At 43.0% G+C, this 57,671-nt stretch carries 58 protein-coding genes; 50 read left to right on the top strand and 8 right to left on the bottom strand.

Features of this window, described 5'->3' with window-relative positions; translation table 11 throughout:
* Window positions 1-44 precede the first annotated feature (44 nt).
* On the bottom strand, window positions 45-893 hold the full coding sequence (gene pdxK, locus ACI3K6_RS08375) for a pyridoxine/pyridoxal/pyridoxamine kinase (RefSeq protein ID WP_435554441.1): 849 nt from the start codon (window positions 891-893) through the stop codon (window positions 45-47).
* Window positions 894-1,229: 336 nt separating this feature from the next.
* On the opposite strand from pdxK, the gene ACI3K6_RS08370 reads away from it, so the two are divergent.
* The 7 genes from ACI3K6_RS08370 (at window position 1,230) to ACI3K6_RS08340 (ending at window position 5,240) form a co-directional block, all read left to right on the top strand.
* The gene (locus ACI3K6_RS08370; protein WP_435554440.1) at window positions 1,230-1,481 is read left to right on the top strand and encodes a hypothetical protein; all 252 of its coding nucleotides are present in this window, start codon (window positions 1,230-1,232) and stop codon (window positions 1,479-1,481) included.
* Between the two features lie 39 nt (window positions 1,482-1,520).
* On the top strand, window positions 1,521-2,120 hold the full coding sequence (mobA, locus tag ACI3K6_RS08365; protein WP_435554439.1) for a molybdenum cofactor guanylyltransferase: 600 nt from the start codon (window positions 1,521-1,523) through the stop codon (window positions 2,118-2,120).
* Window positions 2,121-2,499: 379 nt separating this feature from the next.
* A complete protein-coding gene (locus ACI3K6_RS08360; RefSeq protein WP_335474159.1) occupies window positions 2,500-2,967 on the top strand; it encodes a molybdenum cofactor biosynthesis protein MoaE in 468 nt (155 codons plus the stop codon).
* Window positions 2,960-3,193 (top strand): molybdopterin converting factor subunit 1, encoded by a 234-nt coding sequence (gene moaD / locus ACI3K6_RS08355; protein WP_435554438.1) that lies wholly within the window; start codon window positions 2,960-2,962, stop codon window positions 3,191-3,193. The genes ACI3K6_RS08360 and moaD overlap by 8 nt, the downstream gene beginning before the upstream one ends.
* 54 nt (window positions 3,194-3,247) lie before the next feature.
* Complete coding sequence (locus tag ACI3K6_RS08350) at window positions 3,248-4,267, top strand: thiazole biosynthesis adenylyltransferase ThiF (RefSeq protein ID WP_435554437.1); 1,020 nt, start codon at window positions 3,248-3,250, stop codon at window positions 4,265-4,267.
* 280 nt (window positions 4,268-4,547) lie between these two features.
* Window positions 4,548-4,850, top strand: coding sequence for a YwdI family protein (locus ACI3K6_RS08345; protein WP_435554436.1), 303 nt, complete (start codon window positions 4,548-4,550; stop codon window positions 4,848-4,850).
* 18 nt (window positions 4,851-4,868) lie between these two features.
* Window positions 4,869-5,240: a DUF423 domain-containing protein gene (locus ACI3K6_RS08340; RefSeq protein WP_335474167.1), complete on the top strand. Its 372-nt coding sequence runs from the start codon at window positions 4,869-4,871 to the stop codon at window positions 5,238-5,240.
* Between the two features lie 80 nt (window positions 5,241-5,320).
* Here ACI3K6_RS08340 and gerQ read toward each other — a convergent pair whose 3' ends face one another.
* Window positions 5,321-5,797 carry a spore coat protein GerQ gene (gene gerQ / locus ACI3K6_RS08335; protein WP_335474169.1) on the bottom strand — a complete coding sequence of 159 codons (477 nt, stop codon included), beginning with the start codon at window positions 5,795-5,797 and terminating at the stop codon, window positions 5,321-5,323.
* Window positions 5,798-6,019: 222 nt separating this feature from the next.
* Window positions 6,020-6,769 carry a hydrogen peroxide-dependent heme synthase gene (hemQ, locus tag ACI3K6_RS08330; RefSeq protein ID WP_335474171.1) on the bottom strand — a complete coding sequence of 250 codons (750 nt, stop codon included), beginning with the start codon at window positions 6,767-6,769 and terminating at the stop codon, window positions 6,020-6,022.
* Window positions 6,770-7,026: 257 nt separating this feature from the next.
* Between hemQ and pta the strand changes: the two genes are divergently transcribed.
* Both pta and lipL read left to right on the top strand, forming a co-directional pair.
* Entirely contained in the window at window positions 7,027-7,995 is a 969-nt protein-coding gene (gene pta / locus ACI3K6_RS08325) for a phosphate acetyltransferase (protein WP_335474173.1), read from the top strand.
* A gap of 280 nt (window positions 7,996-8,275) precedes the next feature.
* Window positions 8,276-9,106 (top strand): octanoyl-[GcvH]:protein N-octanoyltransferase, encoded by an 831-nt coding sequence (lipL, locus tag ACI3K6_RS08320; protein WP_435554435.1) that lies wholly within the window; start codon window positions 8,276-8,278, stop codon window positions 9,104-9,106.
* A 70-nt stretch (window positions 9,107-9,176) separates the two neighbouring features.
* On the opposite strand, the gene ACI3K6_RS08315 is transcribed toward lipL, so the two are convergent.
* Window positions 9,177-9,923, bottom strand: a complete 747-nt coding sequence (locus ACI3K6_RS08315) for an RsfA family transcriptional regulator (protein WP_335474177.1) — start codon at window positions 9,921-9,923, stop codon at window positions 9,177-9,179.
* A 451-nt stretch (window positions 9,924-10,374) separates the two neighbouring features.
* On the opposite strand from ACI3K6_RS08315, the gene ACI3K6_RS08310 reads away from it, so the two are divergent.
* From ACI3K6_RS08310 to ACI3K6_RS08295, 4 genes are all read left to right on the top strand, one after another.
* Window positions 10,375-10,596 carry a YuzB family protein gene (locus tag ACI3K6_RS08310; RefSeq protein ID WP_335474179.1) on the top strand — a complete coding sequence of 74 codons (222 nt, stop codon included), beginning with the start codon at window positions 10,375-10,377 and terminating at the stop codon, window positions 10,594-10,596.
* Between the two features lie 356 nt (window positions 10,597-10,952).
* Window positions 10,953-12,251, top strand: a complete 1,299-nt coding sequence (locus ACI3K6_RS08305) for an HD domain-containing protein (protein WP_435554434.1) — start codon at window positions 10,953-10,955, stop codon at window positions 12,249-12,251.
* 32 nt (window positions 12,252-12,283) lie between these two features.
* Window positions 12,284-12,793 (top strand): YwgA family protein, encoded by a 510-nt coding sequence (locus tag ACI3K6_RS08300; protein WP_335474183.1) that lies wholly within the window; start codon window positions 12,284-12,286, stop codon window positions 12,791-12,793.
* 98 nt (window positions 12,794-12,891) lie between these two features.
* A complete protein-coding gene (locus tag ACI3K6_RS08295) occupies window positions 12,892-13,113 on the top strand; it encodes a hypothetical protein (RefSeq protein WP_335474185.1) in 222 nt (73 codons plus the stop codon).
* A gap of 127 nt (window positions 13,114-13,240) precedes the next feature.
* Here the strand turns inward: ACI3K6_RS08295 and ACI3K6_RS08290 are convergent, their stop codons facing one another.
* Window positions 13,241-13,426: a 2-hydroxymuconate tautomerase gene (locus ACI3K6_RS08290; RefSeq protein WP_335474187.1), complete on the bottom strand. Its 186-nt coding sequence runs from the start codon at window positions 13,424-13,426 to the stop codon at window positions 13,241-13,243.
* A gap of 286 nt (window positions 13,427-13,712) precedes the next feature.
* Between ACI3K6_RS08290 and ACI3K6_RS08285 the strand changes: the two genes are divergently transcribed.
* Both ACI3K6_RS08285 and ACI3K6_RS08280 read left to right on the top strand, forming a co-directional pair.
* Complete coding sequence (locus ACI3K6_RS08285; RefSeq protein WP_435554433.1) at window positions 13,713-14,363, top strand: site-2 protease family protein; 651 nt, start codon at window positions 13,713-13,715, stop codon at window positions 14,361-14,363.
* An 18-nt stretch (window positions 14,364-14,381) separates the two neighbouring features.
* A complete protein-coding gene (locus tag ACI3K6_RS08280) occupies window positions 14,382-14,891 on the top strand; it encodes a YwhD family protein (protein WP_435554432.1) in 510 nt (169 codons plus the stop codon).
* Between the two features lie 140 nt (window positions 14,892-15,031).
* Here the strand turns inward: ACI3K6_RS08280 and ACI3K6_RS08275 are convergent, their stop codons facing one another.
* Window positions 15,032-17,104: a transglycosylase domain-containing protein gene (locus ACI3K6_RS08275; protein WP_435554431.1), complete on the bottom strand. Its 2,073-nt coding sequence runs from the start codon at window positions 17,102-17,104 to the stop codon at window positions 15,032-15,034.
* Between the two features lie 281 nt (window positions 17,105-17,385).
* Here ACI3K6_RS08275 and speE point away from each other — a divergent pair, with 281 nt between their 5' ends.
* From speE to ACI3K6_RS08255, 4 genes are all read left to right on the top strand, one after another.
* Complete coding sequence (gene speE / locus ACI3K6_RS08270) at window positions 17,386-18,216, top strand: spermidine synthase (protein ID WP_435554430.1); 831 nt, start codon at window positions 17,386-17,388, stop codon at window positions 18,214-18,216.
* 90 nt (window positions 18,217-18,306) lie between these two features.
* A complete protein-coding gene (speB, locus tag ACI3K6_RS08265) occupies window positions 18,307-19,179 on the top strand; it encodes an agmatinase (RefSeq protein WP_335474195.1) in 873 nt (290 codons plus the stop codon).
* A gap of 221 nt (window positions 19,180-19,400) precedes the next feature.
* Complete coding sequence (locus ACI3K6_RS08260; RefSeq protein WP_435554429.1) at window positions 19,401-19,820, top strand: YwiB family protein; 420 nt, start codon at window positions 19,401-19,403, stop codon at window positions 19,818-19,820.
* Between the two features lie 102 nt (window positions 19,821-19,922).
* Window positions 19,923-20,102 (top strand): H-type small acid-soluble spore protein, encoded by a 180-nt coding sequence (locus ACI3K6_RS08255; RefSeq protein ID WP_335474199.1) that lies wholly within the window; start codon window positions 19,923-19,925, stop codon window positions 20,100-20,102.
* 159 nt (window positions 20,103-20,261) lie between these two features.
* Here the strand turns inward: ACI3K6_RS08255 and cls are convergent, their stop codons facing one another.
* A complete protein-coding gene (gene cls / locus ACI3K6_RS08250) occupies window positions 20,262-21,464 on the bottom strand; it encodes a cardiolipin synthase (RefSeq protein ID WP_435554428.1) in 1,203 nt (400 codons plus the stop codon).
* Between the two features lie 195 nt (window positions 21,465-21,659).
* Here cls and ACI3K6_RS08245 point away from each other — a divergent pair, with 195 nt between their 5' ends.
* The 10 genes from ACI3K6_RS08245 to ACI3K6_RS08200 all read left to right on the top strand — a co-directional run bounded on the left by ACI3K6_RS08245 (window position 21,660) and on the right by ACI3K6_RS08200 (window position 35,688).
* Window positions 21,660-23,771 carry a (Fe-S)-binding protein gene (locus ACI3K6_RS08245; RefSeq protein WP_335474203.1) on the top strand — a complete coding sequence of 704 codons (2,112 nt, stop codon included), beginning with the start codon at window positions 21,660-21,662 and terminating at the stop codon, window positions 23,769-23,771.
* 285 nt (window positions 23,772-24,056) lie between these two features.
* Window positions 24,057-25,241: an acetyl-CoA C-acetyltransferase gene (locus ACI3K6_RS08240; protein ID WP_435554427.1), complete on the top strand. Its 1,185-nt coding sequence runs from the start codon at window positions 24,057-24,059 to the stop codon at window positions 25,239-25,241.
* A gap of 34 nt (window positions 25,242-25,275) precedes the next feature.
* Complete coding sequence (locus ACI3K6_RS08235) at window positions 25,276-26,127, top strand: 3-hydroxybutyryl-CoA dehydrogenase (protein ID WP_435554426.1); 852 nt, start codon at window positions 25,276-25,278, stop codon at window positions 26,125-26,127.
* A gap of 87 nt (window positions 26,128-26,214) precedes the next feature.
* Window positions 26,215-27,345 (top strand): acyl-CoA dehydrogenase, encoded by a 1,131-nt coding sequence (locus ACI3K6_RS08230; RefSeq protein WP_435554558.1) that lies wholly within the window; start codon window positions 26,215-26,217, stop codon window positions 27,343-27,345.
* Between the two features lie 443 nt (window positions 27,346-27,788).
* Window positions 27,789-28,928 carry an acyl-CoA dehydrogenase gene (locus ACI3K6_RS08225; protein WP_435554425.1) on the top strand — a complete coding sequence of 380 codons (1,140 nt, stop codon included), beginning with the start codon at window positions 27,789-27,791 and terminating at the stop codon, window positions 28,926-28,928.
* Window positions 28,929-28,945: 17 nt separating this feature from the next.
* Window positions 28,946-29,572: a TetR/AcrR family transcriptional regulator gene (locus ACI3K6_RS08220; protein WP_435554424.1), complete on the top strand. Its 627-nt coding sequence runs from the start codon at window positions 28,946-28,948 to the stop codon at window positions 29,570-29,572.
* Between the two features lie 38 nt (window positions 29,573-29,610).
* On the top strand, window positions 29,611-32,859 hold the full coding sequence (gene icmF, locus ACI3K6_RS08215) for a fused isobutyryl-CoA mutase/GTPase IcmF (RefSeq protein WP_435554423.1): 3,249 nt from the start codon (window positions 29,611-29,613) through the stop codon (window positions 32,857-32,859).
* A 129-nt stretch (window positions 32,860-32,988) separates the two neighbouring features.
* Window positions 32,989-33,150, top strand: coding sequence for a hypothetical protein (locus ACI3K6_RS08210; protein WP_335476708.1), 162 nt, complete (start codon window positions 32,989-32,991; stop codon window positions 33,148-33,150).
* A gap of 137 nt (window positions 33,151-33,287) precedes the next feature.
* Entirely contained in the window at window positions 33,288-33,848 is a 561-nt protein-coding gene (gene rpoE / locus ACI3K6_RS08205; RefSeq protein WP_435554422.1) for a DNA-directed RNA polymerase subunit delta, read from the top strand.
* Between the two features lie 244 nt (window positions 33,849-34,092).
* The gene (locus ACI3K6_RS08200) at window positions 34,093-35,688 is read left to right on the top strand and encodes a CTP synthase (RefSeq protein WP_435554421.1); all 1,596 of its coding nucleotides are present in this window, start codon (window positions 34,093-34,095) and stop codon (window positions 35,686-35,688) included.
* 221 nt (window positions 35,689-35,909) lie between these two features.
* Here ACI3K6_RS08200 and ACI3K6_RS08195 read toward each other — a convergent pair whose 3' ends face one another.
* Complete coding sequence (locus ACI3K6_RS08195; protein WP_435554420.1) at window positions 35,910-36,434, bottom strand: DUF2529 domain-containing protein; 525 nt, start codon at window positions 36,432-36,434, stop codon at window positions 35,910-35,912.
* 180 nt (window positions 36,435-36,614) lie between these two features.
* Here ACI3K6_RS08195 and ACI3K6_RS08190 point away from each other — a divergent pair, with 180 nt between their 5' ends.
* The 21 genes from ACI3K6_RS08190 to ACI3K6_RS08090 all read left to right on the top strand — a co-directional run bounded on the left by ACI3K6_RS08190 (window position 36,615) and on the right by ACI3K6_RS08090 (window position 57,350).
* Window positions 36,615-36,986 carry a response regulator gene (locus ACI3K6_RS08190; protein ID WP_335476712.1) on the top strand — a complete coding sequence of 124 codons (372 nt, stop codon included), beginning with the start codon at window positions 36,615-36,617 and terminating at the stop codon, window positions 36,984-36,986.
* Window positions 36,987-37,265: 279 nt separating this feature from the next.
* Window positions 37,266-38,123 (top strand): class II fructose-bisphosphate aldolase, encoded by an 858-nt coding sequence (locus tag ACI3K6_RS08185; RefSeq protein WP_335476713.1) that lies wholly within the window; start codon window positions 37,266-37,268, stop codon window positions 38,121-38,123.
* A 118-nt stretch (window positions 38,124-38,241) separates the two neighbouring features.
* A complete protein-coding gene (fsa, locus tag ACI3K6_RS08180) occupies window positions 38,242-38,892 on the top strand; it encodes a fructose-6-phosphate aldolase (protein ID WP_335476714.1) in 651 nt (216 codons plus the stop codon).
* A gap of 250 nt (window positions 38,893-39,142) precedes the next feature.
* Window positions 39,143-40,429, top strand: a complete 1,287-nt coding sequence (locus ACI3K6_RS08175) for a UDP-N-acetylglucosamine 1-carboxyvinyltransferase (protein ID WP_335476715.1) — start codon at window positions 39,143-39,145, stop codon at window positions 40,427-40,429.
* A 46-nt stretch (window positions 40,430-40,475) separates the two neighbouring features.
* The gene (glpX, locus tag ACI3K6_RS08170) at window positions 40,476-41,435 is read left to right on the top strand and encodes a class II fructose-bisphosphatase (protein ID WP_335476716.1); all 960 of its coding nucleotides are present in this window, start codon (window positions 40,476-40,478) and stop codon (window positions 41,433-41,435) included.
* Between the two features lie 294 nt (window positions 41,436-41,729).
* Window positions 41,730-42,992 carry a transcription termination factor Rho gene (rho, locus tag ACI3K6_RS08165; protein WP_435554419.1) on the top strand — a complete coding sequence of 421 codons (1,263 nt, stop codon included), beginning with the start codon at window positions 41,730-41,732 and terminating at the stop codon, window positions 42,990-42,992.
* Window positions 42,993-43,342: 350 nt separating this feature from the next.
* A complete protein-coding gene (gene rpmE, locus ACI3K6_RS08160; RefSeq protein ID WP_335476718.1) occupies window positions 43,343-43,549 on the top strand; it encodes a 50S ribosomal protein L31 in 207 nt (68 codons plus the stop codon).
* Between the two features lie 177 nt (window positions 43,550-43,726).
* Window positions 43,727-44,338 (top strand): thymidine kinase, encoded by a 612-nt coding sequence (locus ACI3K6_RS08155; RefSeq protein WP_335476743.1) that lies wholly within the window; start codon window positions 43,727-43,729, stop codon window positions 44,336-44,338.
* 227 nt (window positions 44,339-44,565) lie between these two features.
* Window positions 44,566-45,072 (top strand): hypothetical protein, encoded by a 507-nt coding sequence (locus ACI3K6_RS08150; protein ID WP_435554418.1) that lies wholly within the window; start codon window positions 44,566-44,568, stop codon window positions 45,070-45,072.
* Window positions 45,073-45,249: 177 nt separating this feature from the next.
* Entirely contained in the window at window positions 45,250-46,323 is a 1,074-nt protein-coding gene (gene prfA / locus ACI3K6_RS08145; protein WP_335476720.1) for a peptide chain release factor 1, read from the top strand.
* Window positions 46,316-47,185 carry a peptide chain release factor N(5)-glutamine methyltransferase gene (gene prmC, locus ACI3K6_RS08140; RefSeq protein ID WP_435554417.1) on the top strand — a complete coding sequence of 290 codons (870 nt, stop codon included), beginning with the start codon at window positions 46,316-46,318 and terminating at the stop codon, window positions 47,183-47,185. The genes prfA and prmC overlap by 8 nt, the downstream gene beginning before the upstream one ends.
* A 395-nt stretch (window positions 47,186-47,580) precedes the next feature.
* Complete coding sequence (spoIIR, locus tag ACI3K6_RS08135; RefSeq protein WP_435554416.1) at window positions 47,581-48,507, top strand: stage II sporulation protein R; 927 nt, start codon at window positions 47,581-47,583, stop codon at window positions 48,505-48,507.
* Between the two features lie 121 nt (window positions 48,508-48,628).
* Window positions 48,629-49,075 carry a GNAT family N-acetyltransferase gene (locus ACI3K6_RS08130; RefSeq protein ID WP_335476723.1) on the top strand — a complete coding sequence of 149 codons (447 nt, stop codon included), beginning with the start codon at window positions 48,629-48,631 and terminating at the stop codon, window positions 49,073-49,075.
* A 187-nt stretch (window positions 49,076-49,262) separates the two neighbouring features.
* Window positions 49,263-50,306 carry an L-threonylcarbamoyladenylate synthase gene (locus ACI3K6_RS08125; protein ID WP_435554415.1) on the top strand — a complete coding sequence of 348 codons (1,044 nt, stop codon included), beginning with the start codon at window positions 49,263-49,265 and terminating at the stop codon, window positions 50,304-50,306.
* Window positions 50,307-50,406: 100 nt separating this feature from the next.
* Window positions 50,407-50,955 carry a manganese efflux pump MntP gene (locus ACI3K6_RS08120; protein WP_435554557.1) on the top strand — a complete coding sequence of 183 codons (549 nt, stop codon included), beginning with the start codon at window positions 50,407-50,409 and terminating at the stop codon, window positions 50,953-50,955.
* Between the two features lie 120 nt (window positions 50,956-51,075).
* Window positions 51,076-51,531, top strand: a complete 456-nt coding sequence (locus tag ACI3K6_RS08115) for a low molecular weight protein arginine phosphatase (RefSeq protein WP_335476725.1) — start codon at window positions 51,076-51,078, stop codon at window positions 51,529-51,531.
* A gap of 113 nt (window positions 51,532-51,644) precedes the next feature.
* The gene (gene rpiB / locus ACI3K6_RS08110; protein WP_335476726.1) at window positions 51,645-52,091 is read left to right on the top strand and encodes a ribose 5-phosphate isomerase B; all 447 of its coding nucleotides are present in this window, start codon (window positions 51,645-51,647) and stop codon (window positions 52,089-52,091) included.
* Between the two features lie 32 nt (window positions 52,092-52,123).
* Complete coding sequence (locus ACI3K6_RS08105) at window positions 52,124-52,690, top strand: TIGR01440 family protein (protein ID WP_335476727.1); 567 nt, start codon at window positions 52,124-52,126, stop codon at window positions 52,688-52,690.
* 175 nt (window positions 52,691-52,865) lie between these two features.
* Window positions 52,866-54,107 carry a serine hydroxymethyltransferase gene (glyA, locus tag ACI3K6_RS08100; RefSeq protein WP_435554414.1) on the top strand — a complete coding sequence of 414 codons (1,242 nt, stop codon included), beginning with the start codon at window positions 52,866-52,868 and terminating at the stop codon, window positions 54,105-54,107.
* 151 nt (window positions 54,108-54,258) lie between these two features.
* The gene (gene upp / locus ACI3K6_RS08095) at window positions 54,259-54,888 is read left to right on the top strand and encodes a uracil phosphoribosyltransferase (protein ID WP_335476729.1); all 630 of its coding nucleotides are present in this window, start codon (window positions 54,259-54,261) and stop codon (window positions 54,886-54,888) included.
* Window positions 54,889-55,133: 245 nt separating this feature from the next.
* Window positions 55,134-57,350, top strand: coding sequence for a S8 family serine peptidase (locus tag ACI3K6_RS08090; protein WP_435554413.1), 2,217 nt, complete (start codon window positions 55,134-55,136; stop codon window positions 57,348-57,350).
* Window positions 57,351-57,671: the final 321 nt, after the last annotated feature.

Below are 57,671 nucleotides of genomic sequence, written 5' to 3'. Positions count from 1 at the left end.
TATAAAAAAAAGAGCCGATTTCACCGGCTCTTCTAGTCTTTCATTTATTCACCACAATCTTCGCAATACTCCGTTTTGCTGGTTCCAGCTGTGCCGCGATAGGCGCCATGCCAGGTAGGTCCAACGTATTGATTTAGACGGAATCCTTGTTGGATTGCTGCAGAAACAAATGCCTTTGAAGTTTCTACTGCTTCGAAAACCGATTTTCCTTTAGCAAGTTCAGCCGTAATCGCTGATGAGTTGGTACAACCGGCACCGTGTGTGAAGATGGTGTTGATTTTATCTGATTCAAAAACAGTGAAGTCTCTTCCATCATAAAGGAGATCAATGGATTTTTCTTCTGTTTGAAGCTTGCTGCCACCTTTGATGAGGACATTTTTTGCTCCGCGGTCGAAAATTTTAACAGCGGCATCCTTCATTTCATCCAGGGAATGAGGAGTTTTCATACCTGCAAGCTGGCCAGCTTCAAAAAGGTTTGGAGTAACAACCAAAGCGCGTGGCAATAGAAGCTCACCCATCGCATCAGCTGTTTCTGGATTCAACACTTCATCTTCGCCTTTACATACCATAACAGGGTCGATGACCACACGCTGTAATTGGTGCTCATCCATTTTTTTAGCAGCTAACTCAATGATTTCAACAGTTCCCAACATTCCAGTTTTCATGGCATCGATTCCTACTGAAAGAATCGTCTCCAATTGCTTTTCTAGAATCGCCACATCAATTGGAAACACATTATGATGCCAATGATTCTTCGGATCCATCGTCACAATACAAGTAAGCGCCGTCATTCCATAAACACCAAGCTCCTGAAACGTCTTCAAATCTGCTTGAAGTCCAGCACCTCCACTCGTATCCGAACCCGCGATCGTCATAGCTTTCCTAATCGTCATTATGTACTCCTCCTTTAACAACTAAACATCAAATAACACACCTTCCTATTATAAATCATTTAGGTTAAATTAACATTATTCAGCAATTATCGGCAAAATTCTTCCTGTGTTCATTTGATGATGACGTAATGGCTACACAGTGGGTGATACAAAGGGTGACAGGCACCACTCGTGGACAAAACCCCATTTTGTCCACCCCAGACGGACACTTAGTAAGGATTGAGAGAGTGATGACAAATAGGTGATTAAGACATTGTTTTTAAGTTGTTCATGGTAATTTGTGATAAATATTACTTACACTTCGTAAGTGAGAAATTACGATTATGGTAAGAAATCATGCACCGCTCACGCTGCCTAGCCCATTGGCATGCCAAACGGGCCGAATGCTCCCATTGTGGCAATGACAATCATGAAAAATTTCATTATAGTAAGATTGAAGGGGATGCCGTCTTACAAATACAGGTTTGCGATGAGTGGAATGGCTATATTAAAATGATTGATACTAGACAATACATTGAAAAACCATCCGCGGCTATGTTTGATTTAAAGTCCAACCATTTGGATGTGGCCCAAGAAAATGGATATTAAACAGTAAACGAGAAAAAATTGCTCAATTAAGAGGTGCTTATGAAAGCAGCAGCAATAATATTATCTGGTGGTCAATCTAGCAGAATGGGGACAAATAAAGCCTTATTACCCATAAACGAAAAAACAAATATCGAAAGAATTCGAGATAGCATGGGTACTCACTTTGACGATCTGGTTCTCGTAACAAACGATCCTAAGGCTTATGAATTTTTAGGAATTAAAATGACTGAGGATCATTACCCGGGGATGGGGCCGCTTGCTGGGCTGCATGCTGGCTTACTGGCTTCAGAATATGATGTCAATCTGATGGTTGCCTGTGATATGCCCTTTGTTTCAGGTGAACTTGCTCGGGAACTTGTCTGCATGATTGGTGAGTATGATGCCGTCATACCCGTCATTAACGGGATACAGCACCCCTTATTTGCTGTTTTTAAGAAGTCTTCAGCTAAAGTGGCAGCCACCTGCATTGAAGCAGGAAATTTACGGATGAAACAACTTTTAGACCGTCTAAACGTGTTATATTTAACAGAAAATGAGTTATCCGTCTTTAAGCAATTCGATCTGGAACGGGTTTTTTTCAATATGAATCACCCAAATGAATATGAGGATGCAAAAAAATGGGCTAAAGAAGGCCGTTAGTGGATATGAGGTACCATGCAATTTTTCACAGTAATGAAAGTTGAAGAAACGTCTGATTTAATTGAATAGAACATACATTGCTGAGAGGATTCATCGCCCCAGCGGAGCAGAACCAGTATGGCCGGCATTATGGCAATTAAAATAGGTGAGGTTCATGTAGCAGGGATTATTTGCTTGATCCGTATACAAAGCAATATAATATTTCATATGTAAAAAGAATAATAGTGGATCAAGATGTGGTTCTATTTTGAGTGATCGGGGCAGGTTGTTAATTGAGCTGATTCATCCGATTCCTTCAAGGAGCGGGTAGAAACTATCGGCGGCGATCAAGTCGTGGAGTATCCAGAACCAAAGTGCTAAAACCGAAGAGGTGAAATAATTGAATTTCTACGAAATTTCGAAGGAACCGATTGATATTCAATCGGTGATTGATAAAGTGATCCAACGGGAAGCGGGCGCGATTACGACTTTCATTGGGACCGTACGGGAACTAACCTATGGAAAAAAGACCTTGTTTTTAATTTATGAGGCGTATGAAGCAATGGCCGTGAAAAAGCTTGCCCAAATTGGTGCGGAAATGGAAGAACGCTGGGCGGGTTCTAAAGTCGCCATTACCCATCGTGTGGGCCGCCTCGATATTACCGATGTGGCTGTCGTTATTGCTGTATCCACGCCACACCGCGCTGATGCCTATGAGGCAAACCGTTATGCAATTGAACGTATTAAAGAAATCGTTCCTATTTGGAAAAAGGAGCATTGGGAGGATGGCGAGGAATGGGTCGGCAATCAGCTTGAGACTGTTTCATACCCAAGCGGCAAGCCGGAGGAGGATGATTTACATGAATAAGGTACTCTTTTTTGCCCATTTGCGAGATGCTATCGGAGAAGATTTTTTACAAATGGATGCTGTTGGAAAAACGGTTGCGCAGTTAAAGGCTGAATTAATGGAAAAATACCATCTACCTCGGTTGGAAACCGTCATGACTGCCATCAATGAGGAATTTTCCTCTAATGATGAAGTCATTCGTGAGGGGGATGAAATTGCGTTTATTCCTCCAGTAAGTGGTGGATGATACCCTGATGGCTCGCCAAAATGGCGGGCTTTCTTTCGAAAGGGGAAAGGATAGATGGACGAACGGTATTCACGGCAGGTTCTATTTCCGGGGATTGGAAAAGAAGGACAAGCCAAGATTTGCAACAAGCATGTACTGATTATTGGGGCAGGGGCTTTGGGGTCCGGGAATGCAGAGATTCTCACTCGAGCCGGTGTTGGCAAGATCACCGTCGTGGACCGCGATTACGTGGAAGCCAGCAACCTCCAGCGTCAGCAGCTTTATACGGAGGCCGATGTAGCGGAAAGACTTCCAAAGGCGGCCGCCGCGGAAAGGCGACTAAGAGAAATCAATTCCGATGTTGAAGTACGGTCGATCATCGGAGATGCCACTCCAGAGATATTAGAAGAGTTGATCCAAGACGTCGATGTGATGATGGATGCCACCGATAACTTTGAAACGCGGATGGCCATGAACGATGTTTCACAAAAATATAATGTGCCATGGATCTATGGGGCTTGTGTTGGCAGTTACGGAATGAGTTTTTCTATTATTCCAGGGAGAACCCCCTGTTTAAATTGCCTGTTGCGGACGATTCCATTACAGGGAATGACCTGTGATACAGGAGGAATTATCTCCCCCGTCGTGCAAATGGTTATAGCCCACCAGACGTCAGAGACTTTGAAAATGCTAGTTGAGGATTGGGATGCAGTTCGTACCTCATTTGTCAGCTTTGATCTTTGGAGAAACCAATATACTAGTTTGAAAATGTCGAAGGCAAAATATGCCGGCTGTTTATCATGCGGTGAGGAACGAACCTACCCGTATCTTGACCATGAAAATAGGACGAAAACCACCGTCCTGTGCGGCCGTGATACCGTGCAAATCCGACCGTCCATCTCTGGAGAAATTTCCTTAGAAAAGCTAGCTGGGCAGTTGAGCACACTGGGCTATTCCGTGAAAGGCAATCCCTATTTAATTTCGGTAGAACTGGGAGAGGAACGGATGGTAATTTTTCAAGATGGCCGTGCGTTGATTCATGGAACAAAAGACTTAACCCATGCCAAAGCGGTCTATCAGCGGATTATGGGATAACTCGTATCCTTATGGGTACGGGTTTTTATTTTTGAGCTAAGTTAAAGGATACTGTTGGTTTTGGATGCGTTGATGGGGGAGGGAGGACCCACCGGGCTGCTCACGGATAGGGAAGGGCCTGGAGTTTAAATCAGGGCAATTTTTTTAGGTGGAAAAAATCGACATGTTTCACGTGGAACATGGAAAATGTTGTCGATTGGCAGCCTTCTGAGACTAATTTTTCGAAAAAACGTCCATACTCATGTAGAATGGAGACGAGACGGAAACAGAGAGGGATCCTATGGTGAATATTTCAATCCAAAAACTATTATCGAAAATGGAAGAAGAAATTCAGCAAGCCCAAAAAGCGCAAACGGACGAAGGCCTGCGGGAGCGGATTTATTCTATTAAAATACTATGCGAATTATTATTGGATGATCAACCGGTGTCCAGAGAGAAACTCTTTAAACCAATTGTGCAACAGCCGGTTTATCAGCAGCCAGGGGTCGCCCAACCCGCTTTCCAGAAGCCAACAACTATGCAGCAGGGGAAAAAATTAGAATTAGAGGACGGGGCAAACGGAGATTCATTGTTTGATTTTTAAAAAGGGGGAAAGAGGAAAATGAAAACATTTATTGTGATGGGAGCAATCAATGCCTTTTTGGCGGTGGCACTTGGTGCATTCGGTGCTCATGGGTTAAAGGACAAACTGGATGCTCATTATTTGGAGATTTGGAAAACCGGTGTCACCTATCAAATGTTTCATGCAACAGGACTTCTGGTCATTGGGATATTGCTAGGTAAAGCGGCCACGAGTGCCTTATTTAGTTGGTCCGGCTGGCTAATGTTGATCGGAATCATTTTATTTAGCGGAAGCTTGTATGTGCTGAGCTTAACGAAAATCGGTCCCTTGGGTGCGATTACGCCAATCGGCGGCGTTTGCTTCTTGGCAGCATGGATTTTGATGATCGTTGGAGCCGTGAAGAATTTTTAAAAGCATTGGATGTGATTCCGATGCTTTTTTTCATAAAAAAACAAACACCAATTGGCCATCAATTGGTGTTTAGGTTCCGTTTAACGCGCAGGGAAGGTTGATAATCCCGCACCAGCCCCAAACGGGTATTCATATTCGATTTCTTCTGCAAAGGTAATGTAGTCAACCGCGACCATTGGGATGAGGTAACGGGTACCTACCTGCGGATCGCTTAGGATGACGTGATCTCTACCTGCTGCTTCAATAATTCCTTTGAACTCTTTGGCATTCCATTGATTGTTGCCTTCAAAGGTGGCAAATACAGATACGAGTTTTCCCTTATTTAATCGTAAAATATTTTCGATGTATGACTGCTCAAGTGGTAGCATGCCTGGAACTTGGCTTCCCCCAGTACTAGGTGGTTGTAGAACAGCCCCTGTCCCTGCTGGCGGTAATGGTTGTGGATAGCCAGTTTGGGTCGGAAACATTTGCCCCCCGCCGGCAATTGGCTGGGCGCCCTGTTGCCCTGCCGCACCAGTATACGGCTGAAACCCTTGTGGATTGTAATATTGGTTCATCTTTTTCCCTCCTAAAAATGACTAAATCAGTGGCCAACATTCTATTCATACTCCTTATGCCCCAAAGTGTTCCTTTTAGGGGAAGGAATCTCTGATAGGAAGAATGCAATTTTTCAAAGATTCGCTGTTTTAATAGTATGAAGGGAAGTACCAAGATATGACTTTATGGCCTAGGGGAAAAAGAAAAAAGTTCCCAGTAACCTGAGAACCTTTTTGAAAAAATTACAGATGCAGGAAGCTATTGATACGATCTTCCTCTAAAATATTACCTACAAAGAAAGAACCAAATTCCCCGTAACGGGCACTTACTTCATCAAAACGCATTTCATAAACAAGCTTCTTAAATTGCAGGACATCATCGGCAAAAAGGGTTACGCCCCACTCATAATCATCAAAGCCCACGGAACCGGTAATGATTTGTTTAACCTTGCCGGCATAGTTGCGACCGATCATGCCATGACTGCGCATTAAATGGCGGCGATCCTCCATTGGGAGCATATACCAGTTGTCATTGCCCTGACGGCGCTTGTCCATCGGGTAGAAGCACACATGTTTCGCTTTTGGCAGAATGGGATACAGACGTCCGCGAACATAAGGGTTTTGGTAGGGATCCTCATTAGAATCAGATGGTAAGTAATTGCTTAGTTCCACAACGGATACATAGGAATGGGCAGGGACAGTGAATTCTGCCAATTTTGTTTTATTAAACTCTGTCTCAATTTCATTTAATTCTTCCATGGTTGGCCGCAGAATCATCATCATGAAATCGGCTTTTTGACCAACGATTGTATATAATGCATGACTGCCTTCATTATGTAACTGAGTGGTATTCCATTTTTCAATGAGTCCTAAAAACTCGTTAATGGCTGCCTGGCGTTCTTCTTCAGGAAGCATTTTCCAAGTTGTCCAGTCAACGGTTCGGAAATCATGGAGGCAGTACCAGCCATCAAGCGTTTGGGCTGCTTCGCTCATTATAATCACTCCTAAATAATCATTCTTCTTAATAACAATATTTACTATATCATAGTTTGACCAACGAATGCCCGAATAAACCCTTGAAACGAAGGGTGGATAATTTTTGAAAAAGGTGTACATAGTAAAAAATGGAGCAAAAGTTTTTTGAAAACAAAAACTTTTTAATGAAAACGTTATCTGTGAGGAAATGTGCTTGAAATTTTATTCTGGTAAAGTACGCTTGAAGAGGAGTATTTATTTAGGGAGGATTTGTCGTGGATTTATTTGAAGGATTAAAGAAAAAGGTCGCAGGCCGCGATTTGAAAATTGTTTTTCCTGAAAGCATGGATGAACGGATATTAAAAGCGGTTGGGCGATTGGCCGCAGAAAAACTAATGACCCCAATTCTGATTGGCAATATCGACCGGGTGCAGGCGAAAGCAAGTGAACTCGGTGTTTCTTTGGAGTCAGTTGAAATATATGATCCTGAAAACTACGTAGGATTGGACGAGTTGGTCGCTTCTTTTGTGGAACGTCGCAAAGGAAAAGCCACTGAAGAAGATGCCCGTAAGATTTTAAAGGATGAAAACTATTTTGGAACCATGTTGGTTCATGTGAATAAAGCGAATGGCCTGGTGAGCGGAGCCACTCATTCTACAGCGGATACGGTTCGCCCAGCACTGCAAATCATTAAGACAAAAGAGGGCATTAAAAAGACTTCCGGTGTGTTTATCATGGTTCGCGGCGAGGAAAAGTATGTGTTTGCTGATTGTGCCATCAATATTGCACCTGACAGTATGGATTTAGCTGAGATTGCTTTGGAAAGTGCGAAGACAGCGGAAATGTTTGATATTGACCCACGTGTGGCGATGTTGAGCTTTTCTACTAAGGGTTCAGCAAAATCAGAGGAAACAGAACGGGTAGTTGCTGCAGTTGCGGAAGCAAAACGCCGTAATCCATCCGTTGTGTTAGATGGAGAATTCCAATTTGATGCAGCGTTCGTTCCATCTGTTGCAAAAAGCAAGGCACCTGGTTCTGTTATACAGGGTGACGCCAATGTATTTATTTTCCCAAGCCTTGAAGCGGGTAATATCGGTTACAAAATTGCCCAGCGCTTAGGAGGATTTGAAGCAGTTGGTCCAATTCTCCAAGGGCTAAACCGTCCGGTGAATGATCTTTCCCGCGGTTGTAATGAAGAGGATGTTTATAAGCTGGCGCTCATTACGGCGGCACAAGGGTTGTAATTTTTTAGAAGAGAGGGCCGGTTCACGATTTGGGTGGGCCGGCTTATTTTAGGGGCAAATGTTTGAATTCCTTGAGATTTTTGTTGAATTCTAGTGAATGTTTGTAGAAATCGACTTAATTTTTGTAGAAAGACTCCAAAGGTATGTGGAATCCTCGCAGATTTTTGTAGAATTCCTCCAAAAAATTGTTGAATTCCAACTCAGCCCGTTGGGTCCCACCTGTTTCATCCCGCCTTTTTTTGATAAAATAAGCCCATCAACTATAAAGGAGTTTACAATAATGGACGGTTTACTATACCAGCCCCAGTGGCGGATCATCGACCAGTCAGCGGTTGGGCCTCAATTTCCAGCATTGCAGTCTTTTGGAATGGATGATACTCTTTGTGCTTCTATTGGATCAGGGCAAGCTCCGGCAACAGCACGTACTTGGGTCCACCATAACACGATTGTATTAGGCATTCAGGATACAAAACTGCCATTCTTGCAGGAGGGTGTTCGGTTTTTGAAAGAGCAAGGCTATCAGTCTATTGTGCGGAATTCCGGAGGACTATCGGTTGTCCTCGATGAAGGGGTCCTCAATATCTCGTTGATTTTCCCAGAAGCTGAAAAAGGCATTGATATTGATCGTGGCTATGAAGCAATGTGGAGGCTGATTCAACGAATGTTTGCTGATTTTCCGCAGCAGATTGAAGCCAAGGAAATTGTCGGCTCTTACTGCCCGGGGAGTTATGACCTCAGTATTGATGGGAAAAAGTTTGCTGGTATTTCGCAGCGGAGAATTAGAAAAGGAGTCGCTGTTCAGATTTATCTGTGCGTGAATGGAAGCGGCAGCCAGCGGGCTGAGCTTGTTAAGGAGTTTTATCGATTGGCTAAACAAGATGCTTCGACGAAGTTTTTTGTACCGGACATTGTCCCGGAAGTGATGGCCTCTCTTTCAGAGCTGTTAGATGTCGACTTAACCATTGGTGATTGCATGTTCCGATTGTTAACGGAGTTGAAAAAAGCAAGTGATACTCTATTCTCTGGGGGATTAAATGAGGTAGAACTGGGGCTTTTACCGGGTTATTACCAAAGAATTGCAGAGCGAAATGAAAAGATTTTGGCCATATAAAAAGCCGTAAACCCTTTTTTTGGTTTGCGGCTTCGATTAAGATGCTGCTGTTGGTCTCTTCTCCCGAAAGTTACTCGGCAACCCTTTCTAAGTTTCCATTCCGATCCATTTTAAAAGTGGTTGCGGGTCTTTCTTCCTCTTCTTCAAAAAGAACAAGCTTGCGGGCGCGGTTCATGATCTTCATTAAGGTCTCGTAATCCTCCTGCATGGTTTCGGAGTTTTCCTCGAGATGCTTCACTTTTGCACTTAATTCTTCATTTTGCTTTTTCAAATCAGTGAGCTCGCGTTTCAATCTTTCATTCTCAATTTTTAATACATCATTTTGCAGATTGGAATGTTTAAAGTTTTCCAAGAATGTAATAACTGTATCCATGGTTAGGGCAGACGGTGCCGGAGTATAGCCGTGAGCTACGGGATTGACATACAATTCAGAAGCCATTTCTATTGTCATGTCTTGAATTTCAACAGTAGTTTCAGGCTGCATCTCGCTCTGGAGCGGCGCCGTATCCAGTGTTTCTGTCATAGTCATCGTTGGTACAGGTGGATTATAGAGTAACTTTTTCTTGCCGCTTTGTTCTCTGCCTAGAATTCTTTGTCTCTGTTTACGCTGCTTTTTAGCTAAGGCCAAAGCTTTTTCATAGCGATGGCGAACGACAGCGTTCCATCTGAATCCACAGGCGGCTGAGGTCCGATTTAATTTATCCCCCACTTCTTCAAAAGCATTTAGCTGGGTACTTCCTTCTCTTACATGCCTCAGGACAGTTTCAGCCAAAAGCAGGTCATTTTCATCTGTCCATGCATCTTGACGAACTTTCATATTTTCAACTCCCTTACGTTTTGCGAATGAATTGTCTGGATTTAACCGACGAATATTTAAAAGTTCTAGTCTTATGATGGACAAGTTTTTCAAGGTTTATACCAAAATGGTTAAAAGGATAATAGATTTTTTTGGGCCGATATGAAAGAATACCGTTTCCTTTTAGGAGTAAAGCGCAAATACGCCTTTAGTCTTCACCTAAATGCCCGCCAATTGGCGAGTTTTCTAATAAGAGGATGACATTATTAAGCTGGTTTACTAAAGATTGCTAAGGAATGCGGCTTGCATTCAAAAGAAAGAAACTGTAAAATACGTTAGGAGCTAAAGCTTGGACGAATTTACTTTTCCTTAAGGAATCATAGTAAAAAGATCGTATTGAAACGTGAAAAACTTAGATAATAGTTGGGTAAACTACTATTTATAGATTGACTGAAGAAAGGGGTGTAAAACAATGTCAAATGAATTCCGTGTTTGCGACGATTGCCAGGCCGTAAACCTCAAGACATTAATCCCTCGTTTAAAAGAAGCCGACCCCAACGCCGAAATTAAAATTGGCTGCCAATCTTACTGTGGCCCGGGCCGCAAAAAAACCTTCGCCTTCGTCAACAACCGCCCTGTCGCTGCCCTGACCGAGGACGAACTACTAGAAAAAGTAAATAAAAAACTCAAATAATCACCTTGATTAATCAATGAAGGTGATTTTCTTTTTTCTGGAAATGGGTGCCTGTCACTACAAAAAGACAAAATAGCGTTTTGTCCGCCTGGGATGGACATTTCCGTTTTATTATGTATTTTCATTATTGTCCACCCCTGGAGGACAAATGTCCACGTTTGGTGCCTGGCACCAAATTGTCCCTTAAAATACTCCAAATATCTCCAGTTAGCTTCCAATGATGACCCACATAGCTTTTGTCGAAAACTAGTGCGGAATTTTGCTGAAGTTGGTAAGTATTTGGGATATAATAGAAGAATAAGTTTAGTTGATTTATACTTGTGCGGCTGGTTTTGAGTGAAGGATGTGGGAGACGAATGGTTTATGCTGTGGAAAAGCTAAGTGAGGAGAAGGTGTTTAAGGATCCGGTTCATCGTTATGTTCATGTGCGTGATAGGGCAATTTGGGATTTAATTGGTACGAAAGAGTTTCAGCGTTTACGGCGCATCAAACAGCTGGGTACTACTTTTTTGACCTTTCATGGGGCTGAGCATAGTCGGTTCCACCACTCTTTAGGGGTATATGAAATTGTCCGGCGAATTATTGATGATGTATTTGTCGGGAGACCGGAGTGGAATGATGAAGACCGTCTGCTTACATTATGTGCAGCACTCCTGCATGATCTCGGGCACGGACCGTTTTCCCATGCCTTCGAAAAAGTATTTGATTTTGACCATGAAGATTTTACCCGTGCGATTATTTTAGGAGATACCGATGTAAATAAGGTGCTATCTAGGGTGAGCCCTGATTTCCCGAAAAAGGTAGCTGAGGTTATTGCCAAAACATCTGAAAAAAAGCTGGTTGTCAGCTTGATTTCCAGTCAAATAGATGCTGATAGAATGGATTATTTACAGCGGGACGCCTATTTTACCGGAGTGAGTTATGGGCATTTTGACATGGAAAGAATTTTGCGAGTGATGCGGCCGAAGGAAGAACAGGTTGTCATTAAAAAGAGCGGCATGCATGCGGTTGAAGATTATATTATGAGCCGCTATCAAATGTATTGGCAGGTCTATTTTCATCCCGTTTCCCGCAGTGCGGAGGTCATTTTGACGAAAATCCTCCATCGGGCCAAGCAATTATTTAAGGAAAATTATTCTTTTAAGTATGAGCCAATTCATTTTACTTCCTTGTTTCACGAGCAGGTAACTTTGGATGCCTACTTAAAACTGGATGAATCTGTCATTATGTTTTATTTTCAAATTTGGCAGGAAGAGAAGGATTCGATATTAAGTGACCTTTGCCGTCGCTTTGTCAATCGGAACTTATTTAAGTATGCCGAATTTGATCCTGCAAAAGAGTATAAAAAATTGGCAGATTTGAATTCTCTTTTTATAAAAGCAGGGCTGGATCCCGAATATTATTTAGTTGTCGATTCTTCATCTGATTTGCCGTATGACTTCTACCGTCCAGGCGAAGAAGAAGAGCGCTTGCCGATTCATTTACTAATGAAAAATGGCGAATTGAAGGAACTTTCCCGAGAATCAGAGATTGTGGATGCGATTTCCGGAAAAAGAAGAACGGATCACAAGCTGTATTATCCCGCTGATTTTCTTGAGGATGACTTAGATGATCAAGATATTAAAAAGCAAATACGCCAATTTTTAGAAATATAGAATGGTTTAAATGGAGTAGGAGATGACGAATATTGCTTAAAGATCATGCCAAGCTGATGCAGGCTATTAGTGTTTCCGGTGAAATTATCGGAAGAAAAAAGCTGCAAAAGATGATATACATTGCGAAAAAGATAGATTACCCGTTTTCGGACCGATTCCAGTTTCATTTTTACGGCCCTTACTCGGAGGAATTAACAACGCGGGTGGAAGAGCTTTGCAATATGGGATTTCTTAATGAGGTAAAGGAAAAAAAGGGCGGTTATTTTCAGTATCGCTACACGTTAACAGATACGGGCAAAGAATTTCTAAGCTTAAATGAGGTTGAAATGCCATGTTTGGAAGATTGCCTTGTTGATATGAATGAGCAAAATGCTAGATTCCTTGAGCTAGTGTCTACGGTTTTATATTTTGATAACCTCTCAAAAGAGGAAGTCACCAACAAAGTGTTTACTCTTAAAAGCAGCCAGAGGTATACGGAAGCTGAAATCGAAGAAGCCTACGACTACATTGAAACTTTGAAAACAAAGGCAAGACAATCATAAAAAGTGTAGAAAGAAGCTCCTGATAGATACAACTTTTCCTAGAAATTTGGTATGATTTCACTTGAAGGGAAATTTATGTATTTTAGGGGGCTTTTATCATGACTGGAACCATAACGGTAATCATGGTTTTTGGAATTCCTATTGTAGCCATTTTAACGGGGCATCTCCAAAAACAAACTAAATTGAAACAGGAAATGCTTAAGGACCAATTGGAACTCGAAAAACTCAAACACGAAAACTATCTGATCGAAACCGAAAAAATGCGCCTCGAACTTGAAAAGATGACCATCGAAAACAAAAACAACGACCTAAAACTATAAAATAAAAAGTGTGAAACCTTCCCCGATTTCACACTTTTTTTATGCTGTTAATGGAGTCCACTATATTCAGCTCTTGGTGTCCGCTGTAGGAGGACAAATGTCCACGAACGGTGCCTGTCACCCAATATTATTTGTCGCTGGCACGGACGCCGCCAACAGCGTAGTGGTTTTTGGACATTTCTTCGATGAAGACAGTGATGTTTTGTTTGGGAGCGCCGGTGGTTTCGCTAACAGCGTCGGTTACTTTTTCGACAAGAGCTCTTTTTTGTTCCTCAGTCCGGCCTTCAAGCATTTTTACGGTAACGTATGGCATTGTTTTTCCTCCTTCATTATGTAGGGTGTGCTGCAGATCTAGTAGAGTACTGCGGCTATCCTCTGTAGTGTTCCATAAATTATGAAAAAGTGCAACAGCATGACGGGCTCAAATGATTTTCTTTTTCATCGCTGTTTCAGTATACTTAAAGGAAATAGATAAAGGCGTGTTCTGTGTGTCCGTCACCGGTGGACAAATGTCCACGGGCGGTGCCTGTCACCACAATTGTTGCACCACAAGTGATACCACAATGTAAGTTTAATACCACCAAAAGGGGGTAGTGCTGTTGGAGCGTTTTTTGGCTTATCCGATAGAGTTGATTCCTTATGTAGCGATAACGTTGGTGTTGGCGTTTACGTTTCATGAGTTTGCGCATGCGTTTGTAGCGTATAAGTTTGGGGATATGACGGCGAAGAATCAAGGGCGGTTGACGTTGAATCCGCTGCAGCATTTGGATCCGTTTGGGACGCTGTTGATTTTTATTGCCGGGTTTGGCTGGGCGCGTCCGGTGCCTGTGAATCGTTTCTTTTTCAAAAAGCCGCGGCTGGCTGGCGTCTTTGTTTCAGTAGCAGGACCACTATCCAATCTAATCTTGGCTTGTATCGGCTATATAATTGGCTATGCATGTCGACGTTATGGTCTGATCGCATCTGAAAACTTCTATGATTTCATCAATATCTTTATTAACCTAAATACGGTTCTGTTTATCTTCAATCTGCTACCGTTGCCGCCGCTTGATGGCTACAGGATTATAGAGGATCTTGTACCTAATAATATGAGGGCAAAAATGACTCAATATGAGCAGTATGGGACGCTGATCTTTTTAATTTTAGTTATTACACCGCTGGATCGCTTTACCATTCAACCGATATTCAGTTTTATCATTCCGCTTTTCTCTGACAAATTAAGCAATTTCTTTTATCAGCTGTTTTTTTAAAGGAGGTTTTTGACACCGATGGAAGAAAATAAGAAGAAAATGGGCTTTAATATTATTAAAAATGACCCGACTGATGGCCACAAAGGCTTTGGTAAAGGGGCTCTAAGTTTGGATAATGTTTCCCCAGTCATCATTGATGTCAATGCTGGAGAAGCCGAAATTGATATTGGCGCGATGCATGCGCGCAGCGCCGTTGAAAAGGGCATTAAATTTCTCCCTAACCAGGAGGAAGTTCCAAATGGCAAGCCCTATTGGCTTGTTTGGGTGACGATTGACCGTAAAGTGGAAGGTCCTTATTATGCGGGTGTGACCGCCTGCTTTATGACGGTGGACCGAGAAATACGCCGTGGATACAAGTCTCTTCCTGAGCATGTGAACCGTATGGACAAATCATTAAAGCGGCACATTATTGTTGACCATATGGATGAGAAATCAAAGCATACATTAGCTCAATTCCTACGCGCCCACAACGAGGATTTATGGAACAATTCCTCGGATGAACTGAAAAAAGGTCTGCTGGGCGAATAAAAATTTTTACAAAAATGAAATCAAACTTTCTTACTTGTAGTTTATTGAAAAAATCGGTAGTATATAATCAGTGTGAAAGCACTTTAAGACTAGGACAGAAAGAAGCCCCGGGGCAGGCTCCGGAGCTTTTTTCGTATACTTTAATGCCCAAACGGGAAGATCCGCTTATACCACGGATTTTTCTTATCGGTGCTATGTTTCTCTTTTAATTTTCCAATAGGATCTTTGATATGATCCGTACAATATTCAGTAGGTTCTGTACCGGCTACATAATAGGTAAACCGGCGGATTGGGCAGTCCTTTGTCGCCAGCTTGCCATTTGTCGGGTCTACATATAGCCCGACAACGCCTTCTTTTGGCGGTCGGAAGGCTTTAACTGGCTTGCCGTCTAACGCTTCCTCCATAAAATGGGCCCACACATTTTTGGCATACGTTTTTTCAGCTGTAACATCAATTGGTTTTCCAACGTCATACCCCGCCCAAACTGCTGTCACTAATTGCGGTGAGTAGCCAATCATCCAGCTGTCCGTTTCAGTTGATCCTGATTTCCCGGCATAGGGGCGTGTCAGATCCTTGATAACCGTACTTCCTGTTACGCGGGAATAAGCATTTAGCTTTGGATCAAACACACCGGTTAACATATGTGTCATGACAAACGCTTTCGCCGCATTCAACACACGTTCAGACTGATTCTTTTTTTCAAAAATAACATTGCCGTTATAGTCTTCAACTCTTGTAATTAAAGTTGGATTTACTTTTTTTCCACCGTTGGCAAAGAGACTGTAGGCATTGGCCATTTCAATGACCCGAACACCGGAAGTCCCCAAGGCAAGGGATGGCACCTGAGCCATTTTCGTTGACAGCCCAAACTTCTTGGCTGTTTCAATTAACGTATCTTCCCCTAAAAAGAGGTGCGTTTTGACAGCAAAAATATTATCCGACACAGCCAGGGCCTCAGCTAAGGTAATCTCCCCGTCGGCATATTTGTTGTTAAAATTGTGGGGCGTATATTCTGCCTGGCCATTATCAAAATGGAAGGTCGTGTATTCACTTCTCATCGTGGAAGATGGAGTAAACCCATGGTCCAGTGCCGCATAATAAAGCAGCGGCTTAATGGTTGAGCCCGGTTGTCGAATCGCTTGAACCGCCCGATTAAATGGGCTTTTTTCATAGTCTCTGCCTCCAACCATTGCCCGAACATATCCATTTTTAGGATCCATCGCCACAAGGGCCACCTGTATGTCAGATGAGTTAGCCACATATTTGTGAATTTGTTCCTCTGCCGCCTTCTGCTGTTTCAAGTTCAAGGTGGTATATACCTTCAACCCACCTAGGGCAATCGTTCGTTCATCCAAGTTTAATTGGTTTTTTAGGGCATTTTTAACGGCATCCTGAAAATATGGAGCTACTTCAGCCCGTTTGACAGTATGTTCTCCGGTCAGCGTCAGCGGCTTTAAGGCTGCCTGCTGAGCTGCTTTTTTGGTGATATAGCCGTTTTTTTCCATGCTTTGTAAAATAATAGTCTGACGGGACTTTGCATTTTTCATGGAAGCAAATGGTGAATAGAGGCCAGGGCCCTTGGGGATTCCTGCCAGCATACTCGCTTCTGCCAAAGATAACTCGGAAGATCTTTTTCCAAAATAATATTGGCTTGCAGCTTCAACACCATACGCGCCATTTCCGTAATAAATCGTATTTAGATAACCTTCTAGAATTTGTTTTTTTGAATAATTCATTTCAAGGCGGATCGTATAGAAGGCCTCATGAAGTTTCCTTGTCCAGGTTTTATCATGCTCCAAAAATAGGTTACGGGCATATTGCTGGGTGATGGTGCTAGCACCCTGGACTTTAGCGAATGCCTGAATATCGGCAACAACCGCACCGGCAATCCGTTTATAATCAAATCCATGATGGGAGTAGAAATTCTTATCCTCTATAGAAATCGTCGCATGAACCAAATCTGGGGAAATATCTTTCAGTCTAGTCCAATAACGCTTTTGTCCGTTATTGGTTTCCCCGATTAAGGAGCCGTCATCCGCAAAAAAAAGCGTGGATTGCGGTACAGCAAGCGGCGGTGGACCTAAAATTTTTGCATAAGCTAGAATCCCTATGAACAAGAGCAGCATACAAATCATGCCGATTAAACTGATGAAGAAAAGAGCACGCAAGTATTTGATCGTCTTCCGAAACCCATGATTTGTCATGATTTCCATTGTTGTTCACCACCCTATGTTAGCGTTATTTTGAACCGATAGGAAAGCTTTTTAGGCATGGGTACAACTATGCCTCTGTCAAGCTCGCAAGTCGATGCGTTTCTAAAAAAATAGATAGTAATAGTATTGAAAAAATAGAGTCTTTTTAAACACTTCCCGGAAAAAAATGAAAAATTTCATTATTTTTGCTAGACATTTTCACGTGTTTGGTTTTCAATAGTTTGGGTAGCATAAGTTTGAAGTGGATTTTATACTTATGCTGCATGGAAAGGATGATGGAAATGGGAGGACTGTGGTTTACAGAAAAGCAAACTGAAAATTTCGGTATTACAATGAAAGTAAATAAAACATTACATACTGAACAAACAGATTTTCAAATGCTTGAAATGGTGGAAACGGCTGAGTGGGGGAACATGCTCCTGTTAGATGGCATGGTGATGACCTCTGTGAAGGATGAGTTTGTCTATCATGAAATGGTGGCACACATTCCGCTATTTACCCATCCGAACCCTGAGAATATATTGGTTGTCGGCGGCGGCGACGGCGGCGTAATCCGTGAAGTGCTAAAGCATCCAAGTGTCAAAAAAGCTACGCTTGTCGATATTGATGGGAAAGTCATTGAGTATTCGAAGAAATTTCTTCCTGAGATAGCTGGATGGCTGGATGACCCTCGTGTGGATGTAAGGGTGGACGATGGGTTCATGCATATCGCCAACAGTGACAACGAATATGACGTCATTCTGGTCGATTCCACTGAGCCGGTAGGGCCGGCCGTAAATCTGTTTACCAAGGGCTTTTATGCAGGCATTGCTAAGGCATTAAAAGAAGACGGGCTGTTCGTGGCCCAATCGGATAACCCATGGTTTAAAGCAGACCTTATTCGCAACGTTCAACGTGATGTTAAGGAAATCTTCCCTATCACCCGTTTATACGTAGCGAATATTCCGACCTATCCAAGCGGACTCTGGGCTTTTACCATCGGTTCGAAAAAATATGACCCGCTACAAGTCAGTGACGACCGCTACCATGAATTAGAAACAAGATATTACACGAAAGAATTACATAAGGCCGCCTTTGTACTGCCAAAATTCGTTGGTGACCTTGTGAAATAGAAATGTAGCAAGAGTGACAGGAACCAATAACGGTTGGCGGTACCTGTTACCATTACATACCTGTATATATAAAGAAGTGAGGGAATCTACATGCGTTTTGATGAAGCTTATTCGGGGAATGTGTTTATTAAAAGTCATCCAAATTTTGAGGATAGTCAAGTGGTTCTTTATGGGATGCCTATGGACTGGACAGTCAGTTATCGTCCAGGTTCTCGTTTTGGCCCGGCACGGATCCGCGAAGTATCGATTGGTCTTGAGGAGTACAGTGCATACCTAGACCGAGAATTGGATGAAGTGAAATATTTTGATGCCGGCGATATTCCGCTGCCTTTTGGAAATGCCCAGAAGAGTCTTGACATGATTGAGGAATTTGTTGATCAAATTCTCGAAAAAGGTAAATTTCCATTTGGCATGGGCGGTGAGCACCTTGTGTCATGGCCGGTAATGCGATCCGTCTTTAAAAAATATCCGGATTTGGCGATCATCCATATGGACGCTCATACCGATTTGCGTGAGGAGTATGAAGGCGAGCCGCTCTCTCACTCCACTCCAATTCGCAAAATTGCCGAGCATATTGGACCATCTAATGTGTATTCATTTGGAATTCGTTCCGGTATGAAAGAAGAGTTTGAATGGGCAAAGCAAAATGGCATGCACATTTCCAAATTTGAAGTGCTTGAGCCGTTAAAAGAAGTGCTGCCAAAACTAGCGGGACGTCCGGTTTATGTAACAATAGATATCGATGTCTTAGATCCGGCTCATGCCCCTGGAACGGGTACAGTCGATTGCGGAGGGATTACATCCCGTGAGCTTTTGGCATCCATTCACGAGATTGCTCGTTCTGAAGTAAAGGTAGTTGGCTGCGACCTTGTAGAAGTAGCGCCAATTTACGATGTGTCTGAGCAAACCGCTAACACAGCAAGCAAATTGATTCGTGAAATGCTGCTTGGCTGGGTAAAATAGATCGAATGTAGTGAATGCCTTCCGTTTAAAAGGGGGGCATTTTTTTAAGGTATGGTTTAGCAAGTAAATCGGGTAGGTTCACAAGTAAAACGGTCTTTTTCGCAAGTAAAATGGCATATTCCGCAAGTAAACGTGGCTGTAAAGCAAGTAAAATGACATATTCCACAAGTAAACGTGATTTTTCCGCAAAGGTTTTTTAAGAAGAGGCAGGTGATGTTAAAATGGCGAATACCGAAATTCCCGTAAAAATTAACATAAAAACAACAATAGATGAGCAAGAAACAGTAGAACTCATTGTGTTTGGTCGGTTCTATCAAAAAGAAAATGCCTCCTTCCTTCAATATGAAGAAGTCCTTGAGGAAGGAACAGTGAAGACTATTATCAAATTAGGAATTAACGAAATGTTGATTTTGCGAAGCGGTGCGGTCAAGATGCGGTTGCCGTTTCAGTTGGAGAAAGAGCAGCGGGGTAGCTATGAGCTCCCGTTTGGGGTATTTGAGACCGCAACTTTGGCGAAAAAAATGGCATATCACTTTGAAAATAAAGCAGGTTTCATTGATTTATTGTACGAATTTTCCCTACAAGGAGAGCAAGCTGGTTCCTACCATTTGCAAATAAACTTCCAAGAAGAAAAATATTAAACAAGCTGATTTTTACGTAAGGTCACTTCAAAAGAAACGCATATTTACCAAAAAAATGCAGATACTAGATAATGAACTAATACGGAGGAGTGACCCGAACAAATGAATGTAGGAAGAGCAAAGGAAATCTTAGAATCTGCTGATATGATTAACGTAACGTATGAGGGGACACCCGTCATCATTCAGCACGTCGACGAATCAACCAAAATGGCGAGAATCTACACCAAAAAAGAACCAGACCACGAACAAGACGTCCCAGTCTTAAACCTAATCGAAGAATAAAAAAAGTCTCCGAAACACACTTTCGGGGACTTATTATTTTTATATATAAATGATACATTCAACCATAATATCAAAGAAAATCAAGCAGTCACTGTGAAATGGCATGCCCGGCTCTTTTCAAAAGGTCAAAAAAGGTGCCAGGCACCACAAAACAACTTGTTATAGAAAGCGGGAGATTGCACCGGCAATCATTTCTTTGATGGATCTATATAGGTTTGGTTTGGTTAGGGTTGCAAGTGTTAGTGATTCGGAGTCGCTGATGTCTTTTTGGATTATGTCTTTGAAACGTTTGATAAAGGCAGAATCGTTGAAGATGCAGTTGATTTCTTTGTTTAGGAAGATGCTGCGCCGGTCAAAGTTGGCGGTTCCAATGTCGCATATGGTGTCATCAATTACCACGGTTTTTGCGTGATAAAACCCGTGTTTATATTGATAAACCGCAACATCTTCTTCAAGCAGCTTCCGTAGGTAAGGAAATGATGCTTCCTGAACAAGGGGGTGGTCGGTTTTAAACGGAACAATCACCGTAATGTCAACCCCGCGTTGCCGTGATTGGATTAGCTCCGCACAAACAGTCTGGCTTGGGATAAAGTAGGGAGTCCCAATCACAATCGACTTTTTGGCCTTTCGAATGAGACTGACATAGTATTCCTCCATTTGGCCGGCTTCGGTTGGGATAAACTGATGGCAAACATCCCCCTTAGGCAAAACAGGAAAATAAATGGAATCATGTCGAAGGTGCTCCCCGAAATACTCCTGCCAATCCATAAAAAACACTTTTTGCAAGTAATTTACACTCTCACCGCTAATCCGCAAATGATAATCCCGCCAAGGGCACAGCTTTGGTTCCTCATCAATATACTCCTTACCTACATTAAAGCCTCCAAGATAACCGATTTCGCCATCAATAATGGAAATCTTTCGGTGGTTGCGCACCTGAGATGAATAAAATAGAAACGGAAGTCTTACCCGGTTACTAAAGGCGAAATTCACGCCAGCCTTCTTTAAGTCATTCACCATTGCCTTTTTTACCTTAATGCTGCCCAAACGATCAAGCAATAATCGGACTTCAACCCCCTCTGAAGCCTTTTTCTTCAAAATTGAAAAAAACTCTTGGCTGATGTCATCATCCTTTAAAATATAGAACAACACATGAATATGGTGCCTGGCCTGTCTTAGATCCGTAAAATACCGCTGGAACAGCTCTTGGCCATGCGTGAAAATCTCAAAATGTCCATAGAGCTCAGGAGTTAAGAACGGTCTTGCCTCCTGAAGATGCTTCTTTTGCCCCATCCTAAAATCAAGTACGAGCCATATAATGAAAAATAATAGTAAACCGGCAACAAGCAGCGCTATTCTCATTGGAATCCTTCCCCCAATCGGTTATGTTAGTTTTTCCATTAGAAGCTATTTCTATAAATTGAATCATTCTTATAAATATAATTTGACTGAATGCTCATTCATTTTTATAATAGAGATAAGTTAGTTTCAGAAAATTTATTATTTTCTACACTTACAAACAATGGGGAGAAGAAATGAAAGAAAGGGGCGTCTCATATGAATGGACTTTTATGGGTCAACCTGATTGCGTTTCTTGCTGTAACCGCTTACGCAATCAGTCTGTTTGTCTACGTGGTCAAAACTCGAATTCAATACATCAAGCTCGGGAAAAAGGTCGAGTTTGATAACAACGTGAAAGAGCGTTTGCAAAAAATTTGGGTGAACGTATTTGGTCAAAAGAAGCTTTTAAAAGATAAAAAGAGTGGAATCATCCATGTCATGTTCTTCTACGGCTTTATTCTTGTCCAATTTGGAGCCATTGATTTTATTTGGAAAGGGATTGCGCCGGGCTCACATTTACCGCTCGGTCCACTTTATCCAGGGTTCACCTTTTTCCAGGAAATTGTCACATTAATGATTCTTGTCGCCGTCATCTGGGCGTTTTATCGCCGTTATGTGGAAAAATTAGTCCGCTTAAAGCGAAATTTCAAATCGGGACTTGTCTTGATTTTTATCGGCGGTTTAATGGTTTCTGTTCTAGTGGGGAATGGAATGGGGATTATTTGGCATGGTGAAGAAACAACGTGGACAGAACCGATTGCCTCCGTCATTTCCATGGCTTTTTCTTGGATGGGAGAAACCGCTGCTATCACTGTTTTCTATGTAGCATGGTGGATGCACTTGTTATTCTTACTATCTTTCTTAGTATATGTGCCGCAGTCCAAACACGCGCACTTAATTGCTGGTCCAGCAAATGTGTATTTAAATCGTTTGGAAAGACCGGGTAAATTGAAAAAAATTGATTTTGAAGATGAATCGCAAGAGTCCTTTGGGGTTGGAAAAATTGAAGACTTCACCCAACTGCAAATGATTGATTTTTATGCCTGTGTCGAATGCGGTCGATGTACGAATATGTGTCCGGCAACCGGCACCGGTAAAATGCTGTCGCCAATGGATTTAATGCTCAAGCTGCGTGACCATCTTACCAATTATGGTGCTGCTGTCACTTCGAAACAGCCATGGGTGCCGACATTTGCTTTTGCCAATACAAAAGGAAATCAGATTGCACTTGCCGCAGCGGGTCAAGGAGCCCAAGAATCAGCAGCAGCACTTGCCTACAGTCCCAGCCTGATTGGCGATGTCATTACCGAAGAAGAGATCTGGGCATGTACCACTTGCCGTAACTGTGAAGACCAATGTCCGGTTATGAATGAACACGTTGAAAAAATTATTGATCTGCGCCGTTATCTAGTGTTAACCGAAGGAAAACTTGATGCAGATGCACAGCGGGCCATGACTAACATTGAACGTCAAGGTAATCCATGGGGACTAAACCGCAAAGAGCGTGAAAACTGGCGCGATATTCGTGAAGATGTTCATGTTCCAACCGTAAAAGAAATGAATAAAGCCGGTGAAGAATTCGAATACCTATTCTGGGTGGGCGCTATGGGCTCTTACGATAACCGCAGCCAAAAAATTGCCCTTTCATTTGCGAAATTAATGAATGAGGCTGGCGTGAAATTCGCTATTCTTGGTAACAAAGAAAAGAACTCAGGAGATACAGCACGTCGACTTGGTAACGAGTTCCTATTCCAGGATCTTGCTGTAAAAAATATTGAAGAATTCGAAAAGGCAGAGGTCAAGAAAATTGTAACGATTGACCCACATGCCTATAATATTTTCAAAAATGAGTACCCTGATTTCGGGCTTCAAGCAGAAGTGTACCACCATACCGAAATCTTGTATGACCTTGTAAAACAAGGAAAATTGGTTCCGAAGCACGCAGTCAACGAAACGATTACCTTCCATGACTCCTGCTATCTCGGCCGTTACAATGATGTTTACGATCCGCCACGAGAAATCTTGAAGGCTGTTCCAGGCGTGAAGCTTGTGGAAATGGAACGTAACCATGACAAAGCCATGTGCTGTGGCGCAGGCGGCGGTTTAATGTGGATGGAGGAAGAAACCGGCCATCGAATCAATGTTGCCAGAACTGAACAGGCACTTGCCGTCAATCCTTCCGTGATCAGTTCCGGCTGTCCGTATTGCTTGACCATGCTGTCTGATGGAACAAAAGCGAAAGAAGTGGAAGATCAAATTGCCACTTACGATGTCGCAGAAATCCTTGAAAAATCAGTCTGTGGCGAGCCTGTTTCTGCTGCTTCCTAAACGACATTAGAATAGTAGAAGTTGAATCTTTAAAAAATTGTGTAAAATATTTCAACTTCTACTATTTTTTGTGTAAAATAGAAAGTGGATAAAACGCTTACATTCCTTTTTCGCTATAAAGACGTGGGTGAACCGGCCTTTTTTAAAAAAAATGCCGAAAAGCCTGCGTACACTTTTGGTTATTTATCGAGCGAGCGTTCAGTCGATGGTTATTCATTAGGCTGGTAGAGGAATGTTATTTTTTGCGAAATGGTGACTGAAAATTGGGAAAAGGGGGAATTTTTTGTGGGGAGAACAGCTATTTTAAGTGGGGTTAGAACACCTTTTGGGAAGTTTGGTGGAGGATTAAGCAGCTTCACGGCATCTCAACTTGGGGGATTTGCGATTAAAGAAGCACTGAAGCGGGCAGGTGTAACCCCAGAAGACGTTCAAGAAGTCATTTTTGGAACTGTTTTACAAGGGGGGCAAGGCCAAATTCCGTCACGTCAGGCAGCACGAGAAGCCGGATTACCATGGGAAGTGAAGACCGAGACCATTAATAAGGTTTGTGCCAGTGGACTACGAAGTGTAACGCTTGCTGATCAGCTTATCCGACTGGGTGATGAAGAAGTGATTGTCGCAGGTGGCATGGAATCAATGAGCAACGCGCCCTATTTTATGCCGAAAGCAAGATGGGGTCTACGCATGGGTGATGCAGCCGTTAAGGACATGATGATTCATGACGGGTTAAGCTGCAGCTTTACAGGCGCTCATATGGGAACCTATGGGAACTCAACAGCAGAAGAGTTCGGCCTTACCCGTGAAGCACAGGACGAATGGTCCCTTAGAAGCCATGTACGAGCGATTGCGGCCATTGAGAGCGGCAAATTTGCCGAAGAAATTGTGCCGGTCGAAGTTCCACAACGCAAAGGGCCTGCAACAATGGTTGAACATGATGAAGCTCCAAGGAAAGATACCTCTTTAGAAAAACTCGCAAAACTCGGACCGGCCTTTGGCGGCGGTACCATTACAGCCGGTAATGCCCCAGGGGTCAATGACGGTGCCGGGGCCCTAGTATTGATGAGCGAAGAAAGAGCTTTACGCGAAGGCAGAAAAGTGGAAGCAGTAATTATCGGCCAGGCAGCAGTTGCCGTTGAGGCGAAAAACTTTCCACAAACACCTGGCCTTGTCATTAATGAAATTTTACGAAAAACTGGCAAGAGACTTGAGGAAATCGACTTACTTGAAATTAACGAGGCCTTTGCGGCAGTGGCATTAGCCAGCGGACAAATCGCTGACCTCGATCCGGAAAAAGTTAATGTAAACGGGGGAGCAGTGGCTTTGGGTCACCCAATCGGTGCGAGCGGAGCCCGGATTATTATCACATTAATGCATGAATTAAAGCGCCGTGGCGGCGGAATCGGCATTGCTGCTATTTGCAGCGGCGGAGGCCAGGGTGATGCGATTATGATTGAGGTGCCTAGAGGTTAATAGATTCATAGATATACAAAGTGGAGGGGAAAGCATGAAAGTCAATAAAGTGATGGTAATTGGAGCAGGGCAGATGGGTTCAGGGATTGCCCAGGTTTGTGCCCAAGCAGGGTATAGCGTTTTATTAAATGACTTAAAACCGGAATATGTAGAACGAGGTTTAGGGGTAATCAATAAAAATTTATCCCGAAATGTGGATAAAGGCCGGATGACAGATGACCAAAAAGCAGAGGTATTGAACAGACTTATTGCCTCAACAGACTTAAACGATGCTGCCACCGTAGACCTCATTATCGAAGCAGCTGTTGAAAATATGGAAATCAAAGCAAAAATTTTCTCACAACTGGATGAAATTGCGCAGGAGCATGCGATCCTAGCAAGCAACACCTCCTCGCTGCCAATCACTGAAATCGCTGCCGCCACAAAGCGGCCGGAAAAAGTCATTGGCATGCATTTCATGAACCCTGTTCCGGTCATGAAACTAGTTGAAATTATCCGCGGCTTAGCAACAGCGGATGAAGTGTACCAGATCATTGAAGATATGACAAAAACCCTAAACAAAGTACCTGTTGAAGTAAATGACTTCCCAGGTTTCGTTTCGAATCGTATTTTAATGCCAATGATTAACGAAGCCATTTACACCCTATACGAAGGGGTTGCCACGAAGGAAGCTATCGACGAAGTCATGAAGCTGGGAATGAACCATCCAATGGGACCATTGACACTGGCTGATTTTATCGGTTTGGATACATGTCTGTATATTATGGAAACCCTGCACGAAGGCTTCGGCGACGACAAATACCGACCTTGCCCGCTGCTTCGCAAATATGTTAAAGCAGGCTGGCTTGGTAAGAAGACCGGACGGGGCTTTTACACATACGAGTAAATTGTTTATTAAAATATAGATTTCCTTGGGAAAGGGGCACTGAGGATGGATACTGCTACTTTATTTTCTCCAAAAGGAGAGATCAACATGAATCTCACATTTACAGAAGAGCAGGAAATGATGCGAAAAATGGTGCGCGATTTTGCAATGGGCGAGATTGCCCCATTTATTGAAAAAATGGAAAATGGGGAGTTTCCGCGTGAAATTCTTCGAAAAATGGGCGAACTTGGATTGATGGGCATCCCGGTTCCAGAGCAATATGGCGGTGCTGAGATGGACTTCATCTCCTATATTATTGCTATAAACGAGCTTTCAAGGGTCAGCGCTACCATGGGCGTCATTCTATCCGTTCACACATCGGTGGGGACCAACCCGATTCTATATTTTGGAACGGAGGAGCAAAAGCAAAAGTTTGTACCGAAGCTGGCTTCCGGGGAATATTTGGGGGCCTTTTGCCTCACAGAACCCAGCGCAGGTTCTGATGCAGGCAGCTTGAAGACACGTGCAGTCCGGGACGGCAGTCATTACGTGATCAACGGTTCGAAAGTATTTATCACAAATGGCGGCGAGGCAGACATTTATGTTGTTTTTGCCAAAACGAATCCTGATTCCGGCAGCAAAGGGGTCTCGGCGTTTATTGTAGAAAAAAATACACCTGGTCTGGTCATTGGCAAAGATGAGAAAAAAATGGGACTCCATGGTTCTAGAACTGTCCAGCTGACCTTTGAGGATATGCAGGTGCCGGTGGAGAATCTGTTAGGGAACGAAGGAGAAGGCTTCAAAATTGCAATGGCGAACCTCGATGTCGGCCGTATAGGTATCGCGGCTCAGGCACTTGGCATTGCTGAGGCAGCACTCGAAGCGGCCACTGCCTATGCGAAAGACCGCCAGCAATTTGGAAAGCCAATCGCCGCCCAGCAAGGAATCGCCTTCAAACTTGCTGACATGGCGACCAGCGTAGAAGCTGCAAAACTTTTAGTCTATCGTGCCGCGGATCTTCGCAGTCGCGGCTTAAAATGCAGTCAGGAAGCCTCGATGGCCAAACTCTTTGCCTCGAAAACCGCCGTAGAAGTCGCAACAGAAGCCATCCAAGTATTTGGCGGCTATGGTTATACCGAGGATTACCCGGTCGAGCGATACTTCCGCGATGCCAAGGTAACGGAGATCTATGAAGGGACCAGCGAGATTCAGCGCATGGTCATTAGTAAGCATCTTTAGGAAACACGTAGATAAACGGGAAAATCCGTTGATAAAAACGGGAAACGCGTAGATAAATGGGAAAATCCGTTGATAAAAACGGGAAACGCGTAGATAAACGGGAAAATCCGTTGATAAAAACGGGAAACACGTAGATAAACGGGAAAATCCGTTGATAAAAACTGAAAACGCGTAGATAAACGGGAAAATCCGTTGATAAAAACGGGAAACACGTAGATAAACGGGAAAATCTGTTGATAAAAACGGGAAACGCGTTGATAAACGGGAAAATCCGTTGATAAAAACTGAAAACGCGTAGATAAACGGGAAAATCTGTTGATAAAAACGGGAAACGCGTTGATAAACTGAAAATCACGTAGATTTCCTCTCTCTCATGTAGAAATACTAATACCAATTTTCAAAGCCCAAACCGGCTAAATTTTTCAAAAAAGGGGATTTATAACATGCATTTCCAATTGTCCGAAGAACATGAAATGATTCGTAAAATGGTTCGTGATTTTGCCAAAAATGAGGTGGGGCCAACAGCCGCGGAGCGCGACGAGGAAGAGCGCTTTGATCGAGAAATTTTTAACAAAATGGCAGAGCTTGGATTGACGGGGATTCCGTGGCCGGAGGAGTATGGCGGAATCGGTAGCGATTATCTTGCTTATTGTATCGCCGTTGAGGAGTTATCCCGTGTGGATGCATCCATTGGGGTCACTCTATCTGCTCATACATCCCTAGCAGGCTGGCCCATTTACAAATTCGGTAATGAAGAGCAAAAGCAAAAGTTTCTGCGTCCAATGGCAGAGGGATCCAAGATTGGTGCATACGGGTTAACCGAGCCCGGAAGCGGCTCAGACGCTGGGGGCATGAGAACAACTGCACGCTTTGAGGGCGATCACTACGTCCTGAACGGCTCAAAAATATTCATCACCAACGGCGGCGAGGCCGACATTTATGTTGTGTTTGCCCTCACTGATCCGTCCAGCAGACAAAAGGGAACCACCGCCTTTATCGTGGAAAAAGATTTCGCAGGCTTCTCTGTTGGTAAAAAAGAAAAGAAACTGGGCATTCGTTCGTCACCTACAACAGAAATTATTTTTGAAGATTGTAAAGTTCCGCTTGAAAATAGGCTGGGTGAAGAGGGTGACGGTTTTAAGATTGCTATGATGACCCTGGATGGCGGCCGTAACGGCATTGCGGCGCAAGCTGTCGGAATTGCCCAAGGTGCACTTGACGCTGCGGTTGACTATGCACGGGAACGCCATCAATTCGGCAAGCCTATTGCCGCCAACCAAGGAATTAGTTTTAAACTTGCGGACATGGCGACAAGCATTGAGGCATCCAGACTATTAACCTATCAGGCAGCATGGCTTGAATCAAACGGCCTTCCATACGGAAAAGAATCGGCAATGTCTAAATTGTTTGCGGGTGACACGGCGATGAAAGTAACAACAGAAGCCGTTCAGGTATTCGGTGGCTACGGATATACAAAGGATTATCCGGTTGAACGCTTCATGCGTGATGCCAAAATTACGCAAATTTACGAAGGAACACAAGAAATCCAACGTCTCGTTATTTCGAGAATGCTGACAAAATAAAATAGGCGGTTATTGGGATGAGTAAAAGGGAGGTTCAAGCCTCGGTCAAGGATGAACGTCTTGTCCAAAAAAGGCGGGACCAAATGATCAAAGGGGCTGTTGCACTGTTTAAACAAAAGGGGTTTCATCGGACAACAACGAGAGAAATTGCCAAGGCAGCGGGATTTAGCATTGGCACGTTGTACGAATATATCCGTACGAAGGAAGATGTTCTGTATTTAGTTTGTGACAGTATTTACGACCATGTCCGTGATCGGCTGCAGCAGGTACTCGACCAGGAGAAGGGGACCTTGGAGAGTCTGCGTGTCGGTATTGCCAATTACTTTCGCGTCATGGATGAATTGCAGGCGGAGGTACTGGTCATGTATCAAGAGGTTAAATCCTTATCAAAAGATGCTCTTCCATATGTCTTAAAAAAAGAATTTGATATGGTGGCCATGTTTGAAAATCTGCTGCAAAAATGCATTGAGAATGGCGAGCTGGATTTAACACAAAGGCAGGTCGAATTGATCGCCCATGATATTTATGTTCAAGGACAAATGTGGGGATTTCGCCGTTGGGCTCTGCAAAAATTATTTACCCTTGACGAATACATCGACCTTCAAACGAAATTTATCATGAACGGTTTAGGGGTAAAGAACTAGGAATAGGGAAACATATTACAAAAATTAGGGGGAGAAGGATGAAAAAGTATCAGCCGAAGCATCATATCCGTTTTGTCACCGCATCCAGTTTATTTGACGGCCACGACGCTTCGATTAATATCATGCGGCGGATCCTCCAAGCGAGCGGGGTTGAGGTGATCCACCTTGGCCATAACCGCTCCGTTGAGGAAGTCGTTAATGCCGCCATTCAAGAGGATGCCCAAGGAATCGCAATCTCTTCTTATCAAGGCGGACATGTTGAATATTTTAAATATATGCATGACCTATTAAAAGAAAAAGGCGCCCCTCATATCCGCATCTACGGTGGAGGCGGTGGAGTAATCATTCCCAAGGAAATAAATGAGCTTCATGAATACGGGATTGCTAGAATCTTTTCTCCAGAGGACGGCAGGCAGCTAGGTCTTCAAGGGATGATTGATGCTATGATTGAGGAATGTGATTTTTCTACCATTAGCGAAGATGCGGCCGAACAAATTGAAAAACTCCCTTCTGGTGATGTCAATGCAGTTGCAAAGCTGATCACGTTAGCGGAGATGCATGTTGACCAAAATAAAGAAGCAGCCGCTGCGGCTGAGGTAGCAATGGAAAAAGTAAAATCACTGGAAAAAGAAGTGCCCGTCGTAGGGATAACCGGTACGGGCGGTGCTGGAAAAAGCTCGCTTACGGATGAGTTAATTCGTCGTTTTATCAACGAGTTTCCTGATAAAAAAGTGGCCATTCTTTCAGTCGATCCGACCAAACAGAAAACGGGTGGCGCGCTCCTAGGTGACCGAATTCGCATGAATGCGATTTTTTCGCCGAATGTATACATGCGCAGCCTGGCGACTAGGCATTCAAAAACGGAATTATCTCTTGCGATTACGGATGCAGTGGCTGTTGTGAAAGCAGCGGGATTTGATCTGGTTATCGTCGAAACAAGTGGAATTGGCCAAGGTGATGCCGGCATTACTGAGATTTGCGATGCTGCTATGTATGTCATGACCAGTGAATTTGGTGCGCCATCTCAGCTTGAAAAAATCGATATGATTGATTTTGCCGACCTGATTGTCATCAATAAATTTGAACGCAAAGGGTCAGAAGACGCACTGAGGCAGGTACAGAAACAATATCAGCGGAGCCATATGCTTTTTGAAAAAGATTATTCGGAAATGCCGGTATTCGGTACAATTGCCAGCCAATTTAACGACGCCGGCACCAATGCATTATTTGCCGCCTTAATTGAAAAAATTAATGAAAAAGCTGAGATTAATTGGGTCACATCTTTTAGCAAAAAGGCCAAGGTTGAAAAGCAAAATGTTATTATCCCAACGGATCGCCGCTATTACTTAAGGGAAATTTCCGAAGCCGTTCGTAACTACCATAAAAAAGCCGAGGAGCAGGCCCATTTGGCTCGAAAACTATTCCAGCTTGAGGGGGCCATCGCAGCTGTTAAAAATCAAGCTGAAGTTGTTGCTGCCTTAGAGGTAGTAAAACAAGAGACAGAAGTGAAGTTGACCCAGGAATCGAAAAAAATTCTGGATACATGGGAAGACACTAAAAAGGCCTATGAGGGTGACCAATTAGTTACCAGAATTCGAGATAAAGAAATCATTACGGTCCTAAAAACGAAGAGTCTATCCGGACTGGCTATTCCCAAAGTGGCCCTGCCAAAATATAAGGATTACGGAGAAATTATCCGCTGGGTATACCGGGAGAATGTTCCGGGGTCCTTCCCGTATACAGCAGGAGTGTTCCCATTTAAACGGGAGGGTGAAGATCCAAAGCGGCAATTTGCGGGAGAAGGTACACCCGAGCGAACCAACCGCCGTTTCCATTACTTATCAAAGGATGATTCCGCAAAACGATTAAGTACCGCCTTTGACTCCGTTACATTATACGGGGAAGACCCGGATTACCGTCCGGACATTTATGGTAAAGTCGGAGAGAGCGGTGTCAGTGTTTGTACACTCGATGATATGAAAAAGTTGTATGACGGCTTTGACTTATGCCATCCTTCCACATCTGTTTCAATGACAATTAACGGTCCGGCACCAATCATATTGGCGATGTTTATGAACACGGCTATTGATCAGCAGGTACAGAATAAAGAAGCTGAGCTTGGCCGCATGCTGACGCTGGAGGAGTTTTCCTCGGTTAAAGCATATACGTTAAAAACCGTTCGCGGCACGGTCCAAGCCGATATTCTAAAAGAAGATCAAGGCCAAAATACTTGTATTTTTTCCACCGAGTTTGCTTTACGAATGATGGGGGACATTCAGCAATATTTCATTGACCATCAGGTACGCAATTACTATTCTGTTTCCATTTCGGGGTACCACATTGCCGAAGCAGGAGCGAACCCGATTTCCCAGCTGGCGTTTACCTTGTCCAATGGCTTTACGTATGTGGAGTATTATTTGAGCCGCGGTATGAACATTGATGATTTTGCTCCGAATCTATCATTCTTTTTCTCAAATGGATTGGATCCAGAATATACAGTTATTGGGCGGGTAGCCCGCCGAATTTGGGCAACAGTCATGAGGGAGAAATATGGGGCAAATGAGCGCAGCCAAAAGCTGAAATATCATGTACAGACATCCGGACGTTCTCTGCATGCGCAAGAAATTGATTTTAATGATATCCGGACCACACTGCAAGCGTTAATGGCGCTTCATGACAACTGTAATTCGCTGCATACCAATGCCTATGATGAGGCGATTACAACACCAACTGAGGAATCCGTGCGACGGGCGATGGCGATTCAGATGATTATTACGAAAGAACACGGGTTAACGAAGAATGAGAATCCGCTGCAGGGCTCATTCGTTGTAGAAGAATTAACCGATCTTGTCGAAGAAGCGGTTCTCCAAGAATTTGAGCGATTAAACGATCGCGGTGGTGTTCTTGGTGCGATGGAAACGCAATACCAGCGCGGAAAAATTCAGGATGAATCCATGCATTATGAAATGTTGAAACATACGGGTGAGTTGCCAATTATCGGTGTGAATACGTACTTGAACCCAAATCCTCCATCAGAAGAGGACATTAATAATATGGAAATAGCTAGAGCAACAACAGAAGAGAAGGAATTGCAAATTCACAATTTACGCGCCTTCCAGGAAACGCATGCTTCTCAATCTGCTGAAGGATTAAAGCGTCTGAAGGAAACCGCGGTGAACGGAGGCAATATTTTTGCAGAATTAATGGAAACAGTTAAAGTGGCTAGCCTCGGACAAATTACAAAGGCTCTTTATGAAGTCGGTGGCCAATATCGCAGAAATATGTAAAATCTGATACAATGGTACTCCAGTTGGGGGCCATTGTATTTTTGTGAAAAAATTTTTCCAAAATGATCATATATCCGCTATAATCAAAATAGCGTGTTCACATCATGAGTTATGGGCAGGTGCCGCTTCATGAAAGTAAGTTATATTATCTTGGTTCTAAGCATTTTTGCCTGGCCATTATATTATCTATATCAACTTCAATTAGGGGCAGTTTCATTCCTATTGCTGGCCATTTTTTTTGGCGTCATTACATATAAAGAAATTAAAAAGTTTAAGGAACACGATAAGTAATAGGAAAAAAACAGCAAATCATCAGCAATAACTAGCATAAACGGGAAGATTTTGTTTATAATGAAGAATATGCATTTTTAGAGGATGTCCGTATTCACTCGTAATAGAGTGTTAAATAGAGAAAGGAAGTGCCGATATTGAGTTTAGCCAAATACTCAAAAGAGGAGTTACAAGAGTTATCCCTCATCGAACTAGCTTATGAATTTATGAAGAACAGCAAACAGCCCATTTCCTTCCATGAATTGGTTCAGGAAATCTCGTCGGCTGCTGATATGTCTGAACAGGAAATACGTTCCCGTTTGGCACAATTTTATACAGACTTAAATATCGATGGCCGTTTCCTTGCTTTAGGGGAGAATCGTTGGGGACTGCGTGTTTGGTATCCGGTCGATACAGTTGAGGAAGAAGTCGTCACTGCCGCCAAACCGAAGAAGAAAAAGCATAAAAAGGTTGTCGACGAAGAAGAGCTTGAGGATTTTGATGAAATTGATGAAGAAGAATACGATGAACTTGACGAGTTTGAAGAAGAGGATGATCTTCTAGATGATGAAGAAGTCTTCGATGATGAACTTGAGGAAGTCGACGAATTTGATGACGAAACAATTGAAGAGGATGAGGAATTCGATCTAGATGAAGAAGATGAGCTAGAAGAAGACCTTGATGAAGAAGAGCTGGAAGAAGAGGAAGAAGACATCTAAGTATGAGGCTTGACTTTTTTAGCCTTGGCTTGTATTATCTTTTTTGGGCTCCTTAAAAAAGGAACGATATCATTATTGCTATTAAACGCTCCCTTACAAATGTAGGTGGAGCGTTTTTTATTGTAAAAAACCTCAGGTTCCATGGGGTTTTTTCGTTTTTAGGACGGAGCGAAAATTTATTTTTCAAAAAACTCCTTTAACCAATCCGAATAATGCACAAACTGTAAATTAAGGGGGAATAAGAATGACAAAGTATATTTTTGTAACCGGTGGTGTGGTTTCATCACTTGGGAAAGGGATTACGGCTGCATCGTTGGGAAGACTGTTGAAAAATCGTGGGTTGAATGTAACCATTCAAAAATTTGACCCGTACATCAACGTCGATCCAGGGACAATGAGCCCTTACCAGCACGGTGAAGTGTTTGTAACAGATGATGGTGCTGAAACAGACTTGGACTTAGGTCACTATGAACGGTTTATTGATATTAATCTAAGTAAACTAAGTAACGTGACAACAGGAAAAATCTATTCTACCGTATTGCGCAAAGAGCGCCGCGGTGATTATTTGGGCGGTACGGTACAGGTTATACCGCATATTACGAATGAAATTAAGGACCGCGTCTTCCGCTCTGGCAAGGAAACCAATGCTGATGTAGTCATTACAGAAATTGGCGGAACCGTCGGTGACATCGAGTCCCTGCCATTCTTAGAGGCAATTCGCCAAATTAAAAGTGATATTGGCCGTGACAACGTGATGTACATTCATTGTACCTTGGTTCCTTATATTAAAGCGGCTGGGGAAATGAAAACAAAGCCAACTCAGCACAGTGTAAAAGAACTGCGCAGCCTTGGAATACAGCCAAATATCATTGTAGTCCGTACGGAAATGCCAATATCACAGGATATGAAAGATAAAATTGCCTTATTCTGCGATATCGATGAAAAAGCAGTTATTGAATGCCGTGATGCGGATACTTTATATTCTGTTCCACTTGCCCTTCAAGAACAAAACATGGACCAAATCGTTTGTGATCATCTGAAATTGGCAACTGGGGAAGCAGAAATGACCGAATGGAAGGCCCTCGTTGATCGCGTCTTAAATCTTTCTAAAAAAACTCGAATCGGCTTAGTAGGTAAATACGTAGAGCTTCAAGATGCTTACATTTCTGTAGTGGAAGCTTTAAAACACGCTGGTTATACATTCGATACAGATGTAGAAGTAAAATGGATCAATGCAGAACATGTAACCCGTGAAAATGTCGCTGAACTGTTGGATGACGTGGATGGGGTGCTTGTTCCAGGTGGATTCGGCGACCGTGGAATCGAAGGAAAAATCGAAGCAATCCGCTATGCGCGCGAACAGAAGAAGCCATTCTTGGGAATTTGTTTGGGCATGCAGCTGGCAACCATCGAATTTGCCCGCAATGTACTTGGTTATGCTGATGCACATTCTGCTGAATTTGTTCCTGAAACAAAGCATCCGATTATTGATTTGCTTCCAGAGCAGAAAGATGTTGAGGATCTTGGCGGTACTTTAAGATTAGGATTATATCCATGCCGTGTCATCGAAGGAACAAAAGCATTTGAAGCGTATGAAGAAGGAGTCGTTTACGAACGTCACCGTCACCGCTATGAATTTAATAACTATTACCGTCAAGAGATGGAAGATGCAGGATTTGTTTTCTCCGGCACCAGCCCGGACGGTCGTTTGGTGGAAGTCATCGAGCTAAAAGATCACCCTTGGTTCGTAGCATCCCAGTTCCACCCAGAATTCGTCTCAAGACCAACCCGCCCACAACCGCTATTCCGCGATTTTGTGAAGGCGACCATTCAAAAATAAAACGTAGTGTGTGAACCAGTTCTCCAACGTGGGGGGCTGGTTTTTTTATATCTAAGAAAAAAATAATAGTGCGGTAAAGGGGATCTCAATGGCGGGTAGGTGCGGAAACGGAGGAGAGAATACCGATAGTGATCGTCTCAAAACCAAAAACACCAAATCGTTGCCCCCTAAAAATGCCCATAAAAAACGACCTTTCTTCAAAAAGGCCGTCTTCCCCGCATCTATTCCTCATACTCCGCTAGAATCTCTTCAATCGTAAATTTCAACCCATAATAGGCAAACAGTCCTGCCATAGAGGCCGGGTACCCGAAACGATTACCCATCTCATCTGGAAGAAGCCCCTTTTTCAACTGCAGATTAATATGAACATCCGCCAAATGATCCACCCCAGTTTCTTCTTCCTCTAGTGCAGTCGAAACTGCTACAAAAGGAATGTTACGCTCGTGTAGCTGCTCCGCGATTGCAACAGCATTCTTATCGGAAGCATAACGGGAAAATAGTAACACACGATCTGCCACAGTAACTTCCGAAACATCCTCTAATCGTTTAGCCCATTTAAACGGCTCAGACCCCTCAAATGCTTCAAACTCCACCGCCTTCATTTCTCCAACACATAAGAGGTAAATTTTCCCATCACCAACAGGTCCTTGTGCCAGCAAACGAGCTCCATCCTCAAATGAAAATTCCTCTTTTTCTTCTATTCTTTTAAATAAACCAGCCAATTGGGTCGTAAACATTTTTAACATAGTCTTCCTCCTTTTTGCCCTAATATTATAGTCCTTTTTAGTTGAGAACAAAAATTATTATTATTTTCCACAAATTTAGCATAATTGAGCTAAAATAAAGGGAGGAGTTTCCTCTGCCAAAGTAGAAATATAACAGTTGTATATATCGGAATATCTATGTTGCTGGGAAGAGGTGGAAGTATGAAAGGGAAAATATTAATCGTTGACGATCAGTTTGGCATTCGAATTTTGTTGAATGAAGTGTTTCACAAAGAAGGGTATACAACGTTTCAGGCTGCCAACGGAGTTCAGGCACTAGACATTGTGAACAAGCACGCCCCCGACCTTGTACTTCTCGATATGAAGATTCCGGGAATGGATGGAATTGAAATCTTAAAAAGAATGAAAGTCATTGACCCAGACATTCGGGTTATCATCATGACTGCATACGGTGAGTTAGATATGATTCAAGAGGCGAAAGACCTTGGTGCGCTTACTCACTTTGCCAAACCATTTGATATTGATGATATTCGTGAAGCCGTTCGAGTAAATATTCCGCAAAAGGCAAACTAAAAGCAGGGGAAATTTAGAAAAGGGCAGAATCTTTCTGCTGCTTTTTTAATTTGGCTCTTTTCAAAAAAAGATTGACAAATGGCTACGCTTTCATTATGACATTTTTTAAAACTGTTCAAGAATGTTAGCAATTCTGGTTTTCTTTTGATATGATACATATGAACTTTTTAATGGCTGCCTCTTTTCGAAATGATACATATTGGAGAATTATTAGGGAAATCATGTAAATGAATATCCCATTTCGAAAAGACTGCAACCAACATTTAAGGAGGAATAAAAATGCCTTTAGTTTCCATGACAGAAATGCTCAAAAAAGCAAAAGCAGAAGGCTATGCTGTTGGGCAATTTAACTTAAACAACCTTGAATTCACTCAAGCCATTCTTCAAGCCGCTGAAGCGGAAAAATCTCCAGTAATCCTTGGGGTTTCTGAAGGTGCCGCACGTTATATGTCCGGCTTCAAAACTATTGTAAAAATGGTTGAGGGCTTAATGGAAGATTTAAACGTAACTGTTCCTGTGGCTATTCACCTTGACCACGGTTCTAGCTTTGATAAATGTAAAGAAGCCATTGATGCAGGATTTACTTCTGTAATGATCGATGCTTCTCACCATCCTTTTGAAGAAAACATTGCTACTACTTCTAAGGTAGTAGAATATGCTCATGCAAAAGGAGTTTCTGTTGAAGCTGAGCTTGGAACTGTCGGAGGACAAGAAGACGATGTTATCGCAGAGGGCATTAAATATGCTGATGCTAACGAATGTGTTGAGCTAGTGAAACGCACAGGCATTGACTGTCTTGCTCCAGCTCTAGGTTCCGTGCACGGTCCTTACAAAGGCGAGCCAAACCTAGGATTTAAAGAAATGGAAGAAATCAGAGACCTTACTGGTGTTCCTTTAGTTCTTCACGGTGGTACTGGTATCCCAACAAAGGATATCCAAAAATCCATCTCTCTTGGTACAGCGAAAATTAACGTTAACACAGAAAACCAAATTGCTTCTGCAAAAACGGTTCGTGAAGTGTTAGCTGCAAAACCAGATGAATATGATCCACGTAAATACCTAGGACCAGCTCGCGATGCCATCAAAGAAACTGTTATTGGCAAAATTCGTGAATTCGGTTCTTCAGGCAAAGCTTAAATCAAATTTTTGCTATTTTTTACAAGTGTGATAAAATTAAACCGCCCTCTTATCAGGGCGGTTTAAGTGTGTACATAGTTAATTGAAAATTTAGTCGAAAAACTGGAGGGAATTTTTCATGAAATTTTTTATCGATACAGCTAACCTTGATGAAATCCGTGAAGCCCATGAACTAGGATTGTTAGCAGGTGTAACCACAAACCCAACTCTTGTAGCAAAAGAAAAAGGTGTTTCTTTTCATGACCGTTTACGCGAAATCACTAGTCTTGTTCCAGGTTCAGTCAGTGCTGAAGTGATCGCCCTTGACGCAGAAGGAATGATTAAAGAAGGAAAAGAGTTAGCAGCCATTGCTCCTAACATTACAGTAAAAGTTCCAATGACTCCTGATGGCTTAAAAGCAGTTCATGCTTTTTCAAAAGAGGGGATCAAAACAAATGTAACGTTAATTTTTAACGCCAACCAAGCATTACTTGCGGCAAGAGCAGGTGCCACCTATGTTTCCCCATTCCTTGGCAGACTCGATGATATCGGTCAAAACGGTTTGGATCTTATTTCCACCATCTCAGAGATTTTCGCCATTCATGATATTCCAACAGAAATTATCGCTGCATCGATCCGTCACCCGCTGCATGTAACAGAGGCAGCATTAAGAGGTGCCCATATTGCAACGATTCCATATAAAGTGTTAATGGGATTATGCCAACATCCGTTAACGGATAAAGGAATTGAAGCGTTCCTTAAAGACTGGAATTCCCGTACAGAAGCATAATGTCCGCAGTTTTTCCATTTTCGTGTAAATTTTTTTAATTACCATACATGAAAATAGAATTTTCGTGTAAACTATAAGTTAGACAAACTGTCGGAACATGACTTTTGATATTGGAAAAATATACCTTAAGCCTCTTAGATTAACTTTTTTGACAATTTGGTTTTTGACCGGTGTTTAAGTTTGGAAAAGTACAGACCTAATCTAGTAATCCATTCACGAAAATGCAAACGGGCTTAGAAGGGAGTCGAAAATGGAAAAACTTAAAATTGCGGGCGGATATCCTTTAAAAGGAACAGTTCGGATCAGCGGCGCCAAAAATAGCGCCGTTGCCCTTATTCCAGCCACCATTTTAGCAGAATCACCCGTTACAATTGAAGGTCTTCCTGATATTTCCGATGTAGAAATATTAAAAGACTTGCTTGAGGAAATCGGCGGAAAGGTGGAAATTTCAGAAGATGAAATGACCGTTGACCCTTCTGCGATGATTTCCATGCCTCTTCCGAACGGAAAGGTGAAAAAACTCCGTGCTTCCTATTATTTAATGGGGGCTATGCTTGGCCGTTTTAAAAAGGCAGTCATCGGCCTTCCGGGAGGTTGTCATTTAGGTCCAAGACCAATTGATCAGCATATTAAAGGGTTTGAAGCTCTTGGGGCGCAAATTACCAACGAGCAAGGAGCCATTTATTTACGTGCGGACGAGCTGCGCGGCGCCCGGATTTACCTTGATGTAGTCAGTGTGGGAGCTACCATTAATATTATGTTAGCAGCCGTTAGGGCCAAGGGTCGGACCATTATTGAAAATGCGGCGAAAGAACCGGAAATTATTGATGTGGCCACCCTGTTAACAAACATGGGGGCAAAAATAAAAGGGGCCGGTACAGATGTTATCAGGATTGATGGGGTGGAGACTTTGCACGGTTGCCGCCATACCATTATTCCCGATCGGATTGAAGCAGGTACATACCTGATCTTGGGAGCTGCAATGGGTGAAGGCGTATTAATTGATAACGTTATTCCCCAGCACTTGGAATCTTTAATTGCGAAACTTAGGGAAATGGGTGTCCGAGTGGAATCAGGCGATGACCAGATTTTTGTCAGCGGAGCGGAAAAATTAAAGTCTGTCGATATTAAAACTTTAGTTTATCCTGGATTTCCAACCGATCTTCAACAGCCATTTACTACTCTTTTAACAAAAGCAACTGGCTCAAGTGTTGTAACGGATACGATATACGGAGCACGCTTTAAACATATTGATGAACTAAGAAGAATGAACGCTAACATTAAAGTGGAAGGCCGTTCCGCCATTATTAACGGACCGATCCAGCTTCAGGGAGCAAAGGTTAAAGCAAGCGACCTAAGAGCAGGAGCGGCATTGTTTATTGCCGGCCTTATGGCAGAAGGAATTACGGAAGTTACCGGTCTTGAACATATTGACCGTGGCTATAGTAACCTCGTAGAAAAATTAAATGGTCTTGGCGCGACTGTTTGGCGCGAAACCTTGACCAATGAAGAGGTTGAACAATTAAAAAACACATAATGTTGTATTTTTGTTAGTTTTTTATAGAAGGGGAGAGGGAAAGGTAATGGAACGCAGTTTAACGATGGAACTTGTTCGTGTGACAGAAGGTGCTGCTCAGGCAGCTGCTCGGTGGATGGGACGCGGGAAAAAAGATGAAGCTGATGGTGCAGCAACAACGGCGATGCGTGATGTGTTTGATACTGTCCCAATGAAAGGAACCGTTGTCATTGGGGAAGGGGAAATGGATGAAGCACCAATGCTGTATATCGGTGAAAAATTGGGAACCGGTTATGGCCCTCGTGTAGACGTTGCGGTCGATCCACTCGAAGGAACGAATATCTTGGCATCAGGCGGCTGGAATGCCTTAGCGGTACTTGCCGTTGCTGACCATGGCAATTTGCTTCATGCACCGGATATGTATATGGAGAAAATCGCGGTAGGTCCAGAATCTGTTGGACAAGTGGATATTAATGCATCGGTTTTGGACAACCTTAAAGCGGTTGCAAGAGCGAAAAATAAAGATATTCAAGATGTTGTGGCAACTGTACTGAATCGTCCTCGTCATGAGCATATCATTGCTCAGTTGCGTGATGCTGGAGCAAGAATTAAGCTGATTAACGATGGAGACGTTGCAGGTGCTATCAACACAGCTTTCGAAGACACTGGTGTCGATATTTTATTCGGATCAGGCGGTGCCCCTGAGGGTGTGCTATCCGCAGTTGCCCTAAAATGCCTTGGCGGAGAACTCATCGGAAAACTATTGCCACAAAATGACGCTGAAGTAGAGCGTTGTAAAGCAATGGGACTAGATCTTAACCGCATTCTGCGAATGGAAGACCTTGTAAAGGGTGACGATGCCATTTTTGCCGCAACAGGCGTTACAGACGGCGAACTTCTAAAAGGCGTCCAATTCAGAGGCGGATTTGCACACACACATTCTATTGTTATGCGTGCAAAATCAGGCACTGTCCGCTTTATTGACGGTAGACACAGCCTAAATAAAAAACCTAACCTAGTATTATAGAGGAATATAGATGATAAAGGTGTCAAGAACCTATGGTAGCTTGGCACCTTGTTTAAATAAATAAACTCCCTAAATCTCCTCCCGGAAAATATTCCAAGAATTGATAAGAAAAATATTATTGATTAAATTTTTGCTCAGAGGGTAAAATAGAAATTGTTTTTGTTATATTAATTTTCTGCTATTCTATTCAATTCTGCTCAACTTCTATTTCTTTTCCTCAAAAATGATTCTTTATTCAATTCCGGTTAGTGGACTTTTTGCGGATTTGAAAAAATTTTAAAGAGTGGTGTACAAATGGATTTAACAATATCAATTTTAGAAAATATGAAGCTGAAGGAACTTTATGAGCTTGCCCGCGAATTTAAAGTGACCTATTACAGCAAACTAACAAAAAAGGAATTAATTTTTGCGATCTTAAAATCTCGTGCCGAACAGCAGGGTTATTTTTTCATGGAAGGCGTATTGGAAATTATCCAATCCGAAGGCTTTGGCTTCCTTCGTCCAATTAACTACTCACCAAGCTCAGAGGACATTTATATTTCAGCGTCACAGATCCGTCGATTTGACCTCCGCAATGGAGACAAAGTATCCGGAAAGGTTCGTCCTCCAAAGGAAAATGAGCGCTATTTCGGACTATTGCACGTAGAAGCAGTTAATGGAGAAGACCCGGAATCAGCGAAAGAACGTGTATACTTCCCAGCTTTAACACCTCTCTATCCAGATAGAATGATGAAGCTCGAAACCACTCCAAATCATCTCTCCACAAGGATTATGGATGTAGTAGCTCCAGTCGGTTTTGGACAACGGGGTCTAATCGTAGCACCGCCAAAAGCCGGTAAAACGATGTTATTAAAAGAAATTGCCAACAGCATCACAACCAACCATCCTGATGTGGAACTGATTGTGCTGTTAATCGATGAACGTCCGGAAGAGGTAACCGACATTGAACGTTCTGTTGCTGGTGACGTTGTCAGCTCAACCTTTGATGAGGTACCGGAAAACCACATTAAAGTTGCGGAACTTGTCCTTGACCGGGCGATGCGCTTAGTTGAACATAAACGCGATGTCGTCATCCTAATGGATAGTATTACCCGTCTTGCCCGGGCCTACAACCTAGTTATCCCGCCAAGTGGACGTACTCTTTCCGGAGGTATTGACCCAGCAGCATTCCATCGTCCGAAACGTTTCTTTGGGGCAGCGCGTAATATTGAAGAAGGCGGCAGCTTGACTATTTTAGCTACAGCACTTGTTGACACTGGCTCTCGTATGGATGACGTCATTTATGAAGAATTTAAAGGGACCGGTAACATGGAATTGCATCTGGATCGTTCTCTTGCTGAGCGTCGTATCTTTCCAGCCCTTGACATTCGCCGTTCTGGTACCCGTAAGGAAGAATTGCTTATACCAAAGGATCACCTGGACAAATTATGGGCAATCCGAAAATCCATGTCCGACTCACCAGAATTTGCTGAACGCTTCCTGAAAAAATTAAAACAAACCAAATCAAATCAGGAATTTTTTGATCAAATAGGTGAAGAACTGAAAACCCGTCGGTAAGTTATATTTTTAAAAGACTATGTAGAAACCTGCTGTTGATTGGAGTGGAAGGCACGTAGACTCCTACGGGAGTACGGGGCAGGGGAGACCCAGCAGGCGCTTAAGGCGCCAAGGAGGCTCCCCGGCAAGCCCGCGGAAAGCGAAGTGCCTGGAACGGAAATCAACAATCAAGTTCAATGGACTTCCCAAAAAAATAACCAAAACCCTAAAAATCCCATCTTGCAAAAGTAGGGTCACCTTGTTATAATGGGGTCAGTGTGTTTTTACTATGTAAGTTAGTGCCTGTTTAAAGACAAGCACATTTTTATAACTCTGTTTCGAATGATTCAGGGCGGAAGGAGATGAAAAGAATGAAAGCAGGAATTCATCCAAATTATAAAACAGTAACGGTGACTTGCGCATGCGGCAACACTTTCGAAAGCGGATCAGTGAAAAACGAAATTCGCGTTGAAACTTGCTCTGAGTGCCATCCGTTCTACACTGGACGTCAAAAATTCGCTGAAGCTGGCGGACGTGTTGACCGTTTCAACAAAAAATACGGCCTTAAGCAACAGTAATTATTTGCTCAAAAAAACAGGCAAGAGAAATTTTACTTGCCTGTTTTTTATTGTGAAAATATTTTATTTCCTAAAAGGAAAATCTAACATAACCAAGTCCTTTGCCCACGCAAAGGCTGTAACGATACTTAAAATAGATTATTGTATTGGCTTTGGAAGAGGAAGGAGACACCGTTCATGTATGTAATGAAACAAAGCGGATGGGTAGAGGTTATTTGCGGCAGTATGTTTTCTGGAAAATCGGAGGAATTAATACGTCGAGTGCGGCGTGCCCAATTTGCCAAACAAAAAATAGCTGTTTTTAAACCAAAAATTGATAATCGCTATAGCGAGAAATCGGTCGTATCCCATAATGGTTCTTCTTTTTCTGCGAAGCCCATTTCACATTCAATAGAAATTTTGCACCATGTGGAAGCGGACATTGACATCGTCGCCATTGACGAAGTGCAATTTTTTGATGAAGGCATCGTCAGAGTCGTACAGCAATTAGCCGACAGCGGGCACCGCGTCATTGTAGCTGGTCTGGATCAGGACTTCCGCGGCGAACCATTCGGGCAAATGCCTGCCCTGATGGCGATCGCCGAAACGGTGACAAAGTTGCAGGCAGTCTGCACAGTCTGTGGTTCACCTGCATCAAGAACCCAGCGTCTAATTGACGGCCACCCGGCATCTTACCATGACCCAGTTATCCTTGTTGGAGCATCGGAAGCTTATGAGCCACGCTGCCGCCACCATCATGAAGTGCCAAAAACAACTACCCAGCGTGTTGTTATGGAAGAGAGCGTATAATCCAAAAACTGTCTGAGAAAAGTAATCTCAGGCAGTTTTTTTATTTAGGAAAAAGTAAATAGGAAATTTAGTTGAAAATGTGTTGGAATGACAGTCTCAGCTAGAAGGGTTTTTTTAAATATGGCCCAATTCAAACGGAATCTAATATGGTTCATCCGCTTTGGAAAGATTTCACTTGCTCGTTTGCTTCCACTCAAGGGGCATGATACTAATGGAGGTGAAAAACGATGAAAAAATCGATGATTCTCTCGGTGTTCATGCTTTTGATGTTGGCGGCAGGTTGTTCGAATGAAAAAAGTGCGGATCACACTGCTTACGATTTGAGGAAAGACCGTAGCTCTCCAAATTTCATGTCAAAACGGGGTGATCAAAATCGTTACAGCCCTGAGAATGTGGCCAATCGTGATAAGAACCAACAGCACTTGGTAGAAGATGATATTACCAATCAAAATCCTAACTTTCTAGACTTAAACGGTACTGGCAGCGGCAGTGAGGCTGGTGCCGGAAATCAGGGAAATGATATCAATCAAGCAAAGCAGGTTATCGCAGCAACGAATGAATTCACGACAGATCGTGTGTGGATCAATGGTGATCGGATGTGGGTGACCGTGCATAAAAAAGGAATGCTATCCCACAAAGAAAGAGACGCAGCAGAAGCTCGCTTGCATAGAAAATTAATTCAAGCGTTACCGCGCTACAATATAGAAGTGAAAGTGCAGGAAGACAGAAGATAACATGCTCTGAGACTCAGGGCATGTTTTTTTGCCATAAATATTTCTTAATAGAATTTGTTTTTGACTGCAGTTTTTAACTATACTATAATTAGAATGTTATGGACAAAAATGACCGTTCATTTGTTATAAAACAGATTTTAAATAGAAGGAATGCAAAAAAATTAGAGGTGAATAAAAGTGTTTGATCGTCTTCAATCAGTAGAGGATCGATTCGAACGGCTAAATGAGCTGTTGAGTGATCCGGAAATTATAAATGATTCAAAAAAGCTTCGCGAATATTCAAAAGAACAAGCAGATCTTCAAGGAACTGTTCAGACCTATCGTGAATATAAGGATGTGCGCGAACAGCTTCAGGATGCAAAGGCAATGTTGGAGGACAAACTGGATCCGGAAATGCGTGAAATGGTAAAGGAAGAGGTTAATGAGCTCGAAGTACAAATGCAAGATTTACAAGAGCGCTTACGAATTCTCCTAATTCCAAAAGATCCAAACGATGATAAGAACGTTATTTTTGAAATTCGCGGTGCTGCTGGCGGTGAAGAAGCAGCTTTATTTGCTGGAACCCTATATCGGATGTACAGTCGCTATGCGGAATCTCAAGGTTGGAAAACAGAAGTGATCGATGCCAATGAAACTGGTCTTGGTGGTTTCAAAGAGATTATTTTTATGATCACCGGTACGGGCGCCTATTCCAAATTAAAATATGAAAATGGTGCACACCGGGTACAACGTGTGCCGGAAACCGAATCAGGCGGCCGGATTCATACCTCCACAGCAACAGTTGCTTGCTTGCCGGAAGTGGAAGAATTTGATATCGAGATTAATGATAAGGATATCCGTTTTGATGCATTTGCATCAAGCGGTGCTGGCGGACAGAGCGTTAACACGACCATGTCAGCCGTCCGTTTAACTCATATCCCGACTGGAATTGTGGCGACAAGTCAGGATGAGCGTTCTCAGCATAAAAACAAGGACAAAGCAATGAAAATCTTACGTGCCCGAATTTATGATAAATTCCAGCAGGAAGCCCAGGCTGAGTATGACCAAGTTCGAAAATCAGCGGTCGGAACTGGTGACCGTTCTGAGCGGATCCGTACGTATAACTATCCGCAAAATCGGGTAACTGACCACCGTATTGGCTTAACGATCCAAAAGCTGGATACCATTATTGAAGGCAAGCTTGACGAAATCATTGATGCATTAATTCTTGATGACCAAGCAAAAAGATTGGAAAATGCCACAAATGAGTAAAAAAGTATTCGAAGCTCTGAAATGGGCTTCTTCTTTTTTAACAACAGCCGACCGCGACGAAAATGCAGGAGAACTGCTACTTCGCCATTTCACCGGAATGTCACGGTCGCAGTTGTTTGCCAATGTTCGGGAGGAGTTATCGCCGGAAGTGTGGGAATCCTTTGAGCAAGCGGTCCATCAGCATGCCCAGGGTGTCCCCGTCCAATATATCATCGGTACAGAAGATTTTTACGGTCGCACTTTTCGCGTCAATCCTTCCGTCCTTATTCCAAGGCCTGAAACGGAAGAACTCGTGTACGGCGCACTGAAACGGATCAAGCGTCTTTTCGCGCATAAAGACAAACTCAAACTTGCCGACATTGGCACCGGCAGCGGAGCCATCGCTATTACCATGAAACTAGAAGAACCTTTATTGAAGGTGACAGGCACCGATATTTCGCCAGAGGCTTTAATGGTGGCTCGGGAGAATGCGCAAAGGTTGGGAGCGGATGTGGACCTTCGCCAAGGGGATTTACTTGGTCCATTCTTCGGTGAAGCAGAGAAACTGGATATAGTCATGTCAAATCCGCCGTATATTCCGGTGGGGGATCAAGCGGAGATGTCGGAGGTTGTGACGGAGCATGAGCCACACAGTGCGTTGTTCGCGGGCAAAGATGGGCTAGATTTTTATCGTCGCTTTATGGTGGAACTGCCGAAGGTGCTGGCATCACAAGCCCTGGTTTGTTTTGAGATTGGTGCAGGGCAGGGTGAAGTGGTTGCTCAGCTATTACGAAACACATTTACCAACAGCAAAGTAGAAATAGTCAATGACATAAATGGCAAAGACCGAATGGTGTTTGCAGAGATCGGCTTTGGGGAGTAGTCCTCGGAGCCTTTTTATTTTTAAAAATAAAAAGCCGAGGGAGCCTGCTCGCGGGATTATTGCAGAAACTGGCGGAAATAACCGGATAAGTGGTTGGATTATCTAAAAAACTGGCGGGATTATAACTAAAACTCGCGGGATTCAGGCGAAAGCCCGCGGAATCCAGCCTAATCTCTCATAAACCACACCAGTATCGAGATAAAAGGAAGGCCTAAATGCCGCAAACCCAAGTTAGCGGGATTATTTCTAAAAATCGGCGGGAAAATCCGAAAAAGAGGATGGATTATTGCAAAAAAATGCCCCAACCCAAATCTTTTAAAAAATACTAATTTTTAATAGTTTAAGATTCTGGCATTCTGTCCACAATGATGATAGTGAAGGGACGGTGCTGAGAGATGAGAAACAAGTTGGTGGTATGGGCGTATCTATCAATTCTATCGTTTGCAACGATTTTAAATTTATATATGCCGAAAACAGAGGCGGCTTCAAAGGAATCGATTGTTATACCGGGTGAGGCGATTCGCCTGCGGATTCTGGCTAATAGTGATTTTGAAAAGGACCAAGCGATTAAACGAAAAGTGCGAGATGCGGTTAATGCGCAAATCACCTTATGGGTGCAGGATTTGACCTCTATGGATCAAGCACGAAAGGTGATTAATACTAAACTTCCTGAGATACAATCCATCGCAGAAAAGGTGGTCCTTGAACAAGGGTCTGATCAGTCCGTTAAAGTAGAATTCGGCAAAGTGCAGTTTCCAACAAAATTGTACGGTCAGTACTTGTACCCAGCAGGTAAGTATCAGGCAATTCTTATCACCCTGGGTAAAGGAGAAGGGGCCAATTGGTGGTGCGTTCTCTACCCACCGCTCTGCTTTCTCGATTTTTCAAACGGAGTAGCCGTAAGTAAAGGATTTGATGAAAAGCAAGTGGCTGCTGCGCAATCTGAACCTGCAGAGGTCGTAACTGAACAGCAGGACGAAGTGGCACAGGATAAAGAACCAGTGAAGCAGGACCAAGAACGGGAAGAACCGCTGCAGAAAGAAGAAAAGACAGCCCCTGAAGTACAAAAAGAATCAACAGTAGTGCAAAAAGAAACACCAGTGAAACAAGAGACCAAAAAAGAGCCGATTTCTAAAAAAGAACCCTCTAATAAGACTCCGAATGAAAAAATCACGGATATCCAAAAGAACAACGATAAAACCGAGAAACTAGACCAAACAACGGCAAAAGAATCAGCTGCTCCGGTCTATACATCAGAAGATGAGCAGCCAGTAAAGGTGAAATTCTTCGTTGTGGAAATGTGGGAGAAGATGTTCGACTAAAGGCTTAGACCCATTTAAGGGGTCGGCCTCTTTTATTTTTCTAAAAATACTAGATTTGCCGGTTCTATTTTACCTACCTTTTCATACTCATAGAGTAGAACTAAAAAAAGAGGTGGATGCGATGCAGGCGTTGATTCGTAAAGGAACAAAAGAGGACCTCAATCGGTTAAGAGATTTTTTATTAAAAGCAAAGCTCGGAACAGATGGGCTTTCAGAGGATACAATTGGATCATTTCTACTATTAGAAAATGGGAAAGGGGAGCTTGTTGGTTCCTTAGGGATGGAAGTGTTTGAGAGAGTTGGGCTGCTTCGTTCGTTAGTCGTATCTTCTGGATGGGCTGAGAAGGAGATCCTCGTCCTGTTTGATCAAATGGTTCAACTGGCAAAAGAACGGGGGATGGAGAGTCTATTTTTAGCCACTAATAAACCAATGGCAGTGGCGTTTTTCGAGTTGATGGGCTTTCAACAGATTAGACGGGAGTCACTTCCGGAGGAGTTATTGTTATCAAATCATATTCGACACGTTTTTAATGTGGATAACTCGTTATTTTTCAAATTCACCCTTTGACTTTGTGGATATACCCCCGAAGTTATCCACTTTTTTCACTTACTTATACACAATTTGTGGATAAAACTTGTATTTATGGCTGCCTTCTTTTATACTTGCAAACGTATAAAGTGTAAAAAGTGAGTCATTGAGCCTAAATTCGTCATTTTTCGACGCAATGACTTCTGGATCATAAAGGTGGATAACTATGAATACAAAAGTATGGAAAGTGGATAAATATGTGGATAATCTGGAAAGTAATCCACAACTTGTGGATGCCGCGCAACTTTTACGGGATAACGAAGTGGTGGCCCTTCCTACCGAAACGGTTTATGGACTGGGCGGAAATGCTTTCAATGATGAAGCTGTTGAAAAGATCTACGCCGCAAAAGGACGACCAGGCGATAATCCACTGATTATTCACATTGCTGATAGGGAACAGCTAAACGATTTTGTAGCAGAGATTCCGGAAAAGGCAGAACAATTAATGAACGGGTTCTGGCCTGGACCCTTAACCATTATTTTAAAAATGAAGCAAGGGGTTTTGTCAGAAAAGGCATCAGCAGGGCTCACCACAGTCGGGGTTAGAATGCCAGACCATCCGGTTGCACTGGCCCTCCTAAAACAATGCGGTCTGCCGATTGCTGCTCCGAGTGCCAACAGCTCAGGGAAGCCAAGTCCGACAACTGCACAGCATGTGATCGATGACTTACAAGGGAAAATTGCCGGGGTCCTTGATGGTGGGCCAACTGGAGTAGGAGTGGAATCTACCGTGATCGACTGTACGGAGGCAATCCCAGTCATTTTAAGGCCAGGTGGGGTTACGCTGGAGCAGCTCCAAGAGGTGATTGGAGAAGTGAAGGTTGATCCTGCCCTAACCGATGAGGCTGCTAAACCGAAAGCACCAGGCATGAAGTATCGCCACTATGCCCCGAATGCTCCGCTTTATTTGGTCGCAGGCACCAAGGAATTTTTGCAAGGCTTAGTGGATGAAAAACAGCAAGAGAGCTTGCGAGTTGGAGTGCTGACAACGGAGGAGCATCAGACTGAATACAGAGCAGATTACGTGCTGGCTTGTGGGAAGCGCAGTGAACTCGAATCAGTAGCAGCCGCTCTTTACGATACACTCCGTCAGTTTAATCAGTCCAATGTAGATGTCATTTTTAGTGAAATGTTCCCTAGCGAAGGTGTGGGACATGCCATCATGAACAGGCTTCTTAAAGCAGCTGGAAACAAAATCATTTCAGAGTAAAAGTCAGAGATTCTCTGGCTTTTTTTATAGCTTCTAAAACCATTTGGACGTGCATAAGTTGAAATAGTTAGTCCAAGGGAGCGTGGCAGAAGTGACAGAAATGGTTGGCGAATTAATAACATTAATAATAATGGCAACCGCCTTAGGAATGGATGCTTTTTCAGTCGGACTGGGAATGGGCTTGTACAAATTGCGCTTGCGGAAAATTTTTAAAATCGGAATGACCATTGGGTTATTTCATGTTTTTATGCCGCTTGCCGGAATGACGGCTGGGAGATTTTTATCGGATAAATTTGGAGCAGTCGCCACTTTTATTGGCGGTTTATTGTTAATTATATTAGGTGTGCAAATGATATGGGCAAGTTTGAAACCTGGAGAGCAGAAGTCGATTTCTCCGGTGGGCATCGGTTTGTTGATTTTTGCATTCAGTGTCAGTCTTGATAGCTTCTCAGTAGGGCTAACTCTAGGGATTTATGGGGCTAAAACGATAATGGTCTTATTATGCTTTGGGATTATCGCCACTGTGCAAACCTGGGCAGGCCTGCTGCTGGGAAAAAAGGTACAAGGATGGCTTGGGGCATATAGTGAGGCGCTGGGTGGCGCCATATTACTGGCGTTTGGATTTAAGTTGATTACGATATTTTGGTAACGGCTTATTGAAAAAGGTGATATAGTAATAGAGAGAGACAACCTAGCTACGGCAGTGGATGCCGATTATACATATTGTTTAGAAAATTGTTTTATAATAGAAGGAAAGGGGGCAAACACATTGCGGCGCATACTGTTTGTATGTACGGGAAACACATGTAGAAGTCCAATGGCAGAAGCGATTTTGAAAAACAAAGATTTGGCGGGAATGGAAGTAAAATCAGCAGGAATTTATGCGGCGAACGGAAGCGAAGCATCTCCTCATGCCAAACAAGTTTTGAAAAATAACCAAATTACTCATCAGCATAGTTCCACCTTATTGTCCGACAAGGAGGTTGAATGGGCGGAACTGATTCTGACCATGACCTCGGCCCATAAATTTGCCATCCAGCAGCAGTACCCAAAATCGATTGAAAAGGTTTTTACTTTAAAGGAATTTACCGGGGAAGAGTTTGATCACGATGTGGTCGACCCATTCGGGGGAAGCTTGGCTATTTACGAAGAAACCTACAAAGAGCTGGACCAACTTATTAATAAGGCCATCGAAAAAATTCAACAATGGCGGGAAATTAAATAGGCAGGAGCTCTCTTTTTTTAAGAGGGCTTTTATATTTTTGTTTGGGCTTTATATTTTTCAGGCAGTATGTCAAAATTAAAGCAGAATGAGTTTAGAACATAGGAGGAATTCTCATGAGAGTAGCATTAGCATCTGACCATGGCGGCATCCACATTCGCAAGGAGATCGCCAATCTATTGGACGAGTTAAACATAGAATACGTTGATTTTGGCTGTGAATGTGAAACATCAGTTGATTATCCGGATTATGCCCTGCCAGTAGCAGAAAAGGTGGCAAGCGGTGAGTTTGACCGCGGGATTTTAATTTGTGGAACTGGAATTGGAATGAGTATTGCAGCTAACAAAGTAAAGGGTGTGCGCTGTGCACTTGTTCACGATACATTCAGCGCTAAAGCAACTCGCGCCCACAATGACAGCAATATGTTGGCAATGGGCGAGCGTGTCATTGGCCCAGGATTGGCAAGGGATATTGCCCAAATCTGGTTAACTGAGGATTTTGAAGGCGGTCGCCACGCAAACCGGGTTGGCAAAATTACGGATTATGAAAGTAAGAACCAATAAAATCAGATTATGCTACAGAAAGGTCGAGGCGTATGATCCAGGAATGGGAAAAAGAACTGGAAGCAATTTTGGAAGAATTTAAAAATCAGGAGTCTCTCAAAGCGGGTCAACTGCTAGTGGTGGGCTGCAGCACAAGTGAGGTCATTGGTGAAAGGATTGGCACGGCTGGAACTCTAGATGTGGCAGAAATGATTTTTCAAGGGCTTAAAAATCTCCAAGCGGAAACCGGGATTCAGTTGGCCTTCCAATGTTGTGAGCATTTAAATCGAGCTCTTGTACTGGAACGTTCTACTGCAATGGAGCGGGGATTTGATGAAGTTTCCGTCGTGCCTGTCCGCCATGCTGGCGGTGCCATGGCTACATATGCTTTTGGTAAACTGGCTGACCCTGTTGTGGTGGAATTCGTGAAGGCAGAATTGGGGATCGATATCGGACACACCTTAATCGGCATGCATCTCAAGCACGTTGCTGTACCGGTTCGAGTAAAACAGAAAACATTGGGACATGCCCAAGTCACTCTAGCTAAATCACGACCAAAGCTGATTGGCGGTGCAAGAGCTGTATATGAGCTAAACACGGAAAATATAAGTTGTCATTAATGTTAATGTTCGGAAATTGAACTAGTTCTACTGGAAAATATAATTAAATAGGGTTAATCCTTTGCAATTGGCGAACAATTTTTATAAAATAAGGCTAAATCCTTTCTTTTTATAAAAAACATGCTAAAATAGAGAAAGAATTTTCTAACTGTTTTGGAACATAGGGGGGTTAACCATGAAGCATTTGTCACAATTAGACGAGCAGGTTTTTCTAGCGATTCAAAAGGAATTAGGACGTCAACGCTCCAAAATCGAACTTATTGCCTCAGAAAACTTTGTCAGTGAAGCGGTAATGGAAGCACAGGGATCTGTTTTAACAAACAAGTATGCTGAAGGCTATCCAGGCCGTCGTTATTATGGCGGTTGCGAGTATGTCGATATTGTTGAAGATCTTGCCCGTGACCGCGCGAAACAAATTTTTGGTGCGGAATATGTAAACGTGCAGCCACATTCCGGCGCCCAAGCCAATATGGCCGTTTATTTCACCATCCTTGAACAAGGTGATACGGTTTTGGGAATGAACTTATCTCACGGCGGTCACTTGACTCACGGCAGCCCAGTCAACTTCAGTGGTATTCAATATAAATTCGTTGAATATGGTGTCGATGAAACAACCCATCGGATTAACTATGAGGATGTATTGGCAAAAGCGCGTGAACACAAGCCAAAGCTAATTGTAGCAGGTGCAAGCGCCTATCCAAGAGAAATTGATTTTGCTAAATTCCGTGAGATCGCTGATGAAGTAGGTGCCTTCCTCATGGTGGATATGGCTCACATCGCAGGTCTTGTCGCTGCAGGCTTACATCAAAATCCAGTTCCTTATGCTGATTTTGTTACAACGACTACTCATAAAACCTTACGCGGTCCACGTGGCGGGATGATTCTTTGCAGAGAAGAATTTGGCAAGAAGATCGATAAATCTATCTTCCCTGGCATTCAAGGCGGTCCACTTATGCACGTAATTGCTGCTAAAGCAGTAGCATTTGGTGAAGCATTACAAGATAACTTCAAAGATTATGCGAAACAAATTATTGCCAATGCCCAGCGTTTGGCTGAAAGCCTTCAAAAAGAAGGAATCAAACTTGTTTCCGGTGGAACAGACAACCATTTATTATTAGTAGATTTACAATCTCTTGGTTTAACTGGAAAGGTTGCCGAGCATGTTCTTGATGAAGTTGGCATTACTGTCAATAAAAACACCATTCCATTTGACCCGCAAAGCCCATTTGTAACTAGCGGAATCCGTATTGGAACAGCTGCTGTAACATCTCGTGGTTTCGGTCTGGCAGATATGGACGAAATTGCTTCCATCATTGCCTACACATTGAAAAATCATGAGGACGAAGCTGCCTTAGAGGAAGCCCGCAAACGTGTGGACACCCTTTCAAGCAAATTTGTTCTTTATCCTGAATATTAACTAGAAAAAATCGGCCTACCTTGATACAGTGGGCCGATTTTTGTTGTAAAGGATTTGACAAAAATTTCACCTCGTCTTTAGTTGCTCATTGGATTGTTTTTCTGTAAAATGGGGCATAGTGTAAAAAATTATCATAAAAGGGGCGATTCTTGTGGCTAAGGTCTACGTCTTTGACCATCCGCTTATTCAGCACAAACTTACTTACATACGTGATAAACATACTGGAACAAAAGATTTCCGTGAACTGGTTGACGAAGTTGCAACACTCATGGCATTTGAAATCACCAGAGATATGCCACTTGAAGAAACGGACATCGAAACACCAGTCTGCAAAACCAAATCCAAGATCCTTTCAGGGAAAAAAATCGGAATCGTACCAATTCTTCGTGCAGGAATTGGCATGGTGGACGGCATTTTAAAATTAATCCCAGCTGCGAAGGTAGGCCATATTGGTTTATATAGAGACCCTGAAACATTGCAACCGGTTGAATACTATGTAAAACTTCCAAAGGACGTGGAAGAGCGTGACTTTATCGTAGTAGATCCAATGCTTGCAACCGGCGGATCTGCTATCGAAGCTATCCACGGCTTGAAAAAGCGCGGTGCTAAAAACATCAAATTTATGTGCTTAATCGCAGCTCCTGAAGGCGTCGAAGCAGTAAAATCAGCTCATCCAGACGTAGATATCTACATTGCTGCTCTTGACGAGAAGCTAAACGACCACGGTTACATCGTACCAGGCCTAGGTGATGCTGGCGACCGTCTATTTGGAACAAAATAATGTGGGAAAAAGTGTCACAGGCATAGTGCTTGCGGCACTTTTTTTGTTATATGCGCGAAAAATGAGAGGTGCCTTGCCGAAAGCACCCTTTTACTTCAGGATTAACGTGGTTTACTTGCGGTATGGAGTCATTTACTTGTGAAACTACCCCATTTACTTGAGAAAACCGTCCACTTACTTGCGTCCCTCCTGCATACTTTCTCCTCCCAAAGAAAACGCTATGGAAAAAAGGGGATTGCCTTTATATGAAATTGCTGCTCGCCTTACTGCTTGCTTTTCAAACTCCCAACCTGTTAATCACCCCGCCAATACCGGTATCCACCAAGGATGAGATTGCCATCGTCATCCTCAATCAGACCAAAACAGAACAGGAAATTAAACAGCTTCTCGCTCCATACAGAAAGATTAAGCTGCGGCGTGTGTTTAACGAGGCGATCACCGGGTTCTCCGTTCAAGGTCCGCCAGCAGAAATGACCCTGCTTGCTGCTAAGCAGTCCATAACCCACATCTCACCCGTCACCGAGTACCGCGCTGAGGTGGAGGAGAGTGTGAAAATCATCGGCGGGGATGAGGTCCGCGGTTATTTTGACAGAGCCAACCAACGGCTTACCGGTAAAGGAGTAACAGTGGCAGTGATTGATACCGGAGTAGACTATACTCATCCCGATCTCATCCGCAATTATGGAGGTGGCCATGATTTGGTCGATGGTGACAACGATCCGATGGAAACGTTGGCCGCAGGACAAGCAACCATCCACGGGACACATGTTGCCGGCATTATCGCGGCCAATGGAAAAATAAACGGTGTCGCCCCAGAAGCGAAAATAATTGCATATCGAGCGCTTGGCCCTGGCGGCGGTGGGACAACGGAGCAAGTGCTTGCTGCCATTGAAGAAGCCATTAAAGATAAAGTCGATATCATGAACCTTTCACTAGGGAATAGCATTAACGGCCCGGACTTACCCATCAGTATGGCACTTAACCGCGCTGTGGAAAAGGGGATCGTCGCAGTAGCCGCATCTGGAAATTCTGGTCCAAATATCTGGACAGTTGGTTCTCCGGGGACAGCTTCAAAGGCAATATCCGTTGGGGCGTCTACACCCACGATGGACATCGCGTATTTAGATGTAGAAGGAATAGAGGGAAAAATCCGTATTCAGCCGATGGAAGGTTCAGTGCCATGGAACCTTGATCGATCGCTAGAGTTAGTCGAAGGAGGAATGGGAGGAAAAACGGATTTAAAAAACGTTCAAGGAAAAATCGCCCTAATTGAACGGGGTACACTTACTTTTACGGAAAAAGCCAATCATGCACGCGCGGCGGGAGCGAAAGCGGTCATCATTTATAACAATGTCAACGGTAGCTTTATGGGTAACCTTGATGGAATGTTGGATATCCCTGTCGGTTCCCTCACGAAGGAGGAGGGAAAGAGGCTGCAAAGAGCCATTCAAAACGTCAAAGGTCTATCAAGAGTTCAAATAATAAAGGAAAAAGATCGTCTAGCTGATTTTAGCTCCAGGGGGCCGGTAACGATGACTTGGGATATAAAGCCGGATATTGTTGCCCCTGGCGTTGCGATTCATTCAACCATACCAGGAGGCTATTTATCGCTCCAAGGAACAAGTATGGCAGCGCCGCATGTCGCCGGTGCATGTGCCTTAATTAAACAGGCCCACCCTGACTGGACACCCGATCAAATAAAGGCTGCCCTAATGAATACGGCAAAACCACTTGTGAAAACAGAAACCTCCCTTGAATTAAGCCGTGGATCAGGTCCCATCAACGCGCCCTATTATCATACCTATGCCCAAGGGGCTGGTAGAATTCAAGTAGATGAGGCAATCAAGACGGAATCACTCATCATGCCAGGGAGCATTAAATTTGGAAAATTCACTGAAGGTAAGAATAGGCATATTGACATTTTAAAAATAGAAAATACTAGCAGTCGAACACAAATGTACTCATTTGATCTGCCCAAGCAAAGGGAAGGACTCAACTGGCGGTTCCCGATATCATTTTCATTGGGACCAAAACAATCAAAGGAGGTAACAGTTGAGCTTGAGGTCGATCCAAAAGTGTTTAAAGAGAAGATTTTTGATGGCTATTTAGCTGTAAATGCTGGGGATACGATCTATCATGTTCCTTATTTATATGTTCTTGAGGAACCGGGCTACCCGAGAATAATGGGCTTTGATTTTACTCCAGGAGATCAGCCAGGCACTTATCGGTATGAGGTGTATATGCCAGGGGGAGCTGAGGAGTTTGGCATTGCGCTCTTTAACCCTGAGGACTATCGTTTTGTTCAGTTTTTGGATTCCAGCACAAACGTGAAAAAAGGGCTAATTCGAAAAGAACTATCACAAGAAAGTTTACCGCCGGCAGGCACATATAGGGTGAAAGTTTTTGCCAAAAAAGCCGGCAAAGAGGACTTTATTGAAACGATGATTGTCATTGACAAATAAAAGGAGCTGTTGCCAGCTCTTTTTATTTTGCAAAATAACTTCGGGAAATAACTAGAAATAATTTTCTAAGTAGTATTAATTCAAAAATTTTTCCATTTTTATTATAAAAAATGAAACCAAATTAGTAGAAAATCCGTAAGAATATTTTGTACTACGTAGGTAGTGTTAAGGTAATTTAAATTTATAAAATTCGGGAAATTGCATGTTGATTAATTCACGTAAACCAATTGACATTAAACATTGCCTATTGTATGCTAACAAAGGGTGTAATCATAGCGTTTTCATTAAAATTTCATTTGACACGAGCCCAACAATGTTATA

The organism is Neobacillus solisequens, assembly GCF_051233465.1.
Classification (GTDB): Bacteria; Bacillota; Bacilli; order Bacillales; family Cytobacillaceae; genus Neobacillus.
Note: the sequence above shows the minus strand (reverse complement) of the source record. Positions and strands in the feature narration are given on the sequence as shown.

What these genes read in the sequence shown, in the direction of transcription:
- ACI3K6_RS08295 (WP_335474185.1), top strand. Translation starts at nt 12,892, where the DNA reads ATGACTGGAACCATAACGGTAATCATGGTTTTTGGAATTCCTATTGTA.
- glpX (WP_335476716.1), top strand. Translation starts at nt 40,476, where the DNA reads ATGGAACGCAGTTTAACGATGGAACTTGTTCGTGTGACAGAAGGTGCT.
- ACI3K6_RS08125 (WP_435554415.1), top strand. Translation starts at nt 49,263, where the DNA reads ATGAATACAAAAGTATGGAAAGTGGATAAATATGTGGATAATCTGGAA.
- prmC (WP_435554417.1), top strand. Translation starts at nt 46,316, where the DNA reads ATGAGTAAAAAAGTATTCGAAGCTCTGAAATGGGCTTCTTCTTTTTTA.
- ACI3K6_RS08315 (WP_335474177.1), bottom strand. Translation starts at nt 9,923, where the DNA reads ATGAAAGTTCGTCAAGATGCATGGACAGATGAAAATGACCTGCTTTTG.
- ACI3K6_RS08120 (WP_435554557.1), top strand. Translation starts at nt 50,407, where the DNA reads ATGGTTGGCGAATTAATAACATTAATAATAATGGCAACCGCCTTAGGA.
- ACI3K6_RS08255 (WP_335474199.1), top strand. Translation starts at nt 19,923, where the DNA reads ATGAATGTAGGAAGAGCAAAGGAAATCTTAGAATCTGCTGATATGATT.
- ACI3K6_RS08275 (WP_435554431.1), bottom strand. Translation starts at nt 17,104, where the DNA reads ATGGAAATCATGACAAATCATGGGTTTCGGAAGACGATCAAATACTTG.
- glyA (WP_435554414.1), top strand. Translation starts at nt 52,866, where the DNA reads ATGAAGCATTTGTCACAATTAGACGAGCAGGTTTTTCTAGCGATTCAA.
- ACI3K6_RS08230 (WP_435554558.1), top strand. Translation starts at nt 26,215, where the DNA reads ATGAATCTCACATTTACAGAAGAGCAGGAAATGATGCGAAAAATGGTG.
- ACI3K6_RS08345 (WP_435554436.1), top strand. Translation starts at nt 4,548, where the DNA reads ATGGTGAATATTTCAATCCAAAAACTATTATCGAAAATGGAAGAAGAA.
- ACI3K6_RS08155 (WP_335476743.1), top strand. Translation starts at nt 43,727, where the DNA reads ATGTATGTAATGAAACAAAGCGGATGGGTAGAGGTTATTTGCGGCAGT.
- ACI3K6_RS08220 (WP_435554424.1), top strand. Translation starts at nt 28,946, where the DNA reads ATGAGTAAAAGGGAGGTTCAAGCCTCGGTCAAGGATGAACGTCTTGTC.
- ACI3K6_RS08370 (WP_435554440.1), top strand. Translation starts at nt 1,230, where the DNA reads ATGCACCGCTCACGCTGCCTAGCCCATTGGCATGCCAAACGGGCCGAA.
- ACI3K6_RS08210 (WP_335476708.1), top strand. Translation starts at nt 32,989, where the DNA reads ATGAAAGTAAGTTATATTATCTTGGTTCTAAGCATTTTTGCCTGGCCA.
- lipL (WP_435554435.1), top strand. Translation starts at nt 8,276, where the DNA reads ATGGACGGTTTACTATACCAGCCCCAGTGGCGGATCATCGACCAGTCA.
- ACI3K6_RS08195 (WP_435554420.1), bottom strand. Translation starts at nt 36,434, where the DNA reads ATGTTAAAAATGTTTACGACCCAATTGGCTGGTTTATTTAAAAGAATA.
- rpiB (WP_335476726.1), top strand. Translation starts at nt 51,645, where the DNA reads ATGAGAGTAGCATTAGCATCTGACCATGGCGGCATCCACATTCGCAAG.
- ACI3K6_RS08090 (WP_435554413.1), top strand. Translation starts at nt 55,134, where the DNA reads ATGAAATTGCTGCTCGCCTTACTGCTTGCTTTTCAAACTCCCAACCTG.
- ACI3K6_RS08130 (WP_335476723.1), top strand. Translation starts at nt 48,629, where the DNA reads ATGCAGGCGTTGATTCGTAAAGGAACAAAAGAGGACCTCAATCGGTTA.
- hemQ (WP_335474171.1), bottom strand. Translation starts at nt 6,769, where the DNA reads ATGAGCGAAGCAGCCCAAACGCTTGATGGCTGGTACTGCCTCCATGAT.
- ACI3K6_RS08310 (WP_335474179.1), top strand. Translation starts at nt 10,375, where the DNA reads ATGTCAAATGAATTCCGTGTTTGCGACGATTGCCAGGCCGTAAACCTC.
- ACI3K6_RS08350 (WP_435554437.1), top strand. Translation starts at nt 3,248, where the DNA reads ATGGACGAACGGTATTCACGGCAGGTTCTATTTCCGGGGATTGGAAAA.
- ACI3K6_RS08200 (WP_435554421.1), top strand. Translation starts at nt 34,093, where the DNA reads ATGACAAAGTATATTTTTGTAACCGGTGGTGTGGTTTCATCACTTGGG.
- ACI3K6_RS08175 (WP_335476715.1), top strand. Translation starts at nt 39,143, where the DNA reads ATGGAAAAACTTAAAATTGCGGGCGGATATCCTTTAAAAGGAACAGTT.
- moaD (WP_435554438.1), top strand. Translation starts at nt 2,960, where the DNA reads ATGAATAAGGTACTCTTTTTTGCCCATTTGCGAGATGCTATCGGAGAA.
- ACI3K6_RS08305 (WP_435554434.1), top strand. Translation starts at nt 10,953, where the DNA reads ATGGTTTATGCTGTGGAAAAGCTAAGTGAGGAGAAGGTGTTTAAGGAT.
- speB (WP_335474195.1), top strand. Translation starts at nt 18,307, where the DNA reads ATGCGTTTTGATGAAGCTTATTCGGGGAATGTGTTTATTAAAAGTCAT.
- speE (WP_435554430.1), top strand. Translation starts at nt 17,386, where the DNA reads ATGGGAGGACTGTGGTTTACAGAAAAGCAAACTGAAAATTTCGGTATT.
- ACI3K6_RS08105 (WP_335476727.1), top strand. Translation starts at nt 52,124, where the DNA reads ATGATCCAGGAATGGGAAAAAGAACTGGAAGCAATTTTGGAAGAATTT.
- ACI3K6_RS08280 (WP_435554432.1), top strand. Translation starts at nt 14,382, where the DNA reads ATGGAAGAAAATAAGAAGAAAATGGGCTTTAATATTATTAAAAATGAC.
- ACI3K6_RS08225 (WP_435554425.1), top strand. Translation starts at nt 27,789, where the DNA reads ATGCATTTCCAATTGTCCGAAGAACATGAAATGATTCGTAAAATGGTT.
- ACI3K6_RS08150 (WP_435554418.1), top strand. Translation starts at nt 44,566, where the DNA reads ATGAAAAAATCGATGATTCTCTCGGTGTTCATGCTTTTGATGTTGGCG.
- pdxK (WP_435554441.1), bottom strand. Translation starts at nt 893, where the DNA reads ATGACGATTAGGAAAGCTATGACGATCGCGGGTTCGGATACGAGTGGA.
- ACI3K6_RS08190 (WP_335476712.1), top strand. Translation starts at nt 36,615, where the DNA reads ATGAAAGGGAAAATATTAATCGTTGACGATCAGTTTGGCATTCGAATT.
- spoIIR (WP_435554416.1), top strand. Translation starts at nt 47,581, where the DNA reads ATGAGAAACAAGTTGGTGGTATGGGCGTATCTATCAATTCTATCGTTT.
- rho (WP_435554419.1), top strand. Translation starts at nt 41,730, where the DNA reads ATGGATTTAACAATATCAATTTTAGAAAATATGAAGCTGAAGGAACTT.
- cls (WP_435554428.1), bottom strand. Translation starts at nt 21,464, where the DNA reads ATGAGAATAGCGCTGCTTGTTGCCGGTTTACTATTATTTTTCATTATA.
- ACI3K6_RS08235 (WP_435554426.1), top strand. Translation starts at nt 25,276, where the DNA reads ATGAAAGTCAATAAAGTGATGGTAATTGGAGCAGGGCAGATGGGTTCA.
- ACI3K6_RS08260 (WP_435554429.1), top strand. Translation starts at nt 19,401, where the DNA reads ATGGCGAATACCGAAATTCCCGTAAAAATTAACATAAAAACAACAATA.
- ACI3K6_RS08290 (WP_335474187.1), bottom strand. Translation starts at nt 13,426, where the DNA reads ATGCCATACGTTACCGTAAAAATGCTTGAAGGCCGGACTGAGGAACAA.
- ACI3K6_RS08340 (WP_335474167.1), top strand. Translation starts at nt 4,869, where the DNA reads ATGAAAACATTTATTGTGATGGGAGCAATCAATGCCTTTTTGGCGGTG.
- ACI3K6_RS08245 (WP_335474203.1), top strand. Translation starts at nt 21,660, where the DNA reads ATGAATGGACTTTTATGGGTCAACCTGATTGCGTTTCTTGCTGTAACC.
- icmF (WP_435554423.1), top strand. Translation starts at nt 29,611, where the DNA reads ATGAAAAAGTATCAGCCGAAGCATCATATCCGTTTTGTCACCGCATCC.
- mobA (WP_435554439.1), top strand. Translation starts at nt 1,521, where the DNA reads ATGAAAGCAGCAGCAATAATATTATCTGGTGGTCAATCTAGCAGAATG.
- gerQ (WP_335474169.1), bottom strand. Translation starts at nt 5,797, where the DNA reads ATGAACCAATATTACAATCCACAAGGGTTTCAGCCGTATACTGGTGCG.
- rpmE (WP_335476718.1), top strand. Translation starts at nt 43,343, where the DNA reads ATGAAAGCAGGAATTCATCCAAATTATAAAACAGTAACGGTGACTTGC.
- ACI3K6_RS08185 (WP_335476713.1), top strand. Translation starts at nt 37,266, where the DNA reads ATGCCTTTAGTTTCCATGACAGAAATGCTCAAAAAAGCAAAAGCAGAA.
- fsa (WP_335476714.1), top strand. Translation starts at nt 38,242, where the DNA reads ATGAAATTTTTTATCGATACAGCTAACCTTGATGAAATCCGTGAAGCC.